This window comes from Bacteroides sp. AR29 (genome assembly GCF_900217715.1).
GTDB classification, from domain to species: domain Bacteria; phylum Bacteroidota; class Bacteroidia; order Bacteroidales; family Bacteroidaceae; genus Bacteroides; species Bacteroides uniformis.
Genome location: NZ_OBMS01000015.1, coordinates 57,672 through 101,959 on the forward strand (window position 1 = coordinate 57,672; position 44,288 = coordinate 101,959).

General features: G+C 47.9%; 34 protein-coding genes, 1 tRNA gene and 2 rRNA genes. 11 read left to right on the top strand and 26 right to left on the bottom strand.

What is annotated here, in order from left to right:
• Positions 1-66: 66 nt before the first annotated feature.
• On the bottom strand, positions 67-399 hold the full coding sequence (locus tag CSD97_RS11095; RefSeq protein ID WP_005834939.1) for a DUF3795 domain-containing protein: 333 nt from the start codon (positions 397-399) through the stop codon (positions 67-69).
• Positions 400-1,956: 1,557 nt separating this feature from the next.
• On the opposite strand from CSD97_RS11095, the gene CSD97_RS11105 reads away from it, so the two are divergent.
• The 7 genes from CSD97_RS11105 to CSD97_RS11135 all read left to right on the top strand — a co-directional run bounded on the left by CSD97_RS11105 (position 1,957) and on the right by CSD97_RS11135 (position 10,548).
• Complete coding sequence (locus tag CSD97_RS11105; protein ID WP_005834933.1) at positions 1,957-2,172, top strand: hypothetical protein; 216 nt, start codon at positions 1,957-1,959, stop codon at positions 2,170-2,172.
• A gap of 13 nt (positions 2,173-2,185) precedes the next feature.
• Positions 2,186-5,764: a fimbrillin family protein gene (locus CSD97_RS11110; protein WP_055288504.1), complete on the top strand. Its 3,579-nt coding sequence runs from the start codon at positions 2,186-2,188 to the stop codon at positions 5,762-5,764.
• Positions 5,765-6,010: 246 nt separating this feature from the next.
• On the top strand, positions 6,011-6,937 hold the full coding sequence (locus CSD97_RS11115; RefSeq protein ID WP_022402243.1) for a hypothetical protein: 927 nt from the start codon (positions 6,011-6,013) through the stop codon (positions 6,935-6,937).
• Positions 6,938-6,963: 26 nt separating this feature from the next.
• Positions 6,964-7,404 (top strand): S24/S26 family peptidase, encoded by a 441-nt coding sequence (locus CSD97_RS11120; RefSeq protein WP_005834927.1) that lies wholly within the window; start codon positions 6,964-6,966, stop codon positions 7,402-7,404.
• Positions 7,405-7,416: 12 nt separating this feature from the next.
• On the top strand, positions 7,417-7,683 hold the full coding sequence (locus tag CSD97_RS11125) for a PqqD family protein (protein ID WP_005834925.1): 267 nt from the start codon (positions 7,417-7,419) through the stop codon (positions 7,681-7,683).
• A gap of 8 nt (positions 7,684-7,691) precedes the next feature.
• On the top strand, positions 7,692-8,855 hold the full coding sequence (locus CSD97_RS11130) for a nucleotidyltransferase family protein (RefSeq protein ID WP_005834923.1): 1,164 nt from the start codon (positions 7,692-7,694) through the stop codon (positions 8,853-8,855).
• 22 nt (positions 8,856-8,877) lie between these two features.
• Positions 8,878-10,548: an ABC transporter ATP-binding protein gene (locus CSD97_RS11135; RefSeq protein WP_005834921.1), complete on the top strand. Its 1,671-nt coding sequence runs from the start codon at positions 8,878-8,880 to the stop codon at positions 10,546-10,548.
• Positions 10,549-10,592: 44 nt separating this feature from the next.
• On the opposite strand, the gene CSD97_RS11140 is transcribed toward CSD97_RS11135, so the two are convergent.
• From CSD97_RS11140 to CSD97_RS11170, 7 genes are all read right to left on the bottom strand, one after another.
• On the bottom strand, positions 10,593-11,504 hold the full coding sequence (locus tag CSD97_RS11140; protein ID WP_005834919.1) for a nucleotidyltransferase: 912 nt from the start codon (positions 11,502-11,504) through the stop codon (positions 10,593-10,595).
• Positions 11,505-11,629: 125 nt separating this feature from the next.
• Positions 11,630-13,984, bottom strand: coding sequence for a BamA/TamA family outer membrane protein (locus CSD97_RS11145; protein ID WP_098032392.1), 2,355 nt, complete (start codon positions 13,982-13,984; stop codon positions 11,630-11,632).
• A 9-nt stretch (positions 13,985-13,993) separates the two neighbouring features.
• Positions 13,994-18,544 carry a translocation/assembly module TamB domain-containing protein gene (locus tag CSD97_RS11150; RefSeq protein ID WP_098032393.1) on the bottom strand — a complete coding sequence of 1,517 codons (4,551 nt, stop codon included), beginning with the start codon at positions 18,542-18,544 and terminating at the stop codon, positions 13,994-13,996.
• 107 nt (positions 18,545-18,651) lie between these two features.
• Positions 18,652-20,946 (bottom strand): hybrid sensor histidine kinase/response regulator, encoded by a 2,295-nt coding sequence (locus tag CSD97_RS11155; RefSeq protein WP_005828587.1) that lies wholly within the window; start codon positions 20,944-20,946, stop codon positions 18,652-18,654.
• Between the two features lie 4 nt (positions 20,947-20,950).
• Positions 20,951-22,294 (bottom strand): MATE family efflux transporter, encoded by a 1,344-nt coding sequence (locus CSD97_RS11160; RefSeq protein ID WP_008665947.1) that lies wholly within the window; start codon positions 22,292-22,294, stop codon positions 20,951-20,953.
• A 1-nt stretch (position 22,295) separates the two neighbouring features.
• Complete coding sequence (locus CSD97_RS11165; protein ID WP_005828590.1) at positions 22,296-23,534, bottom strand: pitrilysin family protein; 1,239 nt, start codon at positions 23,532-23,534, stop codon at positions 22,296-22,298.
• A 24-nt stretch (positions 23,535-23,558) separates the two neighbouring features.
• Positions 23,559-24,398: a peptidylprolyl isomerase gene (locus CSD97_RS11170; RefSeq protein WP_035450289.1), complete on the bottom strand. Its 840-nt coding sequence runs from the start codon at positions 24,396-24,398 to the stop codon at positions 23,559-23,561.
• 93 nt (positions 24,399-24,491) lie between these two features.
• On the opposite strand from CSD97_RS11170, the gene CSD97_RS11175 reads away from it, so the two are divergent.
• Positions 24,492-25,919 carry a sigma-54 dependent transcriptional regulator gene (locus tag CSD97_RS11175; protein ID WP_008665943.1) on the top strand — a complete coding sequence of 476 codons (1,428 nt, stop codon included), beginning with the start codon at positions 24,492-24,494 and terminating at the stop codon, positions 25,917-25,919.
• A gap of 222 nt (positions 25,920-26,141) precedes the next feature.
• On the top strand, positions 26,142-26,324 hold the full coding sequence (locus CSD97_RS11180) for a hypothetical protein (protein WP_005828596.1): 183 nt from the start codon (positions 26,142-26,144) through the stop codon (positions 26,322-26,324).
• A 94-nt stretch (positions 26,325-26,418) separates the two neighbouring features.
• On the opposite strand, the gene CSD97_RS11185 is transcribed toward CSD97_RS11180, so the two are convergent.
• The 4 genes from CSD97_RS11185 to CSD97_RS11200 form a co-directional block, all read right to left on the bottom strand.
• Positions 26,419-28,956: a prolyl oligopeptidase family serine peptidase gene (locus CSD97_RS11185; protein WP_035450290.1), complete on the bottom strand. Its 2,538-nt coding sequence runs from the start codon at positions 28,954-28,956 to the stop codon at positions 26,419-26,421.
• A gap of 10 nt (positions 28,957-28,966) precedes the next feature.
• Complete coding sequence (locus tag CSD97_RS11190) at positions 28,967-29,638, bottom strand: RNA pseudouridine synthase (protein ID WP_008665938.1); 672 nt, start codon at positions 29,636-29,638, stop codon at positions 28,967-28,969.
• 92 nt (positions 29,639-29,730) lie between these two features.
• Positions 29,731-30,477: a 3-oxoacyl-[acyl-carrier-protein] reductase gene (gene fabG, locus CSD97_RS11195; protein WP_005828602.1), complete on the bottom strand. Its 747-nt coding sequence runs from the start codon at positions 30,475-30,477 to the stop codon at positions 29,731-29,733.
• Positions 30,478-30,508: 31 nt separating this feature from the next.
• Positions 30,509-31,093, bottom strand: a complete 585-nt coding sequence (locus tag CSD97_RS11200) for a TetR/AcrR family transcriptional regulator (RefSeq protein ID WP_005828604.1) — start codon at positions 31,091-31,093, stop codon at positions 30,509-30,511.
• Positions 31,094-31,331: 238 nt separating this feature from the next.
• On the opposite strand from CSD97_RS11200, the gene CSD97_RS11205 reads away from it, so the two are divergent.
• Positions 31,332-31,404 (top strand) — tRNA-Met (locus tag CSD97_RS11205).
• A gap of 642 nt (positions 31,405-32,046) precedes the next feature.
• On the opposite strand, the gene CSD97_RS11210 is transcribed toward CSD97_RS11205, so the two are convergent.
• Genes CSD97_RS11210 through CSD97_RS11230 form a run of 5 tightly spaced genes read right to left on the bottom strand, consistent with a single transcriptional unit; the run spans position 32,047 to position 36,308 of the window.
• Positions 32,047-33,357: an anaerobic C4-dicarboxylate transporter gene (locus CSD97_RS11210; protein WP_098032394.1), complete on the bottom strand. Its 1,311-nt coding sequence runs from the start codon at positions 33,355-33,357 to the stop codon at positions 32,047-32,049.
• Positions 33,358-33,409: 52 nt separating this feature from the next.
• Positions 33,410-34,243: a hypothetical protein gene (locus CSD97_RS11215; protein WP_098032395.1), complete on the bottom strand. Its 834-nt coding sequence runs from the start codon at positions 34,241-34,243 to the stop codon at positions 33,410-33,412.
• Positions 34,244-34,255: 12 nt separating this feature from the next.
• Positions 34,256-34,624, bottom strand: coding sequence for a GntR family transcriptional regulator (locus tag CSD97_RS11220; protein WP_005828614.1), 369 nt, complete (start codon positions 34,622-34,624; stop codon positions 34,256-34,258).
• A gap of 2 nt (positions 34,625-34,626) precedes the next feature.
• Positions 34,627-35,457 (bottom strand): hypothetical protein, encoded by an 831-nt coding sequence (locus CSD97_RS11225; RefSeq protein WP_009037280.1) that lies wholly within the window; start codon positions 35,455-35,457, stop codon positions 34,627-34,629.
• On the bottom strand, positions 35,457-36,308 hold the full coding sequence (locus tag CSD97_RS11230) for an ATP-binding cassette domain-containing protein (RefSeq protein WP_098032396.1): 852 nt from the start codon (positions 36,306-36,308) through the stop codon (positions 35,457-35,459). Before CSD97_RS11230 ends, CSD97_RS11225 begins: the two co-directional genes overlap by 1 nt.
• Positions 36,309-36,554: 246 nt before the next feature.
• On the opposite strand from CSD97_RS11230, the gene CSD97_RS11235 reads away from it, so the two are divergent.
• On the top strand, positions 36,555-37,478 hold the full coding sequence (locus CSD97_RS11235) for a helix-turn-helix domain-containing protein (RefSeq protein WP_008665930.1): 924 nt from the start codon (positions 36,555-36,557) through the stop codon (positions 37,476-37,478).
• Positions 37,479-37,525: 47 nt separating this feature from the next.
• Here the strand turns inward: CSD97_RS11235 and CSD97_RS11240 are convergent, their stop codons facing one another.
• The 9 genes from CSD97_RS11240 to CSD97_RS11280 form a co-directional block, all read right to left on the bottom strand.
• Entirely contained in the window at positions 37,526-38,971 is a 1,446-nt protein-coding gene (locus CSD97_RS11240; protein ID WP_009037282.1) for a tetratricopeptide repeat protein, read from the bottom strand.
• A 5-nt stretch (positions 38,972-38,976) separates the two neighbouring features.
• On the bottom strand, positions 38,977-39,927 hold the full coding sequence (locus CSD97_RS11245) for a substrate-binding domain-containing protein (protein ID WP_057097291.1): 951 nt from the start codon (positions 39,925-39,927) through the stop codon (positions 38,977-38,979).
• An 11-nt stretch (positions 39,928-39,938) separates the two neighbouring features.
• A complete protein-coding gene (locus CSD97_RS11250) occupies positions 39,939-40,754 on the bottom strand; it encodes an energy transducer TonB (protein WP_005828639.1) in 816 nt (271 codons plus the stop codon).
• Positions 40,755-40,782: 28 nt separating this feature from the next.
• Positions 40,783-41,433: a biopolymer transporter ExbD gene (locus CSD97_RS11255; protein WP_005828642.1), complete on the bottom strand. Its 651-nt coding sequence runs from the start codon at positions 41,431-41,433 to the stop codon at positions 40,783-40,785.
• Between the two features lie 39 nt (positions 41,434-41,472).
• On the bottom strand, positions 41,473-42,078 hold the full coding sequence (locus tag CSD97_RS11260) for a biopolymer transporter ExbD (RefSeq protein ID WP_005828648.1): 606 nt from the start codon (positions 42,076-42,078) through the stop codon (positions 41,473-41,475).
• Positions 42,079-42,171: 93 nt separating this feature from the next.
• Positions 42,172-42,984, bottom strand: a complete 813-nt coding sequence (locus CSD97_RS11265) for a MotA/TolQ/ExbB proton channel family protein (protein ID WP_005828650.1) — start codon at positions 42,982-42,984, stop codon at positions 42,172-42,174.
• A 199-nt stretch (positions 42,985-43,183) separates the two neighbouring features.
• On the bottom strand, positions 43,184-43,630 hold the full coding sequence (locus CSD97_RS11270) for a hypothetical protein (RefSeq protein WP_005828652.1): 447 nt from the start codon (positions 43,628-43,630) through the stop codon (positions 43,184-43,186).
• Positions 43,631-43,994: 364 nt separating this feature from the next.
• Positions 43,995-44,105 (bottom strand): 5S ribosomal RNA (gene rrf, locus CSD97_RS11275).
• A gap of 71 nt (positions 44,106-44,176) precedes the next feature.
• A 23S ribosomal RNA gene (locus CSD97_RS11280) occupies positions 44,177-44,288 on the bottom strand; the annotation flags it as partial.

Below are 44,288 nucleotides of genomic sequence, written 5' to 3' on the forward strand. Positions count from 1 at the left end.
CCGATTTAAATGTCTTTGTCATACTGCAAAGATAAGCAATATTTTATTTAATCAAAGAATTTACGGTTAATAAAGATTTTCCTTTGCACCGGGTGCATGCTGAAGAACGGCACCTACCACCTGGCAAGTTTCCAGTTCCTTACAGTCACCGCAAGTATTAAAACCTTTTTCGTACACACATTTGCGGATAGCACAATAATCGCTGCAATAGGCAAACTTCACCCCGTCTGCACGGCACCCCATACAATGGATGGTTTCTGCCGTAATTTCCGGCGTATTGTTCAGCACACTCCACTCTTTGGCGGTTTTCTCTCTCAGCTCATCGTCATTATTGACAGTGGCTATACGGGCGGCGCAATTTTCGCAATCCAGTCCGCAACATGCAATTAATTGTTTCATCACTTGGTTATAACCATTTATGTGTTTCTCATAGCAAGCATTTGTCTACCTCCTCTTTATCTGAATTTAAGAGGAGGCAGACAGCCATGCTACAAATATACGGTTATTATTGTGTGAATGCCAAATTAATTTTCCATCACTTTGCTTCCACACTTCCACCCACCTCCTGCATCCCCCTGTCCATCGGCATTTGCCCTGCGGTGGAAGCAACCTGAAAAGGTGGAAGCAAAATTTGCTTCCACCTGCCTGAAACGCTTGAGTTTTGCAGTAAGCTGCTATCCCCTACCATAATACAGCATGCAGATTACATGAATCGGCAGGTTCGGTTTTCCTGCATTTTCGGGCTTGTCCTTACTGTGAAGTCAACGGATATGGAGTTGGACTGTAGGGGCATAGTAGGAGTTATCGGGAATCAAAGGCCGACTATGAATAATGCACTCTAATGTCTTTTACACCGTTGTATAATACGTTTGCGCCTTGTGCGCAATAGGTTCGGGCTACGTACTTCATCCGTAATAGCTCTGGAGTTAGTGACGCCTAACGGCCATGAACAACTCTGCTTACGGTCGTCAAGCGATCGCTTTATGGTCGAAAGCAGGGTTGTTCATGGCCGTTAGGCGTCATAAATTCCCTATGCCACAGCAGACAAACAAAGGGAGAAGAGCAAAGGAATACCTATGTTTTAGATAAAAATCCACAAGCTTTCACTCGTGCTCTCCATAGGTTATGAGAGCAGGCTTCGCGCTCTGTGCGATAAATTCCCATTTATCAGCAGGCATACTCACTTACGAAACTTCAATTACTTATATAAATTGTTTCAGCCAAAGGCAGTATGGACATTTGCAAAAATATGGAAAGTCTTATTATGAAAAATTGCTATGGCATCGACTTCCGTTCGTGGCGTAAAGAGCTACGTACACGTGAGAAAACCAAGCAGACACCCTGCAAACTGCCGGACAGAGTAAGCCGGAGTTTGCAGGGTGTTCTGTTTAAAGTATATCAAATCTCTGTTTTAATTTTGCTTAAAAAGATTTTATTCAGCTTCTTTTCGGTCTGTCTTCCTCTCTTTATTCGCCACATAGCCGCTATGCTCCTCAGAAAAACATCCTCAAAGACAATGCAGACAGTTACTAAATATTTGAAGGAGTTATCGGGAGTTAGAAGTGATAACTCTCCTAACTCCTATAAATGAAAGAGACGTGAGCCTTTCCCCAAAAAAATAGAGAAACATAGATACACTTAAACAAAAAACAATTATCTTTGTCACAAATTCGCTATAGCGTAGTGGGTTTATTTACATATTAGTAAGAGCATTATTGAAATTATCTTCTTTATTCAAACTTCGCAACTTTGAAAATTTCCCTGAAGATAACAACAAGGATGCTCACGTCTATGTTTATATGGTTTTCTCCCATCAGGGGGATGGTATATACACAAACGACGTGAGTGACTGTTGTATATCCAGGGAAAGGGCAATGCGAAGGCCTGAATAAAGGATATACAAACATAGTTACTCACGTTTTTTTTTATTGTTTAACCTTTAAATAATTTGTGTATATGAAACAGAACAAACCAGACGGTAGAGAAGCATACATCACTCCGTCTATCGAAGTTATCAAAATGGAGAATGAAGGAGTCATTGCAACAAGCGGCGAACCTTACCATCCCATTACGCGCTCCTATTCGGGCAGCACCTCTACCCATAGCTACAATTCGGCATCCAGCAGCGACTTGGAAGACCTAATCAATGACATCTTAACCGTAGAAAACTAAGGGGGACTTCATTATGATGAAATTAAGAAACCTTATGCAAGTTGCCTGCATGGCAACTGCTGCCTTGACCGCATTCAGTTGCAGCCAAGAGGAATTTGAAAACAGCGGGCGGAAAGGAAACATCACCGTTAACGCAACGTTTGAAGGCGCAGGTACCGACACCCGTACTACCGTAAACGATGAATACAAGATTCTATGGCAAGATACCGATGCCCTAGGGTTGTTCTGTAGTAATGCAGAAAGTAATTATAGCAATACAAAATTAGAATATGCAAGCGGTGCTGGTCAAACTTCCGCCACTTTCAACGGCAGCAAGCCAAGCGGAGAAACGGCTGTATTCTCCATCTATCCTTACCAACAAAACATGAGCGTAAGCGGCAATACATTGACCATGACTCTACCTGCCACGCTTACAAATTATAACGGCAGCAGCAATGGCCCGATGTATGCCAAGGTGACAAATCCCGACAATCTGAGCGCTCTGTCCTTCAAGCACATGGCAGCCATGATAAAACTGACCGTCAACAAGATTCCGGCAGAGGCCACTACTTTCAAGATTATTGCCTCCAATAACATTGCAGGTACTTGTACGGTAGACTTAACCGCAGCAGACCCGATACTGGCAGTAACGAGCGATGAAAGCAAGGAAATCACCGCCTCCTTCACAGCCTCAGCTGATATAAAGTCTCGCAACTTCTACATTCCTTTGCCCACAGGTACTTATAGTTCCATCACTGCCCAACTGACGAATGGAAGCGACAAGGTATATTTTACCAAGACGCTTAATGACAAAATCCTAGGCAGAAGAGACATATTGGTAGTACCTCCTTTGGATTGCGTTGTGGTAGAGGCTACAACCCCCAGTGCGCTTAGTACAGCTTTAGCTGATTCAAAAAATCTCCCACAAGAAGCACCGACAGCAGCAACCGTAACCGACATTGCAGTCAGCGGCAGCTTCAATACCACTTCCGGCAGCAACGACGGCATCGCCATCCCGGTTTTACAGAACTCGGACATCAACCTGGCGTTCAATACAGCCCCAACGACCAGTACTGCCGCTCCGTTGACGCTGACCGACAAGACCAATACCAGCATAGGTGCTCCCGCCGCCACTGCCACCAACAGTGTATCCTTGGCTGTGCCGGAAACCAATGCAGAGCAAGAAGCTCCTTCTGTAGCCATCACCATGCCAAGCACCACCGTTACATTGGCAGCAGTAGGCAATAAAGCCACTTACAATGAAGTGACTGCCACTACCGCCCAGCAGACATTGATTATCAATGCAGGCGTCACCGTAAAGAAGCTGACCGTAAAAGGCGGTAACTTGAAGATATATGGAAAGGTAGAACAATTGGTACACGATGCCGGCGATACCACAATCTATATAATAAAAGGAACCGAAGCATCACTTCCGGCAACAATCGACAGCAAATTTGTAGTTCAATCCGACGTGGCAGTCCTAAAGGCCGCTTTCGCCAACGGCGAAGATTTTAAATTGTCCGCCGATGCCGACATCACAGGGCAAAGCGTCAGTGTACCCGCCGGAAAGTCCGTGGTTCTTGACTTGAACGGATATACACTGACTGCCGACAACAGCGCAACAGGCAAAATCATCGTCTTGGGCAAGATGACACTGAAGGACAGCTCTACCGAGAAGAAAGGCAAGATAGTTGCCAGCCAGGATTATACAGCGGCTTCTTATAATGGCAGTCTGATTGAAATAGCCGGTGAAGATGCCTCCATGACCATGGAAAGCGGCAACATCAGTGCAGTCAGAAAGACTCCGAACAGTAACGGCCAATATGGCGTCGGAGTGACGGACGGTGGAGACTTCACCATGACAGGCGGCAAGATAGAAGCCGGATGGTTTGCAGTGGCAGGCAACGGCAATTACAAGACGCAGAACTCCATCATCAACATCACAGACGGAGAACTCATTTCTACTGCTGACTATGCAGTCTATCTGCCCCAATCCGGCACAACGACCATCAGTGGCGGCAAGGTTTATGGTGCCGCAGGAGGTGTATGCATCCAACGAGGCACTCTGAACGTGGAAGGCACAGCCTTGATTACCAGTAAAGGCACAGGCAGCACCGGCAACTGGGGCGACGGTACCGGAGGACTGGACTGCGCCGCCATCAACGTAAGTGGAGCATATGGCATTGCCACAGTAAACATCAAAGGCGGTACACTGATTGCCGAAGCAAAGTCACTCATCACAGAAGGCACCACTTATACACCGGTCATCAACGTTACCGGCGGTACATTCTCCGACCCAAGCGCGCTGAAGTACATGAAGACAAATGCAAATGTGAACATAAAGTTGACCGCCGACAAGACCTGCCCGGGATTCAAGACCACAAGCGGACAAACCTTGACGATGGACTTAGGCGGCAAGATCCTTACACTTGCTGACCCGACCGTAGGTTCCACCGGCACCGAAACGAACAGCTGTCAATTACTCGAAGGTTCAAACGTTACTTTCAAGAACGGAACGCTGAAGAGTGACAACAACAAAATCATGATTCAGAACTACTGCAACCTGACATTAGATAATATGACAGTAGAAGACACAAATGCCCAATACGTAGTAAGCAACAATTGTGGCAATATAAGCATCAACAATACCACTATCAACGCAGGAAGCAATGCGAATCAATTTGCATTCGACGTATGCGGCTATGCAAAGTACACTGCTGGAGTCACGGTTACGGTAAGCGGTACGAGCGTCATCAATGGAAAAGTGGAAATTTCCAAGAGTGCAGGAAATACCGAACCTATGAAGCTGAATATCACAGGCGGTACTTTCAACGGTGACTTAAAGGTAGATGCATCCGTGGGAACCGAAAATGCCAAAAGTATCATCTCTGTTTCCGGAGGTACATTCTCCGACCCAAGCGTACTGAAGTACATGGCAACCAACGCAACTGTGGATATAAAACTTCTCTCAAATATCAACATCGCCAAGACGGAGCTTGCCACAGGCTACATATTGAATGCTGCAAACGCAACGGCAAACTTAAACCTGAATGGCCACGACATCATCAATTCCTCAGAAACAGCTGATGCCACTCCTTTCACACAAATCTTTACTGTACAGAACGGAACACTAAACATTTCAGGCAACGGCAATGTGAAGTGCGATGCATCTGCTACAGCGAAAGACGATGGTTATCGCATGGTAATTGAAGCCCGAGGACACGGGACAGTAAATATTCATGGCGGTTCTTACTATAACACCCAGAAACTGAACACCCAGATAGACCTGATTTATGCAAGAGAGAATGGGAAAATCAATATCTATGGAGGAACATTTGAATCCGGCAAATATGGTACACCCAACAACGACACGGATGGCAGATACTGGGTACTGAACTTAAAGAATACAGACAAGAACACTGCCAGCATCCAGGTGTCCGGTGGAACGTTCATCAATTTCAACCCGGCAAATCCGAATATGGACGACAATGAATCCTATTTGGTAACAGGTTACGAGGTTACCCGTGACGGCAGTGTATATACAGCAGCCCACAAAGTCAACGATGGGAGGAAAGAATATATTGTTGGCCCAACAAGTCAGGAGAACCGATAAGCCAAATTCTAAGAAAGGAAGCAATATATCCTCGCAGACCAAACGAAGAGGTATCGGAATCGCCTTATTACTATCTTTTAGATGCGGCGGACAGCGGATTTTCTTTTATAAATCTGCGTCCTCCGCGTCTAAAAAATGACAACAAGACAGTTGAAAAATCTCTCAAATCTTCCTCATTCACACAAACATTCATTATTTTTCTGAGTAGCCCAAAGTATCATGAATAACAACTAACAATCAAAACATATGAGAATACAGATATTGGATTATCAAGTAGGACCGCACACCTTCCGCATGGTGAAACCTTCCGACTTCAATATATTCAAGGCGTTGCCTTCACTGATTCCGTTCATCACGACAATAGACACGACGCAAAAAGTAATCTTTGAAACAGAGATAGACGATGACGAAACAGCGACAAAACGAACCATAGCGAAAACTCCCGATGATATATGTTTCAACTGGGAAGATGCCGATTGCATCATTCGCCCTTTGCCCCACAGCTCACACCTTGTATCCATCACCCCACGGAAAAGCGGGAAAAACTATTGGATGGAGTGCAACGATAACTTCAGGCAATGCTTCATCCACCTACCGGCCTGCAGGACAGAAACACCGGCTCCGGAAAACGAAACGAACTTCGTACTGAACAACTTCTTGATGATGCTCTATGCCTTCAATGCCGCCCGCCACCATACACTGCTGATGCATGCCTCGGTTGTCGCTACTGAAACAGGCAAAGGCTACCTCTTCTTAGGGAAAAGCGGCACGGGCAAAAGTACGCACACCGGGCTCTGGCTGCAACAGTTCTCGGACTGCCATCTACTGAACGATGACAATCCGATAGTACATGTGGACAGCCTCGGCAAGCAAGCCACTGTTTTCGGTTCTCCGTGGAGCGGAAAGACACCATGCTATCGGAAAGAATCCATGACCGTAGGCGCCTTCGTCCGCTTGGAACAAGCACCGCAGAATGAAATAGAGCAAGAGAGAGCAGCACATGCTTTCGCCACCCTCCTCCCCTCCTGCTCTTGCCTGAAGCAGAACAAGGAAATCTATAACGCCATTGTCACCACTGTGACGGAACTTGCCACGCTGGCACCCGTCTATCATCTGAAATGCCTGCCCGACCGTGAAGCGACGGAGCTTTGCAGAAAGACGGTAGAAGGATAAGTTATGAATGATGAACTGAACAGCCGATGAAGAAAAGCATTCCCAACGAGATATTGCTTCCCGAAGTGGCGCGTCTCATCAAAGAGGGGCATACAGTAACCATCACCGTGCGGGGCAACAGCATGAATCCTTTCTTAGTGGACCGCCGTGACCGGGTGACACTGGGCGATTTCACCACAGAACAGCTGCAACCGGGCGTCGCCGTACTGGCACGCGACCTGACGGAACGCATCGTCTTTCACCGCATCATCCGTCGGAACGGAAATATACTCATCCTGCAAGGCGACGGCAACCTCGCCCAGACCGAAGAAACCGACATCGGACGGGTAATGGGCGTCATGACCGAAGCCATGCGAAAAGACAAACGGTACACCGCCGACGGCAAAGTCTGGAAGCTCTACTCCTACTGGTGGATGAAGCTAAACCCTGCTCGCCGCTGGCTGCTCGCCCTGTTCAGAAGAATATAAAACAAAATAACCATGAAAATCAAACAAGGATTTATCCTGCACCGGATAGGCGATGACTACATCATCATGCAAGACGGCTCGTCGAACGTGGACTTCAGCAAAGTCATCAGCCTGAACCAAACTTCCGCCATGCTTTGGCAAGAGATAGAAAACAAAGAGTTCGATACAGACAGCGTGACAGAAGCCCTGACCAGCCGCTATGATGTAGATAACGAATCGGCCCGTCGCGATGCGCAGAAGTTTATCGACTCCCTTGACCGCGAAGGAATCATAGAATAAGGACGGATATGCAACACGCTTTCTTTTCATTGGTACGCTCCGGCCTGTGGGGCACTCCGGCAGACCGACAACTCTTCCGGTCGGTCTCGCCGGACGACTGGGAAACCGTGTACCGCATGGCAAACTCACAAGCCCTGCTTGCACTGACTTTTGACGGCATAAGCAGTCTACCGGCCGAACTGCGCCCTCCACGCGCCCTCTATCTGAAATGGGCTGCCCGGACTGCACAGATAGAACAAGCCAACAAACGCCTCAACCAGCTTCTGCCCGAACTCAATACCCTTTACCGGGAAGCCGGGCTGCATCCCGTACTGCTGAAAGGGCAAGGCATCGGCACCAACTACCGCACTCCCTTGCACCGGCAATGCGGAGACATCGACATCTATTTAGGAAAACAAGGACAACCCATAGCCAACCGCCTCCTGCTGCAACAAGGCGCCATAGTCGAGGGAGAAGCGTCCGACAAGCATGCCAGCTACAGTTTGAAAGGAGTACACATCGAGAACCACCGCATCATCCTCCGGCTGAACAGTCCGCTTGCCAACCGGCACTTTCAGCAGATTATCAGAAAATGGTATCCGCAGGAAACAGACTATGCCCTATTCTCCGAAACCGGGAAAGAGGACTCGAAGGCCGTCAGTATCGCCATACCTCCGGCCACCTTCAATGCACTTTATATCTTCCTACATGCCTTTGTACATTTCCTGAACAGCGGAATCGGCCTGCGCCAGCTATGCGACTGGACTTGTCTGCTTGCCAATCGCCACAAAGAAATAGATGCCACCACCCTGCTTCGCCAGTTGCAGGACCTCGGACTATTGCATGCCGCACAAGCATTCGGCTACATTGCCGTCACCCGACTGGGATTGCCCGCCAACCGGCTTCCTTTCCCCTTGGAAGGCACCAAGCAGATAGGAGAACAATTATTGGAAGACATCCTGTCTACCGGTAACTTCGGGCAACATGATAACCGCATCAAGCCACGCCCCAAAGGATATTGGGCAGGAAAGTGGTACACCTTCTGCCGCGCCACCCGACGCTGCAACGAACTGCGTCAATTTGCACCGTACGAAGCACTCTGGTATCCCGTGACTCTGATAGGGGGAACGATAGCTATACAAATAAACCGATTAAAAGGAGTAAAAGACAAGAAAGCAAGGACAAAGAAATAAAAGAACCCGGAAAATAAAAGGAATGAAAAAGCAACAGAAGGACAAAAAAGTGAAAAAGGACAGACGTGAAAAACTTAGGTATATTCGAGAGGTATCTGCCGAACAACGCGGACGTATCCTGCTAAGTTGCCTCACCGGCATTCTGGGCGTGGCCTTTGCCCTAGCCTTTATCTATGCAACCAAACGGGTGATAGACACCGCTACCGGAATAACAGACGACAACCTGACGCATGTCGCCGTTCTCACCGTTGTCCTGCTGACTGCCCAATTACTGTGCGGAGCTGCTGACACTTGGATAAGTACCCGTATGCAGATAGAGACGGGCAACGCCCTTCGCCACCGCCTCTTCTCGCGCTTACTGCAAAGCCGCTGGAACGAATTGGAGCGTTTCCATACCGGAGACGTAGTGAACCGGGTAGAACAAGACACCGCCGCCATCGTCACATTGCTCACCTCTTCTGTCCCGGCATTCATCGTCACGAGTATACAACTGCTGGCAGCCTTTCTATTCTTCTACTTTTTAGACCCTTCACTGCCATGGCTGATTGTTGCCATCCTGCCCGTCTTTCTATTAGGCAGCCGTTTCTATATGCGACGAATGAAACGCTATACACATGATATTCGGAACAGTGACGGTCGCATCCAGTCCGTCATACAAGAGAGCCTGCAACATCGCATAGTGATTAAAACATTGGAACAAGGCGAACGGCATCTGGACAAACTCGATGACTTGCAAGACATGCTCCACAGCCAAGTCATGGGACGTACCCGTTTCTCGCTTTCCGCCCACATGTTAGTGGCCCTTGCCTTTTCCGGCGGATACCTCACGGCTTTTCTTTGGGGAGCCGTTCACCTCAGCGCAGGCTGTATCACCTTCGGAACGATGACCGCCTTTTTGCAATTGGTAGGAAAAGTCCAGCGTCCCGTGCTCGACCTCTCACGCCTGATACCTTCCGTAGTCAATGCCCTTACCGCCATAGACCGGCTATTGGAATTGGAAAGACTGCCGGCAGAAGCGGACGGTGACAGCATATTCCTCGCCTCTACCCCGGAACTGGAACTGAAAGACGTGACTTTTGGCTACACTCCCGATGACCGTCCGGTATTCAGCCGCTTCTCCTGCCGTTTCCCCGCCGGTAGCTGCATAGCTGTAGTCGGAGAAACAGGAAAAGGAAAGACAACGCTCATCCGGCTATTGTTGGCACTGGCAACGCCACAAGAGGGACAGATACTCTTGATACCCGCCAAACATCCACTTGAAACCAGTCATACCGTCTCTCCGCAAACCCGCAAGAACTTCGTATATGTCCCGCAAGGCAATACCCTTTTCAGCGGAACTATCCGTGACAACCTGCTGATGGGAAACCCACAAGCTTCTGAAGAAGCCATATATCAAGCCCTGCAAACCGCCACCGCCGACTTCGTCTTCCACCTTCCCGACGGCGTAGACTCCCCACTCAGCGAACGAGGTGGCGGACTCAGTGAAGGACAAGCCCAACGCATCGCCATTGCCCGCGCTCTGCTACGCCCCGGAAACATTCTTCTTTTAGATGAAGCCACTTCTGCCCTCGACCCCGACACGGAACGGCTGTTAATAAAAAACCTGCGCAGAGACTGCGCAGGCAAAACATGTATCTTCGTCACCCACCATCCGGCAGTAGCGGAGGCATGCGAATCTATTGTCCGATTATAATCAGAGAATGAGCTCCAACGGGTATCCGCCTTTGGTTAACAAACTCAGAACAGCTTTGCAGGATACTCGCCCGCATCCACCAAAGCCTGAATCTTGTCGACTACACTCTGACGGTCTTCGGGATAAGTCACACCGAACCACTTGCTGGTTGTATCAAGCACTTCGCAGGTAGCAGTGCCATCGTTAATCAACTTATCTACCATCAGCGGGATGAAGAATTCGCTTTTCAGGTTCTCCATATTCTTCGGGTCGCTCAAGAAACTCTTGAAAAACTCTGCACTGTAAGCAAAATAATCGGGAGTGAAACCCCAGAAGTTCATGCTGACCGGAGTCGTCTCGGGAGTGGCAGTCCATTCACCGTTATCGTCGATGTACTTCACCTCGCCATCCATACGCTGAATCTTGGTGCGTTCCACTACGGAAGTCAGCAGGTTGTTCGCATCCGTTCCACACAATCCACGGGATACGGTACCGCTCTCGCTCAACGTATTGCCGATGCGGAAGCCTACCATGGAATATACGTTTTTGGAGCCTTCGGGAAGGGCTGCAAGGAATTTGCCCATTACCTGGAAGGAGTCACGACCGTAGAAATCGTCGCAATTGATAACAGCAAACGGTTCCTTTATTACATCGGCACCCATCATTACAGCATGGTTGGTTCCCCAAGGTTTGGTACGGCCTTCGGGGCAGGTGAAGCCTTCAGGAAGGTCATCTATGGACTGGAATACCAGTTCGCAGGGAATATGGCCTTCGTATTTGGAAATAATCTTGTCGCGGAAGTCCTGTTCAAAATCTTTACGGATTACGAAAACGAGCTTGCCAAAACCGGCATTGATGGCATCGTAAATAGAATAATCCATGATAGTTTCGCCATTCGGTCCCAATCCGTCCAATTGTTTCAAGCCACCATAACGGCTGCCCATACCGGCTGCCAATAAGAATAAAGTTGGTTTCATATTAGTTATTATTTAAAAAGGTTAGTGTATCATAGTTGATAACGGTTGCAAATGTACAAAAATTTATGTCTGACAAAAGGGAGTTTTAGTTCATTCTTTACCACTATCCGTTCAAAAACGTACATTTAGAACGGATAACCGATGGCAAAATGCAGTGCCATACTATCCTTGAACTTAGGAATATTGTAATATCCCGACTTTCCGGTATCATACGGGTCGTGAAGCCCGATACCCAAATCCAGACGGAAAACAAGGAAGTCCAGGTCATAGCGTAAGCCGAATCCCGTACCCAAAGCAATCTGTTTCGGGAAATTCTTCAAGGTGAACTCACCGTTCGGGCGATTTTCGTCCTTACGCATCAGCCATACATTGCCGGCATCCAGAAACACCGCTCCATGCAAGTCGGCAATCATACGGAAGCGATACTCGATATTGGCTTCTATGCGAATATCACCCACGTGGTTGATATAGGTATATTTCCTATCCGTCTCGGGAGGATAGCCGCCCGGACCTATACTGCGTGCAGAAAAGGCGCGCACACTGTTGGCACCGCCGATATAGAACTGTTCCGTATAAGGTGCAGTCGTAGCGTTGCCATACGACCATATCACCCCTCCGGCAATACGCGAGGCTATCATCTGATTCTTGTCTATCCGGTAATGGTACCTGAATTCCGAGTTCAGCTTCAGGAACTGTGCAAAAGGTACCCCGAAAAGCTTCTTTCCTTCCTCACTGAACGGCTTGCCGAAAATACGGTAGACGGCAGAAGTCAGGTTACCGGCCGACGCAACGGTGGTCTGCCACCAGATGGGGTTACGCTTGCCGCGCACGGAAGCGTTGTCATAAGTATAGGTGTACTCCATGGCAGGAATGAACTGGTCGCGCAAACTAACGTAGAGTGCCGGATTCTCGGCACGCAACGTATCGAAAGCGGCAGTAGGATTGCGCAGTACATTGAATGTCAACCGGAAAGGAGTTATACTGTGCCTGGAAGTCGATTTGGGCTGGAAGTCATAAGTGACATTACCGCCAAAAGCCAACAGCTTATAATACTTGGCACGGTTCATCTGGTCGGCATATAAACGGAAAGTCGTTGTAGCCGGGAAGTCATACTCACGGTCGCCCATCCTAGGAAACACCACGCGCGGAAAGATAAGCGAAGTGGAGATACCCAGTTCATAACTGTTCATCAAGGAAGAACTTGCCTTGCCCGTCTGCCATTCGTACGAACCGTTCAACTTCACATTCCAGCTTTCACCGCCACCGAAGACATTGTTCTTCGTCACCGTAAAAGCGGCACCCGGTCCCGTCTGGTTATTGCTCTTCATGGTGACATTAAAATCCAACTCCGCATCGTAGGGTTTATCGAGCGCGGCAATGACCCTCACATCCAATGTATCAGACACAAACGCCGTATCACGCGGTATATACTGCATCTCCGCATAACGGAAAATACCGACGCTTGCCAGACGCTCCTGAATACGGGTCTGACGGTACAAACTATACAAACTCTGCATAGAACGCTGGCGGGCAATACCTGCGCTGTCCTGTATCTGACGTTTCCGCCGATAACCTTGATAGTTCAACCAACGGTAAAGCATGTTGGGACGTACCGGAGGTTTGTTGTAGTAATGTATGGTCAAGCCTTTGTAATCCATGCTGTCATTGGGTTCCTGCCCCTGCTTTCCAAGAAGATAGACGGATTTACGCCCCACACGGAACTGCTTCTCGGCTACCTTTGGCATACCGGGAACGGGAATCAAGCGCATCTGGACATGCCCATTGGGAACCATCATGGTATCGGCCTGATAGGTCAGGTAGTCGGGACGGAAATAATAACAGCCCACATTACGCAGCAGGGTACTGATACGGGTACGCTCCCCATCCAGATCAGCCACATTGAATTGTTCTCCCGAACTGATAAGGGAACGTCGGCGTCCCAGCTCCATAATGCGAGTGGTACGCTCGCTGAAACCACGATAATATACCGTATCTATAAAGTAGGGGTTACGCATGTTCACCGTATATTGCAACTTTGCCTTCAGCGAGTCCTTCGGGTCGATAAATGTCTTGTAGCTGACGCTTCCGTTGAAATAGCCATAATCGCGCAGCAAGTTAACCGCCGCCTTCTGGCGTATATCGGGATTCACCGTAGACATAAGCACCGGAGTGGCGGCAAATTTATTGAATATCCACTTTCCGAATCCCTTCTCATACTTCTGGAAACCATTGTAAATCCACAGTCCGAAAGGAAAGGGATAGCGGATAGTAGAGCTTCCCAGCAACGAATTGTTCGGTGCCGTAGCAAGGGCGGCTTCCACCTCTTCCATAGCAATCTCACCAACAGACGTTTCACTGCGGTTCAATACAATCATCGGCTTTTGGCCGGTATAGAGTATCTCCCCCTGGGGCAAGTGCTTCGTGGTGGAGCAACCTGCCAGAAATATCAATCCTGCAATATATAATATCAGTCGTTTCATATCACATTCCTACTTTTTCATATCGCTATTTTCAGCCTCCGGTTTTATCTTTTTCTTCCTGAAGATGAAGAGTTCACTCAATCGGTCCATCTTCCGGCGCAGCACAAGGCCGACACCCGTTTCGGTTATCTCACCGTCGAGTATGCTTTCGTAGTTTTTATTATGGAATACACGGACATATCGAGTACCCGACGCATCAAGACGGTATTCCAGCGATATATTGTCAATGAATGATTCCGCATCGTTCGTGGCATTGGCCCCGGTGGACACTTTTCCACCGATGACTATCTGTACGCGGTCGTTGAAGAAACGCTGGGAATAACGAAAACTGAAGTCTTTCTGCGTGTCACCCGTTTCAGCAGAGGTACGGTCTTCCACACCTACACTGATATTGGCCCCTTTTATACCTCCCGCCAAGGAGTTTATCTGGCTCTGAAGCACTGAGTTCAAGGCGGCTCCCATTGACAAACCTCCTCCTTTGGCACCACTGTTCAGGTAAATACCCGTGGCAAGCATGGCAATGGCCTGCTTGCTACGCTCTTCTGCACCCATTGCCTGCAGCTCATTCTCTACTGCGGCATCTTCGGGCGCCGAAATATCGAATATCAAATCGGGAGCGTCAAGCCTGTTCTTGATGGAAATGGAAACATCGAAGTTCACCATGCGCGAACCGTCCCCGTCACCATCGGCCACAGAAGCACGCATACGTTCCGTAGCCTTCAGGCTCAGCGTAGGATTCATAATATTCCCCCGCCAATCCACATAACTGCCGGGATTGAACTGGAACTCCTTCAACGGGATGATAGGCAGCGAATATTTCATGACGCCACCCGAAAGGGTATAGCGTCCGGTAAGGCTCATATCCCCTTGGGGAGTATACTGCATATTCAAATCACCGCCACCTTCCAGTTCGATGTATTTGCTACGGTCGGGACTCAGATCGGCACGAAGACGGACAGCATCGTCAATATGGACGGACATATACATTTCCAATCCTCCCAAAGACATGGCAGGAACCTCATCTGCTTTTACCGACGTCGTATCGGTGAACGAGGTAAAGGTAACCAGCCCACTGAGACGGTCTTCCACCGTTAAAGGGGAATCGGTCAACACGTAGGTTACGTTGGTATTGCCCAGCAAATTCATGTTTCCACGCATCGTGAGCCCGTCAAGCGGCCCCTTCACCGTGGCATGCAAGTCGACGAACACCTTTCCATACACCAGACTTTCGCGGGTACGCGGTGCATCCAGCAACGTATAGTTCTCTGCCAGCAGATTGAGGTTGGCAGTAGGACGCTCCATATTCCGGAAATCAACCTTACCGTCAATCGTAAACGGATTCTTGCTGGTGGTATAAATGGCAAACTTATCAAATATCAACTGATTGTCCTTTATCTGTACCGGACGGTTGTCGAACCAGTAACGTGCTCCCGCCTGGCGTGCATAGACAGACACACTGTCCAAAACAATATCACCATGCATTTGAGGCTTGTCCAGCGAACCATAAATATAAAGCCCTCCATCAATATCTCCGGTAAAGGCCACCGTTTGGTCAGGGATGAATGCATTGGCCATCTTCAATGGAAAATGCTCGAAACGGGTGGACACTTCCAGGGTATCCTTTCCGTTCTTCTGCGTCAAGATACCGTCGGCGGTCATCACTTCTTCATTATCATATGTAAAATAGGTATTCAGATAGTGCGTATTCTTGTCGCCCGGCAACCAGGTAGCCCCCAGGCCGATGTCTCCAACCGGTTGGCGTTCGTAGGTCAGTTTCTCTACATTGGCTTCGGCGGACACCTGCAGGGAAGTGGCAGTCTGTATATAATTTGCTTCGGCGGAGAACAATCCCGTAAGCCGGGGCATATAAGGAAGTACCTCCGTAAGTTCATCCAAGCGCAATCGGCTCAGTTCTACGTTTATATTCTGCAAGGAAAGGGTATCATTCTTGTCGGATTGCATACGGAAACACAGACCATCGTCGCTGTCCATATCAATATTGGCATAGACGCGCATATTCTTATGCAGATAAATCCAGTTACTATTGTCCGCAAAGTGGAATTTACGGAAAGCGATAATCGGCTCGGCAGGAATAAGGTTCAGCAGCACACCATTACCGCGACCGTGTCCTTCGGTCAACGGACGGGCATTAATACCGAATAGAACACCGGTCTGCCCTTTTCCATTCACATAATCCACAGTCAGTTCCGCATCTTCATTACGGACTTCACCCGTCAGTGTGCTACGGAACACAAACTGCGGGTTCTTGGGACCGTTTATGACACCACCTTGCAACTTCATGCGGGCAGTATCCTGCTTTACTGTAAAAAATATCGTATCGAGCTGCAAGGAGTCCATGCGCAATCCGTGAACAGCTGTACGTCCATTGATGCCGACTTGCGGAGTAAATCCGAAGCTCAGTTTGAAATCATTATAGGAAATACCCTTTGCAGCCAGGAAATAGCTGACGGGATTCTGGTTACCGGCTTCCAGATGCATGCCCGCTGAAGGAAGGACTTGGCGCAAAGCGGCATGGTCCAAACGCCGTTCATCAATCTGCTTTGTCAGGATAGAGACAAATTTATCCGACTGTTCCATCAACTTCTTCAACGTGCTGTGAGCGCGGAAACGCAGATTCAAGTCACCGGCATCAAGCCTCAACTTGAGAGAATCATGACGTGCCTCCGCTCCCATTGTAAAGGCAAACGGGTGTTTCAATGGTCGGGGCACCAAACCCAGCTTATGCAGATTCACCTCTTCCACATTTAAATCCAAAGCGCCATCCAGATAGCTGCGGTCAAGACGCATATCCGCATTTCCCTGCATCTTGAGAAGGACATTATCGCTGGCAAGACGGACGGTAGCAACGGATGACTTGAGTCCGGCATGCACATCTACACCGGAAATGTCCCAATGGCCATACTGTAGTTTTTCCAAGGAGGCATTCAAAGCGGCCACAGTTTTTCGTGATGCCACATCCACCCCTTGCCCCTTAGCGGACATCTTTGCCGTAAGAGTATAGATAGAGTCCTTGGGCAGGAAGTGATGCACCTGCAAGTTGTTGATGGCAAGGTCGGCATGGTAGGCTTCCGTAGCAAGATTATAGGCGGCGTCCAAATTCAAGGCGCCTTCCTTCTCCTTCAGTTTCAGGGCGGCAGTGCACTGCGCCCCCTCCATACCGAGACGTGCCGCAAGGTGCATACTGTCCGGCACAATGATGGAGCCATCGGGAGCAATGTCAGCTAGTCCGGTCAGGAAGTTCAAGTTCTGCGTATGCATTTCGAAGTCCATGCTTCCATTACGTTTCACACTGTCGGTCAAGCTCCAGAATTCTCCTCCCCCACTCAACGAAAAGGCTCCGGGCAGCTCAGCCGTAAAACGGGAAATCTGCATCTGCTTCAGGTTTCCTTCCGTACCGGCATGAATCACCAACGGACGGAACGGATAGGCTTCCTTGAAAGCTTCCGGCAAGCCACCGGCAAAAAGCAGTACATCCTGTTTGCCGATACGGGCATTGAAACAGGCTGTCAGACGGCCGGTGGTAGGTATATTTATCAGTTCCCAGTAAGTCTGTGCCGTAAGGTTCATCTCACTATGAGGTGTCAGCAACTTCAAAGAAGGGATACGGATAACGGTAGAATCGGCAAACAACCGCCCGGTCAGGGAAGTTACACTCAAACCGGAACGCTCATACATGGAAAATTCCCGGATAACGGCATTCATATCTCTGCCGTAGTACATCACAGAATCAATGCCCAGGCGAATGTCGCGAAGAGCAATGTGCGAGGGGTCGAAGCCTATCGCACTCCCCGGGCCACCGGTATCATAATTGACAGAAGTTCCAGTCAGCAGGAATTTTCTCCAGCCATAGAACTGGTGTTTCAGGTCGGCAGCAGCGTCCGCAATCTCAGCATCTCCTATATGGGCTTTCAGCCCCATGGAGTCCAATGGCATCTGTAAATCGACCGAGACGTTCTTCAACTTCAGAGTATGGAGTGTGACTTTCCAGTTTAACGCAGTGTCAGTAGTGTCCTTGGGAGTCTCAGTGGTATCTGCAAGCATCACCTGCACATGGGTATCGCTCAATTCTATATTATTGAGGATGGCATCTTCTTTTGTAAGGTCTATGCCATGGCTTTCGAAAAAGAAATGCCCCAGTACTCCTTTGATGCACATACCTTCCATTAAATTGGAGGAGTTGACAGCAACTTGTTTCAAGGTAATGTCATCCACCTCCACTTTCCCTTTGAGTAAAGGCCATGCCTGTACCCGTACGTTCAAACTTCCAAGATTCAGCAAGGTATCGGGATGCTGCACATCAACAGCACTGTCGGCAGGCTGTACCACCAATACACCGCGGACCAACAAATTCAAAGGAAAGCGAAGGTCAATCCGCTCCACGGATATGTCCATACCCGTAGCACCTGATGCAATTGCCGTAGCCTGCTTCCGTATCAAATTCTGTACGGGAGGCACATAAAGCAATATCATCAATATTATAAACAGTATAATAGGAGTAAGCAACACCCACAGTGCTGTTCTCAACCATTTTCTTCTCATCGGAACGTCAATCTTTCATCGTATTTAAAAGTCCTACAAAGTAAACAATTTCTTTCGACATTTGGTTCCCGACAGAGAAAAATCACGTATTCTTCTCTGTTCCCCCATTACGGAAAAGCTGTTGCCTGAGTAATGACATCCTCTATCAAAACGAGGGCGGCAAGGGCGTGTTCTTTCAACTCTCCGGTAAAAGGCACTCCATGAGAAGTTTCCAACAGTTTCAGCAATGCAACCAGTTCCGCTGCTCCAATTAAAGTAAAGAGGGGAATCATTTTGTGGGAGACAGCAGCCATCTCGTCCACATCCTCATTCTCCACAGCCTTCTGCAAACGCTCCGCATTGAGGCGGGTTTCAGCCACAAAACTTTCCAGAATGGACTTTGCCGCCTCGGGGTCATCGACCGAAAAAGCAGTGAGCGAAGAGAATTTATACCCCGGGCAAGCCGAAGTTTCCGAAACTTCCATAACCTCCATCCCTTTGTCCTCCATATTCAATTCATGTAGCAATTCACTGACGGTAAACGGCTTATGCAGGCATCCGGCAAATCCATGCACCGTAAATTCCTCACGCTGCATGTCACTGCGGGCAGTGACAGCAATCACCGGAACAGACTGTGCCTGCGGTATGTTCGAAGCACGAAGCAGTTTCAGTAAATCAAAACCATTAATAGCAGGCATCTGCACATCAGTAAGCAGAACATCAAAGGTTGCAGTGCGCAAGGCATCCAGCAGTTCATCCAGTTGTAAACAAGAGACAGAATTTATACCACTCTGCTGAAGCATGGCGGCAGTAAGGGTAAGCTGAATACGGTCATCATCGATAAGGAGGACATTCTTCAGTGAAGAATGAGGAACGGGGAATGAAGAATTGCCATTCGGCGTGGCAGCACATCCCGATTCTTCATCCTTCATTCTCCGTCCTTCACTCCTTACGGGATAGATAGGAATATATATGGTGAAAGTGCTTCCCTTGCCTGGCACACTGTCTACATCAATCGTGCCTTCAAGCAACTGTACCAGCATACGGACAATGGAAAGTCCAAGTCCAAACCCCTCTTTACCCTGAGCACCCGGTAAGCGGGTAAACTCCTGGAAGATACGTTCCCGGTCGGCAGGTTCCATACCTTTACCGGTATCAGCAATGGCAACTACCAGTCGACGGTCCTCGTAACGGGCAGTCATGGTAACACTGCCTTGGTCCGTAAACTTCACGGCATTGGACAGCAAATTGTTGATAATCTGGCGCAGACGCAAGGGGTCGCAAATATAGGTACCGCCCAGCTCCGGGGCAATGTCGCAATGAAGCGCCAGTCCTTTGGCAGCCGTAAGTGGTTCAAAACTGACGTGTATCTCTTCAAGCAGGCGGGAAGGATGAAAGGTGACCCGGTTGATTTCGGCCTTGTTCAAATCAAGACGATGGAAGTCGAGCAAATCAACGACCAGCTTCAGCAGATGTTCCGATGAGGTTTTCATATTGTCCAGATAGAACCGCTGACGCTCATCCACCGTCAGACGGGAAAGCAAGTCGGCATAGCCCATAATAGAACCGAGCGGGGCTTTGAAATCATGGGTAATGGCAAGCATCAGTTTTTCACGGACAGCGAGTAAATCCTCGGCACGACGACGGGCCTCTTCCAACTCACGACGGTAACGGTTGCTTCGGGTTATGTCGCGGCCGATGATAATAAGAAAAAAAGCGGAAAGCAACACCGCACCTACGGCAATGCCACTGATAATCTTGGCCGAACGGCGTCGGACCGCTTGTTGATACTCGGCTTCCGTCCGTGCACGCAGCAGAGTTTCCGTCTCGTAATCTTTCAGCAAGCTGTCAATACGAGCGGTCAGCATATGGTCCAAGCGTTGCAGATAGCGTTTACGTCGCTGTATAACAGTGTTTACAGCTTTTTTCTGCTGGGCCACGGCACGCAGTTTCTCATGCAAAGAATCGGCCGGATTATAGGGTTCAATCACCGTATCCGTTGCAAATTCAAGGGAGGTCTTTACCTGGATAGCCGTATCTTTCTTTGGGGGGACAAACACTTCACCCAAACGACGGAAAAACCCCTTCTTCCGAGGGCGTGTCACGACGGTATCCCGATGTGTAATGATACGGTGCTGCACACGCTGCTGGGTCACTACCGAGTCCTGCTGGGCAATTATCTGCTCAATGTCACTGGTGGATACCATGCTGTCATTCGCCTCACTCAGCGTGCGCAGCATTTTTATCGTATTGGTATCCTTCTCGCGTATCAAAGCAAGCACGCTGTCTGTCCATTGTACATCGCGGTCATCAGTAAGAATAAGGTTCTCCATTTCCCGGTGTACGAAAAACAAGGAAAAAAACAATACCGCCAGCAACAAAGTGTAGCCTACGGCAATCTTTACTTTGGAGACATTATTCATACTATCAAATCCTTTCCCTGGTCTGTTTACGGAACCTCAACCACAGCATCACTCCCGCACTGGTCAGTCCGAACGGGAAAGCCATCCAGACTCCCGTCAGCCCCCAACCGAAAACGAAACCGCAAAGGTACCCTACGGGCAAAGATATAATAAAATAGGATATAAATGCAATAATCATCATCGGTTTCACATCCGAGATGCCGCGCAGGGCATTGGCAAAGTTAATCTGCAACCCATCGCCGAACTGGTAAATCAAGAACGGGAAGAAGAGAGCGGCAACCATGCCGGACACTTCCGCATTGTCCGTAAACCATCCCCCTACCTGACCGCGAAGCGCAAAGACGATACCCAGCAACACCACCTCCATACACAGGATGATGTGAAGGCCGGCATACGCCGAGCGGCGCACATTCTGCCCGTCTCCCTGCCCCTTGAAGTTGCTGACACGCACGGCAACCGCAGCGCCCATGCCATAATACATCATGAAGGTGAACTGAGAGATAGTAAGCATTATCTGATGCGATGCTAGGGCAAGTGTCCCCAGCCAACCCACCATGACGACGCTCAGACTGAAGGAAGCGGTCTCCATACCCATCTGCATACCCACGGGCCAGCCCAGTGCATTGAGCTTCCTGAACATCGGCATCGACCACCCCAGCCGCATGAAGCCGAGCCTGTAACGGATAAACCGGCGGCCGCGAAGCACAATCGCCGCAAAGACCACCACCATCACAATGCGGGAGAACAAAGTGCTGATACCCGCACCAAGCAGTCCCATCTCCGGAAAGCCCAGCTTTCCATTGATAAGTATATAGTTTCCTACGATGTTAAGCGCATTCCCTCCGAGCAGAATCCACATGGCCGTCTTGGTATCGGTGATGCCGTCCGTAAACTGTTTGAAACCGTTGAACAGCATGACAAAGACCAGTGAAGCAAGCAACACCAGATAGTAAGGCTTGATTAGAGGCAACAATTCTCCGGGCTGTCCCAGCCGCTCCACATTGAAATAGAGAACAGCCATGACAAGAGTCAGCAACAAAGCCACCAGCACATTGGCAACCAGGCTACACCGCAACGCCTGCCCTGCCTCGGCAAAGCGGCGGTTACCGTAGAAGCCCCCTACAACCGGTGTCAGCCCGTAGCTGAAGCCCGTACTGAAAATAATGCAAAGAGTAAACAGATTGTTTACGAAAGAAGCGGCACCCAGTTCCTCCGTGCTGTGATGCCCAATCATCAGCGTATCGGCAAAACCAAGCACAATGACTCCCAACTGCCCCACCACAATGGGTAGCCCCAGGAGAAGCAATGCTTTATAGTGCTGCTTATACGTATCAAATAATTTTTTCATACTAAAGGTTTTCTTTTTGGTAATAAAGCACAATCCCGTTTTCATCGCGGAAGGTCTGTTGGGCGACCCTATGAAGCTGTTCTGCCGTCACAGAGCGGTAATTGTCCACTTCACGGTCTATGTCTTCCGCCTGCCCGGTCAGTTCAAACCAGGCAAGATTCGTGGCAACATTCAGATAATTGATGTTGCCGAATATCTGTGTAGACTCAAACTTGTTCTTTACTTTCTCCAATTCCTGCTCTCCAACAAACCCGGATTTCAACTCTTCCAACTCTTTCCGGACAGCAGCCTCGGCTTGTTCCAAAGATACGCCTGCAGATGGTTTTCCACTGATATGCAGCAGGCCGGCATCCCGTGTACCGGAGATATAGGCATCGAGACTGGAAAAGAGCTTCTGCTCCTGCACCAGCCTGCGGGTCAAGCGACTGGAACGTCCATTGCTCAGAATATCCGACAGAATATCGAAGGCATAATAATCGGCATCCTCACGGCTACACATGTGATAAGCCATGAACAAAGCATCCAGAGGAACATTCCGTTCCACCGTCTGCCGGCGTTCTGCCGTCTGTACAACTTCTTGCGGTAATTGCCTTACGGGCACATTCCTACGGGGAATGGGAGCAAACCATTTTTCTGTCAGCCTAACCGTTTCTTCCCACGAAATATTTCCGGTAACGGCCAGCACTGCATTATTAGGTGCATAAAAACGAAAAAAGAATTCCTTTACCTCATCCAGCGTGGCATTGGCAATGTGAGAGAGGTCTTTCCCGATAGTAGGCCAGCGATAAGGATGCGTTTGATAAGCCAAAGGACGAAGCAGATGTCCCACATCACCATACGGCTGGTTCAAGCAACGTTGTTTAAATTCCTCCATCACCACCGCACGCTGCACTTCAAGACTTTGCTCACTGAATGCCAGTTCCAGCATGCGGTCGGACTCCAGCCAGAAGCCGATTTCCACATTCGATTTTGGAACCGTCAGGTAGTAATTGGTAATATCATTATTGGTCCATGCATTATTCTCCCCGCCTGCCAATTGCAAAGGAGCGTCATAATCAGGAATATGCACCGAACCTCCGAACATCAGATGCTCGAACAGATGGGCAAAACCCGTATGCTCGGGATGTTCGTCACGGGCACCCACATCATAAACAATATTCAAGGCAACCATCTGCGTGCTGGTGTCCTCATTGTGCACCAACCGCAGACCGTTGTCAAATATCTTTTTGTTTATCTTCATAAAATGGAATGACAGAATCTATCATCAATCTATCACTGTCACTTTTTTAATAACCACATCCTCTTCGGGCCGGTCGTTACGGTCAGTCTTGACCTTCTGTATTTTATCAACAATATCCATACCTTCCAGCACTTCACCGAACACGGTATATGCACCGTCCAAATGCGGAGTACCGCCCACGGTAGTATAAGCCTTCACCTGCTCGGGGGTAAACTTGAACTCCGGTTCCTTGGCAACCTGAGCCTCTGCCTGCGCAATCAAGGAATCTTGCAAATCCATCAGACCGTCCTGGTCATTATTCTTACGCATCTTGTAGATTTCCTTCATATGCTTCTGCGCCAACGCGTTGAAAGCATTGTTCAGGCGCATCTGATTCATCTGCTGTTCCATCCCCAGCAAGGTAGAGTCATTATACACTTTTCCGGTCACAATGTAGAACTGGCAGCCGGATGATGCCTTGTCGGGGTTCACCTCATCACCCTGGCGTGCAGCCGACAAAGCACCTTTTTTGTGAAAATACTTCGGATAAACAAATTCGGCAGGAACGGTATAACCCACGTCGCCTGCCCCCAGCATCTTGCCTTTCGGAGCCTTCTTCGATTCCGGGTCACCTGCTTGTATCATAAAGTCCTTGATGACACGGTGGAACAGCGTACCTTCATACGTGCCGTCTTCCACCAGCTTGATAAAGTTATCACGATGTTTCGGGGTTTCATTATACAGTTTCACGGTGATGTCACCCGCACTTGTTTCAATCTTCAGCTTCGTTTCTTTTTCCATATCTTCCTCTTTCTTTTGTCCCGGCTTGCAAGCAGTCAGACTGCAAACCAGTATAGTTAATAATACAATAAGATTTCTTTTCATTTTGTTTTTTATTTAATTTAAGTTTGCAAATATACTAAAATCAGACAAAAGCACTTACCTTTGCCTACATAAAAGAGATAAAAGGCTAAAGCAATGACATCCATATTAATTGTAGAAGATGATATTACTTACGGCATGATGCTAAAAACATGGCTCGGCAAAAAAGGTTTCCAAGTAACCTCTGCCAGCAACATTGCCCGTGCTCAAAAACATATTGAGTCGGAAACCGTAGACTTGATATTGTCTGACCTGCGCCTGCCCGACAAGGATGGCATTGACTTATTGAAATGGCTGGGCGAACACGGCCTGCAAATACCGCTTATCATCATGACAGGATACGCTGACATACAGTCGGCCGTCCAAACCATGAAACTGGGAGCCTGCGATTACATTGCCAAGCCTGTGAACCCGGACGAATTACTGAAAAAAATAGGCGAAGCCTTGAATGCATCATCCTCCGCTTTGAAACAGATGATGCATTCGTCCCGAACAGATGATGCGTTTACCCCAAACAGACCATCCGTTTCACCCAAACAGACGATGCATTCCGACAAGATGAAAAATCAGCCTCTGAAGGGTGCAGAAGGCTCATTGTCCTCCTCCGACTTCCTTGAGGGAGAGAGCGACGCAGCCAAACAACTCTACAATTATGTGAAACTGGTTTCACCTACCAATATGTCTGTACTCATCAATGGTGCCAGCGGAACGGGCAAAGAATACGTAGCTCACCGCATCCACCAGCTCAGCAAGCGTGCCGACCAGCCGTTTGTAGCCATCGATTGCGGTTCTATTCCCAAAGAATTGGCCGCTTCGGAGTTCTTCGGGCACATAAAGGGCGCCTTTACCGGCGCACTGACCGACAAAACGGGCGCTTTCGTCGAAGCCAACGGCGGTACCATCTTCCTGGATGAGATAGGTAATCTGAGCTATGAAGTGCAAATACAGTTGCTGCGTGCTTTGCAAGAGCGCAAGATACGTCCGGTAGGTTCAAACAAAGAGATAAGCGTGGACATACGTCTGGTATCCGCCACCAACGAAAATTTGGAGCAAGCCATCGAAAAAGGGGCGTTCCGTGAAGATTTATATCACCGTATCAATGAATTCACCCTACGCATGCCGCAACTCAAAGACCGCCGTGAAGACATCCTGCTCTTTGCCAATTTCTTTCTGGACCAGGCCAACCGCGAAATGGACAAGCAACTGACCGGCTTTGATGACAAGGCATCCCGCGCCCTATTGGAATATCCCTGGCCCGGCAATCTACGCCAAATGAAGAATATGGTACGCCGTGCAACCTTGCTGGCACAAGGCAAATTCATTACTATCAACGAACTGAATGAACTGAAAGAACCCGCACCGGCCATCATCGGTATCCCTCTCCGCAATGAGGAGGCAGAGAAGCATCAAATCATCGAAGCCTTGCGGCAGACGGGAAACAACAAGAGCCGCGCTGCACAACTGTTGGGCATTGACCGCAAAACGCTGTACAACAAGTTGAAGCTTTATAACATATCCGACTAAAGGGTGTGGAATTATTCCACACTCTCCTCCACACATTCCACACTTTTCCACACTATGCCACACTTTGCATAGAAACATATATCGCTAATTATCAGAGTATTATCCAGTATACACTCTTTCTGGCACACCATTTGACCTATATCAGACGTAAGCAACAAGCGCTACAACAAGCAAGCACTTAGACTTAACAATAAGATATACCAACCTAAAAGCAAATGAATTATGAAAAAATTAGTATTAGTAGCAGCCCTGTTTATGTTTGTTTGTGGTGGAACGTTCTTGGCTCAAGCTAAGGCTCCGGTAGAACAGCCGAGTAAGACAACAACCTTGTCTAACGACACTGTGGTAACGGATACTTTGCAGAAAGCCGAGAACGTCCAAGACACAGCAAAAGTGGCCCAATAACAGTAAGCACACTACAACAAAAAAGCCGTTTCCTCCTTGTCTATTCTGGGAAACGGCTTTTTAAATTGATAGTTGACAGTTATCAACTAAGAAATCACCAATGTCTTTCCGGATAAAGGTCATTCCACCATGCCGGACTATCCTGCAGCCAGCGGGCAAACCAAGCCATAATTGAATTGTGCCACAATTCACGTTTTGCATAATCAAGTACAAAATGGTTTTCACCGTCCACGGTAATAAATTCCACCGGCTTGCCCAATATCTTCAGCGCATTATACAACTGGATACTTTCACCGATAGGCACGTTTGTATCTACCGTGCCATGCAGCAACAACAGAGGGGTATTAATCTTGTCCGCATTGAACAATGCTCCATACTTCGTAAACAAATCGAGATTATTCCAAGGATAGCTATCGGCTGCCGCAACAGAGTTATAGGAATATCCCCAATAACCCTCGCCCCAATAGCTCGTTACATTGCTGATGCCAGCATGCGAGGCAGCGGCAGCAAACATGTCCGTCTTAGTCTGCAGATACATCGTCATGAATCCTCCATAAGAGGCACCCAGGCATCCGATACGTTTATCGTTGACAAACGGATGGGCTGCACAGAATTTCTTCGTACCTTCAATGATCTCATCGGCCGTACGCTCACCCCATGCATTGACATGGCGTGCAGAGAACTCCTGGCCGTACCCGATGGCACCACTGGGCTGGATAACATAAACCACATAGTCACGTGACGCAAACAACTGTGCACAGTACGGGGAAGTTATACCGCGGGTTGTAGGAGTCGTTCCTCCATAATAGTATACGATAAGCGGATACTTCTTGTTCGGGTCAAAAGACGGCGGCAGACAAACCATTCCCTTTATCTCCGTACCGTCCGAAGCTGTAAAGTTCCACTCTTCCATCTGTCCCAGCTCAATCTTATCGAGGATGGGCTTCATGGGATTGGCAAGCAGGGTAGAAACTTTTTTCTTCGTGTCGTACGTATAAGCTACGCCCGTGCTGGTGTTTCCTCCGCCCACATAGGCAGCCACAACCGGATTGTCATTGGCCAGCGTGAAGGAAGTAATCACATCTTCTTCAAGCGGAAGCATTTCAAAGCCGCCCGTCTTCGGAACATAACGGTAGATATGCCTGCAATCCCCATCAGTCGTATCGAAATAGATACATCCGTCCACACGGTTCCACTGCACGAGAGACACCGTAGGATTGAAATCGCGCGTGATAGCCTGCACTTTCTTTGTAGCCAAATCCATAATGAATGCTTGGGTATCAAAGTCATTGGCTATGGGATGTTCACCGCAATTCTTGCCAATGCCTCCGAAAGCAGACGGACTGCCCGTCACCAGAAGCTGCTTCCCGTCCGGAGAGTAAGAAGCACTTCCCAGATAAGCATCCCAGGCGACCAGCGTATCTGCCTGCAAGGTGGTCAAATCAATCTCGAAAAGAGAAGAGAGGGAGAAAGGGCATCGAGTGATGTCCGGCTTGGAAGTGCTGCACAACAGTTTCTTGCCATCCGGGGAAATATCATTCAGATAGACGTTGTGACTACCGTAGGTCAGGCGCTCGGAAAGTCCCGTCGCCACATCGTATTTCATGAGATAATAGCGGTCACGAGAATTGGGGATACGGTCGTCCGGATGCAAGAGACGTTTCAACGGGCCACTCACCTTTTCGCCCTCGTCCGTGAGCATATAGATAAGATAGTCTTCTGTAGGAGACCAGCTGAAATATCCTTCGGGAACATTCTTCAGCAGCACTTCCTCACGCATCGTGGCGGGATCGAACACAACCAGGTCATTCTGCTCCTCGCCCATAACCGTATAATAGAGCTTATTGCTGTTGGGCATCCAGTTCATCTTTTCATTGGCATTGGGCAATATCACCCGGCCGGTCTTTACCTCGGTCAGCTCACAACGGGTCCTGGAACGCTTCACGTCGTAATTGTCCGAATAGCGGGTCAGCAGATACTTGCCGTTGGGCGAAAGAGAAACCCTGCTCGCTCGGGAGCCGAAATTGGTGTTGAACAAAGAGAAACGTCTCTTCATGTCCGGTGCCATCCGGCAGGCTACATCGGCAAAGTCCTTTTCCTTTTCAAATTCGCATTTCAGCATCGGCTGCATCTTGTCGTCCGCGCTTGAAAGCAACTTGATGACAATCTCATAATCCGCTTCGGGGTCCATACGCAGACTGACAGCCGTAGGACGGACCTGCGACAAGCTGTCCTCCGCTGTCTCCTTGACTTGCTTGGATTCACCGTTTACAAACACCTCAAAACGGGCAGGAGAATATACATTCAGCTTGCCCTTCATGAAACGCTCCGCACGCAGATTGGTAGCAAACAGATAGAACAGATTGTCCTTGTCTGCCTTTGCCACAGTTACATATCCAGCCGTATCAGCAACCATACGTTCGTACCGACCTCCGTCGAAGTCGAGACTGACCTTCGTCTTCAGAAGATTGCCGGTAGTAAACTTGTCTCCCTTGAAGTTGATACTATCGCCCTGGAGGGGAGTGCGCACCGTAACGGCAGGACGCACATTATACTCAGCAACTCTTTCCTGAGCTTGGGCAGCCAATCCCGCAAGGAGCAGCAAACCCGACAAAACTGTGATTTTCTTCATTACTGTAAGATTAAATCGTTTCAAAACCATTCCATAAATTTCCAGGAGGGACGGGAGCCTCCACTTCTATCGGTTCTTTGGACACCGGATGCACAAAACGGATATACCGCGCATGCAGACAGATGCTGCCGTCGGGATTGGAGCGGGGCGAACCATACTTCAAATCTCCCTTGATGGGACAGCCCATCTTTGCCAACTGACAACGTATCTGGTGATGGCGTCCGGTTTTCAAATCTATTTCCAACAGATAATAGTTCTGCGACCGCCCGATGAGCCGGTAATGCAAAATCGCTTTCTTGCTGCCCGGCACCTCCTTGTCGTATGCATAACTCTTGTTCTGTTTCTCATTTCGCACCAGATAGTTCACCAATTCCCCCTCTTCCTCGCGGGGTAAGTTCTTCACTACTGCCCAGTAAGTCTTCTTCACCTCGCTATTCTTGAACATCTCGTTCAGACGCGACAGTGCCTTACTGGTCTTGGCAAAAACAACAAGACCGCTCACGGGGCGGTCCAGCCGGTGGGCGACACCGATAAAGACATTTCCAGGCTTGCTGTACTTCTCTTTCAGGTACTGCTTTACAGTTTCCGAAAGCGGTGTATCACCCGTTTTGTCTCCCTGAACTATCTCGGAAGCGGTCTTGTTGACTATAATGATATGATTGTCTTCGTATACGACAGTCATCGGTTGTTAATGTTTAATGATTAGTGATTAATGATTAATGACTAACACCCAACTTCTCATTAAACATTAATCACTAATCATTAATCATTAAATTACATATTCATCCCACCATCTACCTGAATAACCTGACCGGATACATAAGAAGACATATCAGAAGCCAGGAAAGTAGCGATATTTGCCACGTCTTCGGGTGTGCCGCCACGACGCAAAGGAATCTTCTTGCACCATTCAGCCTTCACCTCTTCAGACAAGGCGTCGGTCATGGCTGTCATGATGAAGCCCGGAGCAATGGCATTGGCACGGATTCCACGAGAACCCAGCTCCTGAGCGATAGACTTGGCCAAAGCAATCATACCGGCTTTGGAAGCAGAATAGTTGGCCTGGCCGGCATTGCCGTGAACACCTACCACAGATGCCATATTGATAATGCTACCCGCCTTCTGGCGCATCATGATGGGTGTGCAGGCATGGATAAAGTTAAATGCCGATTTCAGGTTGACATTGATAACCATATCCCATTGCTGTTCGCTCATACGCATCATCAGACCGTCACGTGTGATACCGGCATTGTTTACCAGAATATCAATACGTCCAAAGTCCTTATGGATTTCTGCCACTACATTGGCAGTGTCTTCAAAGTTTGCTGCATTGGAGGCATAAGCTTTTGCCTTTACTCCCAAAGCTTCCAATTCTTTTGCCGTAGCCTCGGCATTTTCATCAATCACCAAGTCAGTGAATGCAATATTTGCTCCTTCTTGAGCGAACTTCAAAGCGATAGCCTTGCCGATGCCGCGTGCAGCACCTGTCACAATGGCTGTTTTTCCATCTAATAATCCCATATTATTTTAAAATTATTTATAAAATGTATTCTTACTTCTTTCCCAATGCACCAAGTACCAGACGGGTCACGTAAGTATCGCGTACCGCATCGTCCAGATTGGCCCCTATATGGCCGCGGATATAAGGTGTTTCAATACCTTTGACACTGTAATGCACAATCTCGGCAGTCATATCCAAGTCATCTATCTGGAAAACACCCTTCTCCATACCTTCACGCAGAACCTCCTTGAAAAGCTGGGTCTCTGTAGCATCGAAACGTTTGCGCACTTTCTCCACTCTCCAAATATCCCGAAAGAAATTGGCACGAAGAGTACCATTCCGAAAGACAACCTCTTTTACCGCATCCAGATGGGTGTAAATCATCTCCATCAGTTTCTCGTCCGGCTGAATATCTTTCTCTACCACGTGCTTCATCATATCCGAAAGAATATCCAGCTCCGACTCGACAACAGCCAAGTAGATATCTTCCTTGCTCTTAAAATAGGTATAGAGCGTTCTCCTACCTTTCTTCGAAGCGAGGGCAATATCATTCATCGTGGTATTCTCAACGCCCATCTTTGCAAACAGCTGACGGGCAACGTCCACTAATTTAGCTTTTGTCTTCGATACGGTCATAGATTAATTGCACATTGCTTTATTATTTGAGCAAAAGTAAGACATTTCCGCATATCTTACAAGAAAACATTCATTTTATTAATGAACAGCCCTAAAAAGAAAGAAAAAAAGTAGGCTTATTATCGTTCTATTTATCAACATATTACTCATTAAAATCCACTTAACCTCAAAAATATCATGCATTTTATTTGCATATTAAATAAAAAGCCGTACCTTTGCACCCACAAAACAATAACATCGCGGAGTGGAGCAGTTGGTAGCTCGTTGGGCTCATAACCCAAAGGTCATTCGTTCGAGTCGGATCTCCGCAACTACAATGAGGATAAAAGGTTTAAAGGCCGTTTATCCTCATTTTTTTTAATTCCCATCAAGGACAGAAAAAAATGTTTGCGCAAATAATGTTTGTGCAAATTGCTTCCACACTTCCACCTCCTCTCCACATCCCTTTATTCATCGGCATTACAGATGCGGTGGAAGCAACTCAAAAGTGTGGAAGCAAAATTTGCTTCCACACCGTTTCACAAACAGAAATACTGACACACAAGAAGCTAACATGAAGTAACACAAGTTATTAATTTCTTGTATCACATCTTATTTATATCGTACCTGCACGAAATCAATATCCTGCAAACACGGTATTAATTCCATCTCCTGCCCCTTCAAATGCAATCAGAACAAATGCGTACAGCCACACAAAGCCAAGACTTCAATACTGTTTTCCTCTGTGCTTTATTCAGAGAATGAAGGTATTTATTACGTCGGACATAAGGAATCAACAGTATGCAACGGCCATGATGCAATCGCCTAACGGCCATCAACACCCCGCTTAACAGCCGTCAGCAGATCGCCGCACGACCATTAGGCGCTGATAAGGCAATGAGTAAAAGGGAACACTCCCCTATACACAAACAAACAAAGCCCTATATACAACGGATTGAAAGCAGCGGTTTCCCTTAGAATATCCTGATGAAAAGCAACCCCAGCCCGATGGCAACGCCAGTCGAAACAAGTCCGGGAAGCATGAACGAGTGGTTCAGCACATACTTGCCGATACGGGTAGTTCCGGTACGGTCGAAATTAATGGCTGCTACTACGGTGGGATAGTTGGGAATAAAGAAGTAACCGTTTACGGCCGGGAACAGAGCAACCAGTATCATAGGCGAAATGCCCAAAGCGATGCCCAAAGGCATCAGTGCGCGCACAGTGGCGGCCTGGCTATAAAGCAGAATCGACATGGCAAACAAGGCTATCCCGAACAGCCACGGCATTTGCCTCACCACTCCCTCGATGGACTGGGTCAACTGAAGCATGTTTCCCTGAAGAAAAGTATCTCCCATCCAGGCAATGCCGAATATGGCAATCACCGCCTGCATGCCTGCCGGGAAGACGGAACCTTGCGTTGCCTTCATGCCGTCGGTGCGAGTCAGCAGCAAGATGAGGGCGGCGGCAGAGAGCATCACGATTTCGATAATGGCAGACATGCCGAGTCTCACCGTCTCGCCGTCTATCACGAAGACAGGACGCAAACTGTCGAACGAACCAAAGAACACAATAAAAGCAGTGGCAAGGATAAAGATAAACACGGACAAGACGGCATGCCGTTTATTGTGTATATCCTTTATCTCCACCTTCTTGACATCAAGATAGCCTTCGGTCAACCTCTTTCTGTACTCCGGGTCGTCTGCCAGCTCCTTGCCCACCTTCATGGAGAACAAGGCGCCCACAAATACCCCGATAATGGTAGCAGGAATCGTTATTTTCAGAATATCGAACAAGGTGACATCAAATCCCGCCAGCAACCCAAGCAGTGCGACGGTGGCAGCCGAAATGGGACTTGCCGTAATAGCCTGCTGCGAAGCAATCACCGCAATGCCCAGTGGCCTCTCGGGACGAATCTTGGTCTCCGTGGCAACCTCGGCAATCACGGGAAGCACCGAATATGCCACATGTCCCGTGCCGGCAACAAAAGTAAACAAATAGGTCACAATAGGGCTCAAGATGGTGACCTGCGAAGGATTCTTCCGCAACAACCGTTCCGCCAGCTTTACCATATAGTCCAGTCCGCCAGCCGCCTGCATGCAGGATGCGGCAGAAATGACGGCGGCTATCATCAACATAACGTCAATGGGAGGTGATGTAGGCTGCAATCCGAAACCAAACGTCAGAATTGCCAGACCTATCCCTCCCATTACACCTAGTCCAATGCCGCCCAAGCGGGCGCCTATAATGATAGCTACCAATACGAATGCCAATTGCAAGGCCATATACTCTACACTTTTTGATTCATGTGCAAAGATAAGTCATTTCGTATTATGGCTACTCACCTACTTCTATTTTAACTGCTTGTTTTAACTCCACACTCAAAGAGGCATCATCCTTTAACGGTGTCCAGAACACCCGGCGGCATTCATTCTTCTGCAAAAGACAACGATGATAGCGACTGCCGGACAGATGCTCCGTATCGATATGGAAGAAACCGGTATTGACATCCCAGTCGGCTATCTCGTCCAGATTCAGATAAAGGTTGCGCACTGTGCCGCTGTTGAGATGCAAGCTCTGCGCCTGCGCCGCAAGCGCAGTGACATGGCAATCTTCCAGCCGGGCAAGGTATCGCGTGCGGAAAGAGAGCGTATCGCAACGGAGTCCGTAGAAATTGGCTTCCATATCTTCCACATCTACCACAACCGCTTGTACCTCCGCAGGCAACCGCAATTCCATCCCTTCTGAACGAACCCTTATCCAAATGTCATTCTGAAGATACTGTTCCAGCTTATCCTCCGGAAAGTCAAAGGTGACGAGCAGGGTATCGCCAACGGAAGTCATCGACATAAAAGCCTCCATATCCCCTGCATAGGAGAAACTGCCCTGCTGCAAAGAGTCTCCGGCAGTTACCTCCAACGGCACTTCCCCGAACGAGAACATACGCTCTGCCTCCACAATACCTTCTTTTTTCTGTTTCCACACCACCGGAGGCTGTGTCAGCTTCAACACCCTGCACGAGGGCAGCTGCACCGTTTTCCGTTCTCCGCCGATTTCCATAAAATTATCTTTCTGAGTGACATTGCGGTCCACCACATAGAACATGAGTCCGCATACCATTGCCACACCGGTAACCAGCATTCCTATCATTATATAAGTCGTTCGTTTCATAACTGTCTTCTTTTATTTTTGTTTCTTGATAAACTCCTGATACATCCCGGACAACTCCTCGGCAGAGATGCCCAGCGTGAAAATCTGCTTGAAGAAATAATCCACTTCCTCCTTCAGAAAATACTCTTTCCTCAACGAAAGAATCAGCTTACGTGCACCTACCGACACAAAATAGCCGATACCCCGCTTGTTGTAAATCACTCCTTGCGTCTGCAAGTAGTCGTACGAACGCATCACCGTATTGGCGTTGACCTCTACCACAGCCGCATATTCCCGTACCGAAGGAATGCGTTCTTCCTCCTGATATTGCCCGAGAAGTACCTCGTCGCAAATGCGGTCTGCTATTTGCAGGTAGATGGCTTTACTTTCCTTAAAGTTCATAGTTACCAGCGATTAATGATTTCGGACTCCTTGAAACGGAAATAGGCAAGCACCCAGTTGAAAAGGGCGAAAAACGAAGTTATAAAAATCAGCCAGCCGCCCGATGCCTCCCTGTCAATATAGGGCTCAGTCATGAAGAAGTTATTAGGCAGAATGGCCTTCAGGCACAATACAGCTATCAAGATATATGAAACGAAGATGCAGACACCGGCCGCAAAAGTCTTGATAAGTGCATTTTTGGGCCAGACCGTACTACCCAGCAGGAAGAAAGACTGTAGGAAAAAGTAGCAGCTCAGGAATATCCCCACCACAGCCGGTCCGCTTCCTATCGTCTCATAGAAACAGTTCGTGTTACAGCAGAATTCCCACAACGGAAAGGAGTGAACGACATGCAGCTCCGGGTAGGCCAGAAGATAGAAGACGACTCTTGTCAAGTCCGCCAGCTTGAAAGCTATCAGAAAGACCAAGATAAAGCCGCAGGTAGCCACCAGCCAGCGGGCAAAGAATTTCTCGAACATGGTGGCAGGTGTCATGAGCACAACGGTACGACTCGTCTTGCTTTTCATCCTTTCCATGGCAAACGAGGCGCTAATGCATCCCCAAATGACAAGTCCCCAAAGAAAGAATCTGGACTCAAACTCCCAGATAGGGTCCATGCCCACAGCTCCCGCTTCCAGATTGTGATACTGATAGTATCCATTCCAGACAAAGACTATGGCCAACATTCCGTAGACCATCACCGAGCGGAGTATATAGGTCTTCCAATTCTCCACCATCTCTTTGCGGCATACGTTCACAAAGCGATGCAAACTAAAAAAGGTATCGCGTATCATTATTCATTTGTTTTAGTGTGAAACATTTCCGCTATCTTCCCAGGCTCTGCAAGTACGGCGCCAAACAGCAGTTCAAGATTAATCTCCGATTCCTCACCTTCCGTATTGGGCAGCATCAAGAAATTGCCTTGTACGGAGGGAAGCGTGTACAAGGCAGTCGCAGCCAACTCCCGGTCGTCACTCTCCAAGAAGAACAGCTTACTGCAAACGCTGGCAGTGGATTCGTCCAGCAATACGCGGCTGTTGTCCATAATCAGAACATGGTCCAGCACTTTGTCAATGTCACGCACCTGATGGGTGGAAATGACAATCGTCTTGTCGTCCGACATACCCGAAGCCAGGAATTTACGGAACTGGCTCTTCCCCGGAATATCCAGTCCATTGGTAGGCTCATCCATCAGCAGCAGGGAAGTATTGGTGGCCAGCGCAAAGCTCATGAAGATTTTCTTTTTCTGCCCCATGGACAAGGCTCCCAAATCAGCATCCATATCCATCTCGAAGAAATGCAGGTACTTCACCATGTCTTCCTTACTGAAACGGGGATAGAACTTACTGTTCAGTTCAATATAGCTGACCAGGGAAATAGGAGGCAGCTCGAACTCCTCGGGTACCAGAAACATGTCCTGCAACGTGACGGGCAACCGGCGGCGCATGTCGGTATCATGATACATCACTCTCCCACGTTTGGGAGCCAACAAACCGCTCATCAGATAGAGCAACGTAGACTTGCCGGCTCCGTTCTTACCCAACAGACCGTAAACCCGGCCGGCTTCCAGCGAAAGTGAAAAATCGCTCAGGACTTCTTTCCGCCCCTTGCGATAACTAAATGAAATGTTTTCTACTTGTAACATACGCTTGAATGAATTAAATATCTTATTGTCTATGTGTATTAGTATAATAGTACACCGCAAAAGTAGACATTCTTTTCAATACGACAAGCGTTTCAAGAAAAAAAATGCTCAGAAAAAGGAACAATTCTATTCTTTGGTTCGAAATTAGCCTCACACGCAAGAAGATTAGGACACTTCTGTATCCATTTAGGACTCTATATTTCCTGCCACTTGCTTTACATTTGCAAAGGAGCTAAAGACATGAATATGAAAAACGAAGAAAAGATTTACCAACTTAACACATACAATATAGCAGAATATACAAGTACGGACTATACCGACAACGATATTGCTATACTTGGAGATTTCAAGAACTTGCTTTTCAACAAGTATTTCAAGTTGAATGCAAACATCTATGTGGTCTGTGTAAAAGGAAGACTGCAGATAAACATCAATACCCAAAAATATGCTATCTACCCCGGTGAGATGCTGATTTGTATGCCCAATATGATTCTGAGCAATTGCACAACCAGTTCCGACTTCAAGGGCGCCATGTTCTGTCTGTCGACCCAGATTACACAGAAGTACCTTCATAAAAGTAGTGACATATGGAACAAGGCTTTCTATATCAGCCAGAATCCGGTAGTACGCATTGACAAGGACAGAGTGCAACTGTTCGATTTATACTATAAGGTGATACGTGCCCGAATGAAACAAGCGGAGCAGCCCTACTACAAAGAAGTCATCAGGTCGCTGATACGCACCATGCTGTATGAGCTGCTGGCAGATTTAAACCAGTTGAGCACCCCTCCCGAAAGCCAAATGGTGAAGCGGAGCAACATTCTATTCAAGAGATTCCTCGACCTGCTGGCCTGCACCGAGGTGAAAAAACGTTCTATTTCCTATTATGCGGGTAAGCTGTGTGTTACTCCCAAATATCTTTCCACCGTCTGCAAAAAGGTCAGCGGAAAGACAGCCTTCGAGTGGATAAACGATTATGTGGTCGAAGACATCAAATATTTTCTGAAGTATTCCAATAAGTCTATCAAGGAGATTTCCGAGCATCAGGATTTCCCCAACATCTCCTTTTTCGGGAAGTATGTGAAGACACACTTAGGCACTTCACCCACGGACTACCGCAAGCAATCACTGCCTCCAAGGGGGACCCTGCAACAAAAAAGGAGGAGCTAAGAATCACTCTCCACTCCTCCCGACACGACAAACAACTAAAATTATTGCTATTTGATGCCGTCCAATGCCTTGTTTGCTGTGGCATTGGTGGGGTCGATAGCCAGAATTTTATTCCAGTACTCTTTCGAAGTAGCATAGTCACTCTTCAACAGATAGTAGTAGCCCAGATAACTGTAACACTCTATCAATGCAGAGTTGTACCTCGGTTCGTTTTTGGCAAGCAGTACGTCCACCACCTTCTCGTAATAAGGTTTCGCCAATCCCTCTGTAGTTTCGGGGTCCATGGCAGAGTGTGTGCGGGCGCGCCACATATCTCCCAAATAACTGTCGGGAGCTTGTTCGGCAACAAGTGCGAACACAGAGTCGGCAGCCTGCAATGCCGCCATGCGGTCGGCAGACTGAACGGAGAGAGTGTCCGAGGACGTACCCTCTCCGTAGTACAGACGCCCTAACTGGAATAAGTTTTCGGACGTCTTTTTATCTTGTGCCAGCGAGTCATAGTACTTTTTATAAGCAGCAATGGCTTGGGTATAGTCGTTTTTCAATTCATAAGCATCGGCAATCTCACGCCACAAATCCACCTGACTCTCATCCTTCTCCAATGCCTTACCATATTCCTCAATGGCCTGGTCATATTTCTTCAGAGCACTCAACAGAGCACCGTGATAGCGGTAATCCAAGCATGAATAATCGGCATTATCCGAAGCATTGAAGAAAGCATCGGCAGCCTTCTCTGCCTCGTCATAACGCTTGAGGTCGACATTGTTGTACATCACAAGCCGGTTGAATGCGGCATGGCGGGCATTCTTCTGCAAACCTTTCTGCGCCACCGCCAAGGATTTCTCGAAGTCGTGGTTCAGGAATAGTGCAAAAGCATATTTAAGGATGTCATCTTCCGTAGCCACGGGAGTATCGATGAACTTGGCATAGGTGTCGGCAGCCTTGCCAAAACGGTTGGTGGCGTAATACACTTCCGCCAGCTCCTTGTCTGCTTCCAGGCAATCCGGAGCTATGGCCTTCAGCTGGTTCAGCTTCTCTATGGCCTGCGAAGGACTGGCAGACTTGTATGCCTGCGCATATTTCAGATACGCATCCTTATAATTCGAATCAAAATAGATGGCTTGCTCATAAAGCTGGCATGCCTTTCCGATATCTTTCCGGGCAAAAGCGATGTCACCCTCGAGTACAGAAACTGCCGGAGCCTTGTTGTCGGCCTTTCTTGCCATCTCCAGATAGGTTTCCGCCTCTTTCAGCTGTCCTACATCCAGATAGGCACGGGCCACGGAAGTCACAAGCTCCACATTTTTCTTGTTCTTGCCCTTCAGCAGTTCTCCGGCTGCGTCGGAAGCCTGCTCCGGATTCGTCTTTATCAGACTTTTTACTTTATCCACCCCCGCCTGCCATTCGGGCACCGGCGTTTGTGCGGCGAGCGTACCTGCAAACAGCATCGCTCCCAAACAAAATACAAATCTACGTTTCATGTTAGCATTCATTTTAGTTATTCATCCTTGACGTTCACCACGCGCACCGGTTGGGTGGCGGGGACCAATCCCGACTTCAATATAATCCGCTGTCCCCGGTCGGAAGCGAGGAAAGAGGCAAATCCCCACGGAAGTGCGCTCCGCGGATCATTCAACAAGGCATAGATGCTGCGTGCCAACGGATAATCACCGTAATACAAATACGCCTGATAGGGTTTGTAACTGTTGTCCGGCATGGCCTTGTCAGCAGCACTGACGGACATCAGCCGCACCTCTTTACTGAAAGAGAGCCCCGTACTGTCATTCCGGTCGCTCAGCCAGTTCACGCCGATAATACCGATGGCATCAGGCGTGCGGGCCACGTAGTCAATCACCTCCCTATTGGTTTTCAACGCTTTCAACTGACTGGAAAGCGGTACACCCTTACAGATGGAATCGACAGCAAAACGTACGGTACTGGAGTTCTTGTTGTCAAACACAAGACTGATATCCCCCAGACGGGAAGCCGGATAGATATCTTTCCACTGCTTCGCATCACCCGTCAGGATGCGGCGGATGTCCTTCACACTAATCAATGAATCCGGATTGCCAAGATGGGTTATCAATGCCAGCCCGTCCGTAGCAATCTTTATCTCCTGCGGAAAAAACTTCCGGCTATTGAAGGAATTCATCTCTTCGGGAGTCAGTCTGCGACTGGTTATTGCCAACCGCAGACTGTCCTTGAGCAAGAGGTTGACGGCATCGACTTCCGTCACATAACGGGGCACAATTCCTGCCAAGGGGAACAGTCCTTCGAACACGTCAATTTCTTCCTGCACAATAGGCTGGAAACTTTCGTCCGCAGCAATTGCAATCACACCGGAGGTATACGTATCCGTTTGTCCGTCCTTGGACTTGCTTTGGCAGGCCGACAGCAGAGTCAGCAGCACCAGTAAGCCTGAAAGCTGAAGTTGTTTCACCGTTTTCATAACACACACACTTATTGTAATCTAAACATCACCGGTATCGTATATTTCACCGATACGGCCTTACCATTCTGCTTGCCGGGAATCCATTTGGGCATGGACATAATCACACGGACAGCTTCCTTATCCAGATAGGGGTCTACACCTCTCAGCACTTTCACATCACGCACCTTGCCGTCGGCACCTACCACAAACTGGCAGGTTACACGCCCTTGCGTACCGTTTTCCTGGGCAATGGTCGGATACTTCATATTCTTGCTGATGAACTGCATCATCTCGGCCTGACCACCGGGGAACTGGGGCATCTGCTCTACCATATCGAAAACCTTTTCAGGTTCCGGTTCGGCCTGCGTCACCACTTGTTTCAAGTCGGCGATGTCCTTGCCGTGTTCCTCGTCATTACCTTTCACGTCGGCAATGGAGATGGCAACTTTCGTTTCCGTCAGTTCTGTCTGGCTTTTTATTTCATCCTCGTCCCTCACTTCCTCATCCTTTTTGATGACGGGAGCGGTAAACTTAATGGAGCTTTTCAATGCAGGCGGCGGTGGGGCCACGGGCTCTATCCGCTTCATCTCTTCCTGCTTCACTTCCGGTTCTTCCAGCTGCGAAAGGGTAGTCACTTCGGTCATCACCTCTTTCTGTTTGGGGGTAGCCATCTTTATCAGCGTAGGGATACTGAAACCTATCAATGCAATTACAATTACCAGTATCACGGCAATGTTGTGCCGTCTGGGAGAGGTCTCACGCATCTTATAGGCTCCATATGCTTTGTTCTTACCACTGAACACGAGGTCACACCATGCTTGGGAGCTTAAATCTACTTTAGCCATATTCTTTCCTTTCTTTGGGTGTTACACATCATTCAGCAATGTTCTGGGACAATTCGCCCTTGCTTTCGTAGTTCTTCATCAAAAACTCGTCGGCTTCGGCAATATCCGTTATCACATACTTACCTATATTACATATCTGCATTTCATCGAGAGCATCAATCAGATTCTTGTACGAAGACTTGTCGGTAGCCTTGATGATGACTGTCGGCGTATCCTTTCCACTTTTTATTTCGGAAAGCTGTTTCCGGTAGTCATCCTCTGATATCTTAAGATCCAGTTTCTGCTGCTTCAGTCTGTTCACCTCGTTCACAGCAACTCTATTACGTTGCAGAAGCATTGCCCGCAGACCATCCGCCTGATAGGTAGTTTCCTTCAGTGAAGTATAGTCCTTGTAGTTAGGTTCCCCTTCGTAATAATACAACTTGTTGTCATCCCCCAGCAACAGCGTGATGGCTTGGGAAGCCTTGACTTTGGTCTGCTGCTCCTCGGTGATGGTCTTGTCATTGCTCGGCATGCTTATCTCCATGGTCTGAGGTTTGCTCAGTGAGGTACAAAGCATAAAGAAGGTAATCAGCAACATGTTCATGTCCACCATAGGTGTAAAGTCCACCCTGACAGTCATTTTCTTCTGCTTGCTTTTTCCACCTTTCTTGTTGCCGCTTTCTTGTATTTCAGCCATAATGTTTCCTTTCTTGTTCTACTTGTAACTCGTAGCTTGTCACTCCTCACTTGTGGTCTTCAGAGAAGTAATCAGGTTGTACCGGTTCTCTCTGAGGTCCTGAAGTGAGTTCATCACATTTTTTATTACGGAATAAGGAGTATTGGCATCTGCCTTGATGGCAATGCGCAAATCACTGTTCACTGCACGGGCGTTGCGTACCCAGGCCTTGAACTGATTGTCAATACTGTCTGTCGGTATCCCCTCATTCTTCAATACAGCATCTTGCTGGTCTTGCGGCAAGTCGAGGTATTTCTTCATACTCTTCATCGGCACACCAAAGGTAGACGCCAGCATGAATTTTTTAGTTTCCTCCGGAGTGAAAGTCACTCCATACTCCTGCCCCATAGCTTCCAGCACTTCGCGCAAGTCGGACTGCTTGTCCAGACTCATAAATACTTTTCCGCTCGGATCGACCAATATCTGGAGTACATTTGTCTCCGGAATCTTAATCTCGGATACAGAGGCGGGAGTCGTTACTTGTACCGGCTCTTTCTTCACGAACGTAGAAGTCAGCATGAAGAAGGTCAGCAGCAGTACAGTTACGTCACTCATCGCCGTCATATCGATGAACGTACTTTTCTTTTTTATTTTCGCTCTGCCCATAATCGTTTCATTGAAAATTAAAATTGAGAATTCATTCGTTGAATAGATAATAGAAGCCTACGTCACAGCGCAGCTCCAACTATCAGCAGTCAACTATTTATGGGTAGCTGCAAAAGTCTGCACGATGGAGAAACCAACCTCATCGAGGCTGTAAGTCAACTTGTCAATCTTGTTTGTATAATAGTTGTAGGAGATAACGGCCAATGCACCGGTCAAGATACCGAAGGCAGTATTAATCAAAGCCTCAGAAATACCTTGCGACAGAGCCATGGAGTCGGCTGAACCTCCGGCTGCAAGGGCGGCAAATGAACGGATCATACCGATAACTGTACCGAGCAATCCCATCAATGTACCTAAAGTCGTGATGGTACCAATAATAGGAAGATTCTGCTCCATCATCGGCAGTTCCAGCGCAGTGGCTTCTTCCAATTCCTTCTGGATGGCAAGCAGTTTCTGGTCTTTGGACAGCTCTGTGTCATTCTCCATCTCGGCATACTTCTTCAAAGTGGCATTTACCACATTGGCTACAGAACCACGTTGTGAATCGCAGATTTGTTGTGCCTTCTTCATATCACCTTCAGCCAAGGCTGCTTTGATGTTAGCTACGAATTTCACCAATGACCCCTTACCAAAGGCAGCGCCAATGGCAATATAACGTTCAATACTCAGTGCGATGACAGTCAGCAAAAGCGTTTGAATTACAGGAACAATGAATCCACCTTTATAGATGGTACCGAGGAAGTTACCCGGCAACGGATGGTTGTTCGGGTCGTTGTTCATAAAGTTGGAGGGATTTCCCAACACAAAGTGAAAAATAAGCACGGCGATGATAAAACAGATTACGATTACCCAACCGGCAGATCTGATGCCTTTAAAAGAGGCTGCTTTTTTTTGAGTAGTTTCCATGATGAAAAGTTTAATTGTTGGTATTTAAATAGAGTTTTGAAAATAAAGCATAGGGATACGACTTCCCGCTTACGAACCGATAGGGCGTAATCATCCTTGCAACCTTAACTAACATATATGTACACTAAAGGTCACCTGCCTTCAGTCTCTTCAAGACAATAAGGAGAAAAAGGGGGAAATCAATAAGAAGAAAAGTTGGCTAAATCAAAATCCGCCGAAGCGTATAAATATAGTAATCACTGCCCGTCAATGCATAGTACGGGTCTTTATCTGAGTAGTATAATTTAGAGCGGCCTTGCACGAGTAGATTCTCGTGGTTGGATAACATCAAAAGAATGTTTCTGAGGAAAAGATTGTCTTCAATCACCCTGCGCAAACGCTGTTGATGAGAAGAGTAAGTTTCGGAAACCGGTTTGTTTCCCAGTTCGACATCCGTAGTCCATGCGAACTTGGTATTCGTGAACAATGAATTCTTCTTGTCAATACTATTGTCGGAAGTAGAAGAACATGAAGATAAAGAAGCGGAAACTTCAGCAGTTCCGGCCATTCTGTCATCCACCTGCACCAGGTCAATGGCTTTACCGCTAATGCTGCAAGTCAACATCAGTAGCATGCATATCCAGAATGTCTTTACAGTTGTTTTCATGTCGTCTAATGATTCTACAATAAATAACAGATGTCTCTCTTATTTGTTTTACAGCTATGTTACTTTCTTTTGTAAAAAGATTAAATTGTTCACTGATTAAAGGATTTACTATACCTTTTAATACACTGTAAAGGTACGAAGAATATATGAAATACGAAAGTGGAAATAGGATATAAAATACTGATTTAAACGTTTTTAATCATTCATTTAGCACCTTAATTCGGGAATTAATCTGATGAATATATGATGAATAATTATATATAATAAGGTATAGTGATTAGCGGTAGAAACGGAATGTTAGAGGAGAGGTATATAAAACGAACAAAGCCTCCGTATCCTTATCAGACACGGAGGCTTCTTCTGAAAACGGCGACTACCTACTCTCCCACTGTTACGCAGTACCATCGGCGTGACCGGGCTTAACTTCTCTGTTCGGAATGGGAAGAGGTGGAACCCCGGTGCTGTAGTCACCTGAATAAGGCAGACATGATGAGAAAAAAGTAAAGTGTCCATATATTGCTGAACGTATATACCTCCATACACGGAAGGCAAAAAGTGGACGGGCAATTAGTAATGCTCGGCTATGACATCGCTGCCTGTACACCTGCATCCTATCAACGTCGTAGTCTACAACGACCCTGAGAAATCTAATCTTGTG

Bases quoted from the DNA above. Each gene is read 5' to 3' on its own strand.
- CSD97_RS11095 (WP_005834939.1), bottom strand. From the start codon at position 399: ATGAAACAATTAATTGCATGTTGCGGACTGGATTGCGAAAATTGCGCC.
- CSD97_RS11105 (WP_005834933.1), top strand. From the start codon at position 1,957: ATGAAACAGAACAAACCAGACGGTAGAGAAGCATACATCACTCCGTCT.
- CSD97_RS11110 (WP_055288504.1), top strand. From the start codon at position 2,186: ATGATGAAATTAAGAAACCTTATGCAAGTTGCCTGCATGGCAACTGCT.
- CSD97_RS11115 (WP_022402243.1), top strand. From the start codon at position 6,011: ATGAGAATACAGATATTGGATTATCAAGTAGGACCGCACACCTTCCGC.
- CSD97_RS11120 (WP_005834927.1), top strand. From the start codon at position 6,964: ATGAAGAAAAGCATTCCCAACGAGATATTGCTTCCCGAAGTGGCGCGT.
- CSD97_RS11125 (WP_005834925.1), top strand. From the start codon at position 7,417: ATGAAAATCAAACAAGGATTTATCCTGCACCGGATAGGCGATGACTAC.
- CSD97_RS11130 (WP_005834923.1), top strand. From the start codon at position 7,692: ATGCAACACGCTTTCTTTTCATTGGTACGCTCCGGCCTGTGGGGCACT.
- CSD97_RS11135 (WP_005834921.1), top strand. From the start codon at position 8,878: ATGAAAAAGCAACAGAAGGACAAAAAAGTGAAAAAGGACAGACGTGAA.
- CSD97_RS11140 (WP_005834919.1), bottom strand. From the start codon at position 11,504: ATGAAACCAACTTTATTCTTATTGGCAGCCGGTATGGGCAGCCGTTAT.
- CSD97_RS11145 (WP_098032392.1), bottom strand. From the start codon at position 13,984: ATGAAACGACTGATATTATATATTGCAGGATTGATATTTCTGGCAGGT.
- CSD97_RS11150 (WP_098032393.1), bottom strand. From the start codon at position 18,544: ATGAGAAGAAAATGGTTGAGAACAGCACTGTGGGTGTTGCTTACTCCT.
- CSD97_RS11155 (WP_005828587.1), bottom strand. From the start codon at position 20,946: ATGAATAATGTCTCCAAAGTAAAGATTGCCGTAGGCTACACTTTGTTG.
- CSD97_RS11160 (WP_008665947.1), bottom strand. From the start codon at position 22,294: ATGAAAAAATTATTTGATACGTATAAGCAGCACTATAAAGCATTGCTT.
- CSD97_RS11165 (WP_005828590.1), bottom strand. From the start codon at position 23,534: ATGAAGATAAACAAAAAGATATTTGACAACGGTCTGCGGTTGGTGCAC.
- CSD97_RS11170 (WP_035450289.1), bottom strand. From the start codon at position 24,398: ATGAAAAGAAATCTTATTGTATTATTAACTATACTGGTTTGCAGTCTG.
- CSD97_RS11175 (WP_008665943.1), top strand. From the start codon at position 24,492: ATGACATCCATATTAATTGTAGAAGATGATATTACTTACGGCATGATG.
- CSD97_RS11180 (WP_005828596.1), top strand. From the start codon at position 26,142: ATGAAAAAATTAGTATTAGTAGCAGCCCTGTTTATGTTTGTTTGTGGT.
- CSD97_RS11185 (WP_035450290.1), bottom strand. From the start codon at position 28,956: ATGAAGAAAATCACAGTTTTGTCGGGTTTGCTGCTCCTTGCGGGATTG.
- CSD97_RS11190 (WP_008665938.1), bottom strand. From the start codon at position 29,638: ATGACTGTCGTATACGAAGACAATCATATCATTATAGTCAACAAGACC.
- fabG (WP_005828602.1), bottom strand. From the start codon at position 30,477: ATGGGATTATTAGATGGAAAAACAGCCATTGTGACAGGTGCTGCACGC.
- CSD97_RS11200 (WP_005828604.1), bottom strand. From the start codon at position 31,093: ATGACCGTATCGAAGACAAAAGCTAAATTAGTGGACGTTGCCCGTCAG.
- CSD97_RS11210 (WP_098032394.1), bottom strand. From the start codon at position 33,357: ATGGCCTTGCAATTGGCATTCGTATTGGTAGCTATCATTATAGGCGCC.
- CSD97_RS11215 (WP_098032395.1), bottom strand. From the start codon at position 34,243: ATGAAACGAACGACTTATATAATGATAGGAATGCTGGTTACCGGTGTG.
- CSD97_RS11220 (WP_005828614.1), bottom strand. From the start codon at position 34,624: ATGAACTTTAAGGAAAGTAAAGCCATCTACCTGCAAATAGCAGACCGC.
- CSD97_RS11225 (WP_009037280.1), bottom strand. From the start codon at position 35,457: ATGATACGCGATACCTTTTTTAGTTTGCATCGCTTTGTGAACGTATGC.
- CSD97_RS11230 (WP_098032396.1), bottom strand. From the start codon at position 36,308: ATGTTACAAGTAGAAAACATTTCATTTAGTTATCGCAAGGGGCGGAAA.
- CSD97_RS11235 (WP_008665930.1), top strand. From the start codon at position 36,555: ATGAAAAACGAAGAAAAGATTTACCAACTTAACACATACAATATAGCA.
- CSD97_RS11240 (WP_009037282.1), bottom strand. From the start codon at position 38,971: ATGAATGCTAACATGAAACGTAGATTTGTATTTTGTTTGGGAGCGATG.
- CSD97_RS11245 (WP_057097291.1), bottom strand. From the start codon at position 39,927: ATGAAAACGGTGAAACAACTTCAGCTTTCAGGCTTACTGGTGCTGCTG.
- CSD97_RS11250 (WP_005828639.1), bottom strand. From the start codon at position 40,754: ATGGCTAAAGTAGATTTAAGCTCCCAAGCATGGTGTGACCTCGTGTTC.
- CSD97_RS11255 (WP_005828642.1), bottom strand. From the start codon at position 41,433: ATGGCTGAAATACAAGAAAGCGGCAACAAGAAAGGTGGAAAAAGCAAG.
- CSD97_RS11260 (WP_005828648.1), bottom strand. From the start codon at position 42,078: ATGGGCAGAGCGAAAATAAAAAAGAAAAGTACGTTCATCGATATGACG.
- CSD97_RS11265 (WP_005828650.1), bottom strand. From the start codon at position 42,984: ATGGAAACTACTCAAAAAAAAGCAGCCTCTTTTAAAGGCATCAGATCT.
- CSD97_RS11270 (WP_005828652.1), bottom strand. From the start codon at position 43,630: ATGAAAACAACTGTAAAGACATTCTGGATATGCATGCTACTGATGTTG.